The sequence below is a fragment of the Acinetobacter terrestris genome, from assembly GCF_004331155.1.
Classification (GTDB): Bacteria; Pseudomonadota; Gammaproteobacteria; order Pseudomonadales; family Moraxellaceae; genus Acinetobacter; species Acinetobacter terrestris.
Window position 1 is genome coordinate 1 of sequence record NZ_SJNZ01000011.1, and the last position, 57,671, is coordinate 57,671.

At 43.2% G+C, this 57,671-nt stretch carries 48 protein-coding genes and 1 pseudogene (1 of these 49 running past the window's edge); 21 read left to right on the plus strand and 28 right to left on the minus strand.

Annotated elements, in window-relative coordinates; genetic code table 11:
- A pseudogene (locus tag E0H81_RS07650) lies at positions 1–217 on the plus strand (IS982 family transposase); the annotation flags it as partial.
- A 12-nt stretch (positions 218–229) separates the two neighbouring features.
- Here E0H81_RS07650 and E0H81_RS07655 read toward each other — a convergent pair.
- The 6 genes from E0H81_RS07655 to E0H81_RS07680 form a co-directional block, all read right to left on the minus strand.
- The gene (locus tag E0H81_RS07655; RefSeq protein WP_131317896.1) at positions 230–496 is read right to left on the minus strand and encodes a hypothetical protein; all 267 of its coding nucleotides are present in this window, start codon (positions 494–496) and stop codon (positions 230–232) included.
- 374 nt (positions 497–870) lie between these two features.
- Positions 871–1,155, minus strand: a complete 285-nt coding sequence (locus tag E0H81_RS07660) for a hypothetical protein (protein WP_131317898.1) — start codon at positions 1,153–1,155, stop codon at positions 871–873.
- 522 nt (positions 1,156–1,677) lie between these two features.
- Positions 1,678–3,333, minus strand: a complete 1,656-nt coding sequence (aliA, locus tag E0H81_RS07665; protein ID WP_131317900.1) for a cyclohexanecarboxylate-CoA ligase — start codon at positions 3,331–3,333, stop codon at positions 1,678–1,680.
- A gap of 52 nt (positions 3,334–3,385) precedes the next feature.
- A complete protein-coding gene (gene aliB, locus E0H81_RS07670; protein ID WP_131317902.1) occupies positions 3,386–4,543 on the minus strand; it encodes a cyclohexanecarboxyl-CoA dehydrogenase in 1,158 nt (385 codons plus the stop codon).
- A 10-nt stretch (positions 4,544–4,553) separates the two neighbouring features.
- On the minus strand, positions 4,554–5,336 hold the full coding sequence (badI, locus tag E0H81_RS07675) for a 2-ketocyclohexanecarboxyl-CoA hydrolase (RefSeq protein ID WP_131317904.1): 783 nt from the start codon (positions 5,334–5,336) through the stop codon (positions 4,554–4,556).
- 63 nt (positions 5,337–5,399) lie between these two features.
- Positions 5,400–6,167, minus strand: a complete 768-nt coding sequence (locus E0H81_RS07680; RefSeq protein WP_131317905.1) for a glucose 1-dehydrogenase — start codon at positions 6,165–6,167, stop codon at positions 5,400–5,402.
- 457 nt (positions 6,168–6,624) lie between these two features.
- Between E0H81_RS07680 and E0H81_RS07685 the strand changes: the two genes are divergently transcribed.
- Positions 6,625–7,107, plus strand: coding sequence for a MarR family winged helix-turn-helix transcriptional regulator (locus E0H81_RS07685; RefSeq protein ID WP_131317907.1), 483 nt, complete (start codon positions 6,625–6,627; stop codon positions 7,105–7,107).
- 121 nt (positions 7,108–7,228) lie between these two features.
- Here the strand turns inward: E0H81_RS07685 and E0H81_RS07690 are convergent, their stop codons facing one another.
- Positions 7,229–8,500 carry an MFS transporter gene (locus tag E0H81_RS07690; protein ID WP_131317909.1) on the minus strand — a complete coding sequence of 424 codons (1,272 nt, stop codon included), beginning with the start codon at positions 8,498–8,500 and terminating at the stop codon, positions 7,229–7,231.
- A 369-nt stretch (positions 8,501–8,869) separates the two neighbouring features.
- Between E0H81_RS07690 and E0H81_RS07695 the strand changes: the two genes are divergently transcribed.
- Entirely contained in the window at positions 8,870–10,093 is a 1,224-nt protein-coding gene (locus tag E0H81_RS07695; RefSeq protein ID WP_131317911.1) for a CaiB/BaiF CoA transferase family protein, read from the plus strand.
- A 66-nt stretch (positions 10,094–10,159) separates the two neighbouring features.
- On the opposite strand, the gene E0H81_RS07700 is transcribed toward E0H81_RS07695, so the two are convergent.
- The 7 genes from E0H81_RS07700 to E0H81_RS07730 all read right to left on the minus strand — a co-directional run bounded on the left by E0H81_RS07700 (position 10,160) and on the right by E0H81_RS07730 (position 18,034).
- On the minus strand, positions 10,160–11,344 hold the full coding sequence (locus tag E0H81_RS07700; RefSeq protein WP_131317913.1) for an MFS transporter: 1,185 nt from the start codon (positions 11,342–11,344) through the stop codon (positions 10,160–10,162).
- Between the two features lie 38 nt (positions 11,345–11,382).
- Entirely contained in the window at positions 11,383–12,669 is a 1,287-nt protein-coding gene (locus E0H81_RS07705) for a DcaP family trimeric outer membrane transporter (RefSeq protein ID WP_131317915.1), read from the minus strand.
- Positions 12,670–12,723: 54 nt separating this feature from the next.
- Positions 12,724–13,380, minus strand: coding sequence for a 3-oxoacid CoA-transferase subunit B (locus E0H81_RS07710; RefSeq protein ID WP_131317917.1), 657 nt, complete (start codon positions 13,378–13,380; stop codon positions 12,724–12,726).
- Positions 13,377–14,048, minus strand: a complete 672-nt coding sequence (locus E0H81_RS07715; RefSeq protein ID WP_131266210.1) for a 3-oxoacid CoA-transferase subunit A — start codon at positions 14,046–14,048, stop codon at positions 13,377–13,379. The genes E0H81_RS07710 and E0H81_RS07715 overlap by 4 nt, the downstream gene beginning before the upstream one ends.
- A 39-nt stretch (positions 14,049–14,087) precedes the next feature.
- Positions 14,088–15,365 carry an MFS transporter gene (locus E0H81_RS07720; protein ID WP_131266209.1) on the minus strand — a complete coding sequence of 426 codons (1,278 nt, stop codon included), beginning with the start codon at positions 15,363–15,365 and terminating at the stop codon, positions 14,088–14,090.
- A 283-nt stretch (positions 15,366–15,648) separates the two neighbouring features.
- Positions 15,649–16,848 (minus strand): acyl-CoA dehydrogenase, encoded by a 1,200-nt coding sequence (locus E0H81_RS07725; protein ID WP_131317919.1) that lies wholly within the window; start codon positions 16,846–16,848, stop codon positions 15,649–15,651.
- 31 nt (positions 16,849–16,879) lie between these two features.
- Positions 16,880–18,034, minus strand: a complete 1,155-nt coding sequence (locus E0H81_RS07730) for an acyl-CoA dehydrogenase family protein (RefSeq protein ID WP_131317921.1) — start codon at positions 18,032–18,034, stop codon at positions 16,880–16,882.
- Positions 18,035–18,239: 205 nt separating this feature from the next.
- Between E0H81_RS07730 and E0H81_RS07735 the strand changes: the two genes are divergently transcribed.
- The 4 genes from E0H81_RS07735 (at position 18,240) to E0H81_RS07750 (ending at position 22,850) form a co-directional block, all read left to right on the plus strand.
- Positions 18,240–19,013 carry an enoyl-CoA hydratase gene (locus tag E0H81_RS07735; RefSeq protein WP_131317923.1) on the plus strand — a complete coding sequence of 258 codons (774 nt, stop codon included), beginning with the start codon at positions 18,240–18,242 and terminating at the stop codon, positions 19,011–19,013.
- A 34-nt stretch (positions 19,014–19,047) separates the two neighbouring features.
- Positions 19,048–20,565 carry a 3-hydroxyacyl-CoA dehydrogenase gene (locus E0H81_RS07740; protein WP_131317925.1) on the plus strand — a complete coding sequence of 506 codons (1,518 nt, stop codon included), beginning with the start codon at positions 19,048–19,050 and terminating at the stop codon, positions 20,563–20,565.
- Between the two features lie 34 nt (positions 20,566–20,599).
- Positions 20,600–21,805, plus strand: coding sequence for a 3-oxoadipyl-CoA thiolase (locus tag E0H81_RS07745; RefSeq protein WP_131317927.1), 1,206 nt, complete (start codon positions 20,600–20,602; stop codon positions 21,803–21,805).
- Positions 21,806–22,010: 205 nt separating this feature from the next.
- Complete coding sequence (locus E0H81_RS07750) at positions 22,011–22,850, plus strand: IclR family transcriptional regulator (RefSeq protein WP_131317929.1); 840 nt, start codon at positions 22,011–22,013, stop codon at positions 22,848–22,850.
- Between the two features lie 63 nt (positions 22,851–22,913).
- On the opposite strand, the gene E0H81_RS07755 is transcribed toward E0H81_RS07750, so the two are convergent.
- Positions 22,914–24,716, minus strand: coding sequence for an acyl-CoA dehydrogenase C-terminal domain-containing protein (locus tag E0H81_RS07755; RefSeq protein ID WP_131317932.1), 1,803 nt, complete (start codon positions 24,714–24,716; stop codon positions 22,914–22,916).
- Between the two features lie 456 nt (positions 24,717–25,172).
- On the opposite strand from E0H81_RS07755, the gene E0H81_RS07760 reads away from it, so the two are divergent.
- On the plus strand, positions 25,173–25,607 hold the full coding sequence (locus E0H81_RS07760) for a PaaI family thioesterase (protein ID WP_131317934.1): 435 nt from the start codon (positions 25,173–25,175) through the stop codon (positions 25,605–25,607).
- A gap of 84 nt (positions 25,608–25,691) precedes the next feature.
- Here the strand turns inward: E0H81_RS07760 and E0H81_RS07765 are convergent, their stop codons facing one another.
- From E0H81_RS07765 to E0H81_RS07785, 5 genes are all read right to left on the minus strand, one after another.
- The gene (locus tag E0H81_RS07765; RefSeq protein WP_131317936.1) at positions 25,692–26,537 is read right to left on the minus strand and encodes an IclR family transcriptional regulator; all 846 of its coding nucleotides are present in this window, start codon (positions 26,535–26,537) and stop codon (positions 25,692–25,694) included.
- Between the two features lie 130 nt (positions 26,538–26,667).
- Complete coding sequence (locus tag E0H81_RS07770) at positions 26,668–27,885, minus strand: CaiB/BaiF CoA transferase family protein (protein WP_131317938.1); 1,218 nt, start codon at positions 27,883–27,885, stop codon at positions 26,668–26,670.
- A 12-nt stretch (positions 27,886–27,897) separates the two neighbouring features.
- Positions 27,898–29,100, minus strand: coding sequence for a 3-oxoadipyl-CoA thiolase (locus E0H81_RS07775; protein ID WP_131317940.1), 1,203 nt, complete (start codon positions 29,098–29,100; stop codon positions 27,898–27,900).
- 21 nt (positions 29,101–29,121) lie between these two features.
- Positions 29,122–30,639 (minus strand): 3-hydroxyacyl-CoA dehydrogenase, encoded by a 1,518-nt coding sequence (locus E0H81_RS07780; RefSeq protein WP_131317941.1) that lies wholly within the window; start codon positions 30,637–30,639, stop codon positions 29,122–29,124.
- A 3-nt stretch (positions 30,640–30,642) separates the two neighbouring features.
- The gene (locus tag E0H81_RS07785; protein WP_378235349.1) at positions 30,643–31,431 is read right to left on the minus strand and encodes an enoyl-CoA hydratase; all 789 of its coding nucleotides are present in this window, start codon (positions 31,429–31,431) and stop codon (positions 30,643–30,645) included.
- Between the two features lie 301 nt (positions 31,432–31,732).
- Here E0H81_RS07785 and E0H81_RS07790 point away from each other — a divergent pair, with 301 nt between their 5' ends.
- The 4 genes from E0H81_RS07790 (at position 31,733) to E0H81_RS07805 (ending at position 37,085) form a co-directional block, all read left to right on the plus strand.
- Entirely contained in the window at positions 31,733–32,887 is a 1,155-nt protein-coding gene (locus E0H81_RS07790) for an acyl-CoA dehydrogenase family protein (protein WP_131266195.1), read from the plus strand.
- 56 nt (positions 32,888–32,943) lie between these two features.
- Entirely contained in the window at positions 32,944–34,182 is a 1,239-nt protein-coding gene (locus tag E0H81_RS07795; RefSeq protein ID WP_131266194.1) for an MFS transporter, read from the plus strand.
- Between the two features lie 127 nt (positions 34,183–34,309).
- Positions 34,310–36,022, plus strand: a complete 1,713-nt coding sequence (locus E0H81_RS07800) for an electron transfer flavoprotein-ubiquinone oxidoreductase (protein ID WP_131318053.1) — start codon at positions 34,310–34,312, stop codon at positions 36,020–36,022.
- Positions 36,023–36,647: 625 nt separating this feature from the next.
- On the plus strand, positions 36,648–37,085 hold the full coding sequence (locus tag E0H81_RS07805; protein WP_370983921.1) for a DUF2147 domain-containing protein: 438 nt from the start codon (positions 36,648–36,650) through the stop codon (positions 37,083–37,085).
- Between the two features lie 133 nt (positions 37,086–37,218).
- On the opposite strand, the gene E0H81_RS07810 is transcribed toward E0H81_RS07805, so the two are convergent.
- Positions 37,219–38,910: an AMP-binding protein gene (locus tag E0H81_RS07810; RefSeq protein ID WP_131317945.1), complete on the minus strand. Its 1,692-nt coding sequence runs from the start codon at positions 38,908–38,910 to the stop codon at positions 37,219–37,221.
- 101 nt (positions 38,911–39,011) lie between these two features.
- Positions 39,012–39,638: a TetR/AcrR family transcriptional regulator gene (locus E0H81_RS07815; protein ID WP_131317948.1), complete on the minus strand. Its 627-nt coding sequence runs from the start codon at positions 39,636–39,638 to the stop codon at positions 39,012–39,014.
- A 148-nt stretch (positions 39,639–39,786) separates the two neighbouring features.
- Between E0H81_RS07815 and E0H81_RS07820 the strand changes: the two genes are divergently transcribed.
- The 7 genes from E0H81_RS07820 to E0H81_RS07850 all read left to right on the plus strand — a co-directional run bounded on the left by E0H81_RS07820 (position 39,787) and on the right by E0H81_RS07850 (position 47,737).
- The gene (locus E0H81_RS07820) at positions 39,787–40,959 is read left to right on the plus strand and encodes an isovaleryl-CoA dehydrogenase (protein ID WP_086198271.1); all 1,173 of its coding nucleotides are present in this window, start codon (positions 39,787–39,789) and stop codon (positions 40,957–40,959) included.
- A 42-nt stretch (positions 40,960–41,001) separates the two neighbouring features.
- A complete protein-coding gene (locus E0H81_RS07825) occupies positions 41,002–42,603 on the plus strand; it encodes a carboxyl transferase domain-containing protein (RefSeq protein WP_131317950.1) in 1,602 nt (533 codons plus the stop codon).
- Between the two features lie 12 nt (positions 42,604–42,615).
- Entirely contained in the window at positions 42,616–43,416 is an 801-nt protein-coding gene (locus E0H81_RS07830) for an enoyl-CoA hydratase/isomerase family protein (protein WP_131317952.1), read from the plus strand.
- Positions 43,417–43,429: 13 nt separating this feature from the next.
- The gene (locus E0H81_RS07835; RefSeq protein WP_131317954.1) at positions 43,430–45,424 is read left to right on the plus strand and encodes an acetyl-CoA carboxylase biotin carboxylase subunit; all 1,995 of its coding nucleotides are present in this window, start codon (positions 43,430–43,432) and stop codon (positions 45,422–45,424) included.
- Positions 45,421–46,323 (plus strand): hydroxymethylglutaryl-CoA lyase, encoded by a 903-nt coding sequence (locus tag E0H81_RS07840; protein ID WP_131317956.1) that lies wholly within the window; start codon positions 45,421–45,423, stop codon positions 46,321–46,323. The genes E0H81_RS07835 and E0H81_RS07840 overlap by 4 nt, the downstream gene beginning before the upstream one ends.
- Before the next feature lie 76 nt (positions 46,324–46,399).
- A complete protein-coding gene (locus E0H81_RS07845) occupies positions 46,400–47,107 on the plus strand; it encodes a CoA transferase subunit A (protein WP_131317958.1) in 708 nt (235 codons plus the stop codon).
- The gene (locus E0H81_RS07850; protein WP_131317960.1) at positions 47,108–47,737 is read left to right on the plus strand and encodes a CoA transferase subunit B; all 630 of its coding nucleotides are present in this window, start codon (positions 47,108–47,110) and stop codon (positions 47,735–47,737) included. It begins immediately after the preceding gene.
- A gap of 131 nt (positions 47,738–47,868) precedes the next feature.
- Here E0H81_RS07850 and E0H81_RS07855 read toward each other — a convergent pair whose 3' ends face one another.
- Genes E0H81_RS07855 through E0H81_RS07865 form a run of 3 tightly spaced genes read right to left on the minus strand, consistent with a single transcriptional unit; the run spans position 47,869 to position 51,520 of the window.
- Positions 47,869–49,347 (minus strand): sulfite reductase subunit alpha, encoded by a 1,479-nt coding sequence (locus E0H81_RS07855; RefSeq protein ID WP_131317962.1) that lies wholly within the window; start codon positions 49,345–49,347, stop codon positions 47,869–47,871.
- A 12-nt stretch (positions 49,348–49,359) separates the two neighbouring features.
- Positions 49,360–49,950, minus strand: coding sequence for a PepSY-associated TM helix domain-containing protein (locus tag E0H81_RS07860; protein ID WP_131317964.1), 591 nt, complete (start codon positions 49,948–49,950; stop codon positions 49,360–49,362).
- 10 nt (positions 49,951–49,960) lie between these two features.
- Positions 49,961–51,520, minus strand: a complete 1,560-nt coding sequence (locus E0H81_RS07865) for a DUF2271 domain-containing protein (RefSeq protein ID WP_131317967.1) — start codon at positions 51,518–51,520, stop codon at positions 49,961–49,963.
- Positions 51,521–51,625: 105 nt separating this feature from the next.
- Between E0H81_RS07865 and E0H81_RS07870 the strand changes: the two genes are divergently transcribed.
- Positions 51,626–52,513, plus strand: coding sequence for a DUF4198 domain-containing protein (locus tag E0H81_RS07870; protein WP_131317969.1), 888 nt, complete (start codon positions 51,626–51,628; stop codon positions 52,511–52,513).
- Between the two features lie 88 nt (positions 52,514–52,601).
- Here E0H81_RS07870 and E0H81_RS07875 read toward each other — a convergent pair whose 3' ends face one another.
- The 3 genes from E0H81_RS07875 to E0H81_RS07885 all read right to left on the minus strand — a co-directional run bounded on the left by E0H81_RS07875 (position 52,602) and on the right by E0H81_RS07885 (position 56,664).
- The gene (locus E0H81_RS07875; RefSeq protein WP_131317971.1) at positions 52,602–53,942 is read right to left on the minus strand and encodes a DcaP family trimeric outer membrane transporter; all 1,341 of its coding nucleotides are present in this window, start codon (positions 53,940–53,942) and stop codon (positions 52,602–52,604) included.
- A 108-nt stretch (positions 53,943–54,050) separates the two neighbouring features.
- Positions 54,051–55,424 carry an aromatic acid/H+ symport family MFS transporter gene (locus tag E0H81_RS07880; RefSeq protein WP_131317973.1) on the minus strand — a complete coding sequence of 458 codons (1,374 nt, stop codon included), beginning with the start codon at positions 55,422–55,424 and terminating at the stop codon, positions 54,051–54,053.
- Between the two features lie 325 nt (positions 55,425–55,749).
- The gene (locus E0H81_RS07885) at positions 55,750–56,664 is read right to left on the minus strand and encodes a LysR family transcriptional regulator (protein WP_131317975.1); all 915 of its coding nucleotides are present in this window, start codon (positions 56,662–56,664) and stop codon (positions 55,750–55,752) included.
- Positions 56,665–56,779: 115 nt separating this feature from the next.
- On the opposite strand from E0H81_RS07885, the gene E0H81_RS07890 reads away from it, so the two are divergent.
- Positions 56,780–57,671, plus strand: the 5' portion of a protein-coding gene (locus E0H81_RS07890; RefSeq protein WP_131317977.1) for a muconate/chloromuconate family cycloisomerase. Its footprint extends 218 nt past the window's final position; the window shows 892 of its 1,110 coding nt (coding positions 1–892); it begins with the start codon at positions 56,780–56,782; the stop codon falls past the right edge of the window.

Consider the following 57,671-nt stretch of genomic DNA (forward strand, 5'->3'; position numbering starts at 1 on the left):
GCAGGCTATTCAACTATCTGCATCAAATGGATATCACTTAAAACAGCGTAATAAGATAGAAACGTTATTCAGTTTACTGAAAGGACAATACAATTTAGTAACGAGTAGAGCACGTAGTATGCATGGATTTCTTAGTGGTATTTATGCATCGTTATGTGCATATCAATTATGTCATCAGAATAAGCCAACAATTCAAATTATGGAATCGTTGGCTTAAACAGGATTCGGGTTAAAATAAGCGTTTAGTCTTCTTTTTAAATTTAAGCATATCGGTTTGTTTTATCACTCTGAATACTTTTCCAGTTCCGGGATGAGTGAAAATATTATCTTTATTTAGATTAAATACTTTTTCACTAATGACGATTTTGGGCAAAGCCATCCAATTTAAATTTTTGCCATCGTTTCTTAAATTTTTTTCAAAGACTTGTTCAACGATTATTTCTGTGCCGCAACTGCTTATCGCTTTTACTTCTTTCAAAATGAGAATTTTAGACATTTCTATAACCTTATTATTATTTTTCTCCATAAATTATAGAAAGGCATTTATTTTACTATGTTAAGTTTATGTGCTTATTTGTGATTAACTTTACATATTGGGTAAATTAATTTAAATAAATCACAAAACTGTGTTTTTTAATGCTGCATTATTTTTAGGTTTAACTGCAAAAACAGAAAATTGGATAACAAAAGAGCCTTCTTTCATGAGAGCTTTTATTTAAATCTCGACCAATTTGAATCAGGATAAATTTGCACTCTAAATCTATCATCACCCAATTAATTTATACACGGCCTTAAACTCAAACCATTAATTTTGCATAATTTATAAATCAAATAAATACAGTAATTTGTGATTTTTATTATATAAAGCGATTAAATAACAACTTCAGTCTTAAACTGAGGATGCTGTACTCGATAGAGAGCCAAGGCTTCCTTTTCCTTACCTAAAAACGCTTTTGGCTCTTGCTCCCATGTGGGTTTACAACTATCAAAATGTGTATTGTTAATTGTCCAATCGGAAACTAGACCATAAATAAAAGACTGATCTGCAAACACTAATTTTGATTGGCTACCAGTTTCACTTTTAAAAACCTTATGGGTGGGTAAAGATCCAAACACATGAAAGTGAGTGTACAAATATTTATAAGTAAGATTCATGGTAAAAGTATTCTCCGCTATATTGAACTATAACAGGAAAGTGCAGGCATCATCACAGGTAAAATCAAATCAGAGACTATAAAAAGCCATAATTTAATCAGGTTAAATCAATAATAGCTGATTGCCTATATTTGCCATACCGCTTGTGTAAGCAGATAAAACTTTATTATTGAAGGGATTTAATCACAGTCAGCACAATCAAACTCTAAATGACCTGAATTCTAGTCTCAAATCAATTTTATTTTATTGAATTTATTCATACAAATACATTGGATAATTTTAGAATAATATATTTTTATTTTGATATATCTAAGCTGAGAATTATGTGTGAGTTCTACCCTATTAACCCTACAAATAAACAGTAAAAAATCTCAGTAAAAATAATTGTTTTTTAATTTATGAAAATGATCTGGTTAAATAATCATATTATTCGCTATTTATTTTAGTTTTAAAATCATTTTTATAAAAACCCCTGACTTAAATGATTTAATTTCAGGGGTATATTGATAAATTTCTAAGCAATTAACTCGCTGAAGCAATATGATTGGCCAGAAGTTCGCGAAGCTTAAACTTCTGAATTTTTCCAGACGGCGTCATCGGAATATCTTCCCAAATCTCTAAACGCTCAGGAATATATTGCACTGCCAGATTATGGGTTTTCAAGAAGTTAACAATATCGCTGAGTGCCAGTGGCTGTGCCGGATCTTTGAGCTTGATAATGGCACAGGCTCTTTCGCCCAATCGTTCATCGGCATAGGCAACCAGTGCCACGACGGCAATATTCGGGTGTTTATAAAGCAGTGATTCAATTTCCGCTACTGGAATATTTTCTCCACCGCGAATAATCACATCTTTTTTACGTCCCCAAATCCGGATATAGCCTTGCTCATCCTGATAGGCGATATCTCCGGTATCAAACCAGTCGTCTGCATCGGTATCATTTAAATGTGCACGCTTTAAATAACCGCCAAAACTTGAACATGAACGAATCATTAATCGTCCCGGTTCATTGAAGGGCTTAATCTCCCCCGCTTTATTGACGATTTTGATTTCTACACCCGGTAAAGCAATCCCATCGGTGCTAAAAGAACGTTCATCATCATCTTCAGGTCGTGTGGTGGTGATTGCGCCACATTCGGTCATGCCCCAGGCGGAAATCACTTTAACGCCCAAAGTTTCCCGTGCTTTTTGGACTAACGGCCCTGGAATTGGTGCGCCGGCACATAAGAAGGTTTTCAGGCTGCTGACCTGATCATGCTGTTCTGCAACGGTCGTGGACAGATCGTTCAGAAATGGTGTAGAGGCCATGGTAAAGCTGACCTGATGCTGATGAATTAAATCGACTGCTTGCGATACATCCCAGACATCTTGCAAAACCACTTTGGCATTCAGTTCAATCGGCATCATCAGGCCATACATAAAGCCGGTTTGATGCGCCATTGGTGAAGCCATTAACACGACATCATTTTGATTTAAATGCAGTCGTTTTGCATAGGGAACGATGTTGGAAAATAAGGTATTCGCCGTATGCATCACCCCTTTCGGCTCACCTGTGGTTCCCGAGGTGAAAATGAGCTGGGTAATATCATCGGGACTGGCCTCAAGCTGATCTAAGCTTGCAACGGCTGATGGATTCTGCTCAAGCCCATGATTAACCAGTACCCGATCAAAATTATTATCTTCAAGACCATTCACCACCACAACATGCTGCAATGTCTCAATTTTAGTCTTTAAGTGATTTGCCAGCTGTTCATGATCAAAATTACGGAAGCTTTTCGGTACGATGAATACTTTGGCTTCTCCATGTTTCAGCATAAATTCCAGTTCACGCTCACGGAAAATGGGCATCAATGGATTCAGTACCGCGCCTATACGACTGCAGGCCAGATACAGCAAGGTAAATTCCCACCAGTTCGGTAACTGGCATGAGACCACATCATTTTTAGCCACGCCCAATTGCTTTAAGCCCAAAGCAATTTTATTGGTTGTATTCCAGAGATCCTGATAGCTAAATACCTGCTCAGTTTTATGTTCCATTTTAAAACTGACCAGTGCGGTTTTATCCGGATTCTGGTCTAAGGCCTGACGCAGAGAATCCATAATTGTTTTATTTAACCAGTAGCCTTCTTTCAGCATCTTGTCTTTTCTGGAAGCTATAAGAACTGCATCGAATTCCATTCGGTCACTCCTAATTTTAATTATATGGGCTGAGTCTTAGTCTATATAAGAGCTAAGCCGGTACCGCTTTTCGTCCTGCTTTTTTACGCGCAATAATGGTTTTCATAATTTGCGCAGTACCATCACCAATCTGAAAGCCCAATACATCCCGCATGCGTTGTTCCATCACACCGCGGTCATATCCCGCATGGCCAAAGGTCAGCAAGCATTGATGAATCACATCATAGGCCAGTTTTGGCCCCCACCATTTACACATCCCGGCTTCGGAAGTGTGAGGAAGATGATTGTCTTTGAGCCATAAAGTTTGCAGACACAATAATCGTGCTGCTTCTACCTGAGTTTCATACTCTGCCAGTGGATGCGAAACCCCTTGAAAAGCACTTAAGGGCTGACCAAATGCTTCACGTTGCGCTGCATATTCCCAGGCTTCATCCAGACTAACCCGCGCAACGGCCAACACCTGTAAACCAATCAGGGCACGTGAAAAGTCAAAGCCCTGCATGACTTGCACAAAGCCCTTGTTTTCATCACCCAGACGGTGATTGACTGGAACCCGGACATTATCAAAGAAGATTGAACCGCGACCAATGGCACGTTGACCATGACAGTCAAAACGCGTGGTACTAATTCCCGGTAAATCCATCGGAACCAGTAATGCTGTCACGCCATGGGCTCCATCTTCATTAGCACCCGTACGGCCAAACACTACGGAAGCATCGGCCTGATCGGCAGCGGAAATCGAGGTTTTTTCACCATTAAGCACATACTCATCGCCGTCACGGTCGATTTTTAAACGTAAGTTCGCAGCATCTGAACCACCACGTGGCTCGGTTAAGGCAATCGAAAAAATCGCTTCACCCGCGGTCAATTTTTTCAGCCAAGGCTCCACCACTTCAGGTTGACCATGTTCAGCCAAAATCTGACCATTTAAAGAGGCTAGTAAATTAATATATGAAAAACTTAAATCTGCTTTGGCCACTGCCTCATGAATAATGCCTGCCGCCAGACGCCCCATTCCTTGACCGCCGTACTGTTCAGGAAGTTCCGGTGCAATAAAGCCCATTTCACCCATTTTTTTGACCAAGTCACGGTCAAACACCCGACTTTGATCGCGTTCTAAAAAACCGGGTGCAATATATTTTTGTGCAAACTTTTCAGCAGTTTCTGCTAAAAATTCTAAGTCTTCTGTAATATAAGGATTTTTAGTCATGCTTTTTTCCTTATTTATAGAACTTACGAAATTCAGGTGGGCGTTTTTCTTTCAGTGCATTGACACCTTCACGTGATTCTTCCGTGTCGTAATACAATTTCAGTGCATACATGCCCATCCCGGCAATTCCGGCCTGATGTGCGGTATCCATATTGAAGCTACGTTTGGCAATGGCGATGGCAGTCGGACTACGCTGACAGATTTCTTCTGCCCAGGCCTGTACTTCCGCATCCAGTTGATCTGCAGGCACACATTTATTGGCCAGTCCCATTTCAACTGCTTCTTGCCCTGTATAACGGCGGCACATATACCAGATTTCACGGGCTTTTTTCTCACCGACCACGCGAGCCAAATATGCTGTGCCATAACCTGGATCGACTGAACCCATTTTAGGACCCACTTGACCGAAAATCGCTTTATCTGAACAAATGGTCAGGTCACAAATCGTCGCCAAGACATTTCCGCCACCAATGGCATAGCCTTGTACCCGTGCAATCACCGGTTTAGGCACATCACGCATTGCGGTATGCAGTTCTTCCATAGGCAGACCAATAGTGCCACGACCGTCATAATTACCATCATGCGCAGACTGGTCACCGCCGGTACAGAAAGCACGATCACCGGCGCCAGTGAGTACAATCGCACCCACTTCACGGTCATAGCCTGCCTTGTTTAAGGCTTTGATCAATTCGTCACACGTGGTGCCACGAAAGGCATTCATTTTTTCTGGACGATTGATGGTGATCCAAGCCACACCATTTTTTACTTCGTATAAGATATCTTCAAAATTCATTTTTATAACTTCCTGTACTCATCTATCTGACTTTTATTTCTACTTACGGGTGATCAGGTTTGCTTAACCGTTCATGGTTAAACCGCCGGAAACACTTAACACCTGTCCGGTAATAAAGCTCGCGTCATCACTTAAAAAGAAGGCAATTGAAGAAGCCAAGTCTTCGGGTTGACCCAAGCGACCCAGTGGAATCGCACGTACAAAGGCCTCACGTAATTTTTCTGGGTTTGAAGCGCCTTCAGTCACACCTGCCAGTAAGGCAGTATCGGTAGGACCCGGACAAATCACATTAATTTTGATGTTGTTGCGAGAATGCTCACGTGCCAGCGTTTTAGAAAATGCAAGCAGTCCGCCTTTACATGCGGCATATACGGCTTCACCCGAAGAACCAACCCGTGCAGCATCAGAGGCAATATTGACGATACTTCCAGAGTTGCGCTCCATCATGCCTTTCAGAACAGCAAAGTGCATATTCAGCATACCGACCAGATTAATCTGAATCAGTTTGTCCCATTCTTGCGGATTGCTTTTGACAAAGGGTTTGAAAATGTCCCAGCCTGCGTTATTGACCAGACCATCAATCGGGCCAAGCGCTGTTTCTACTTGCTGTACGGCCTGCTCCACCACATCGCTTTGGGTAATGTCACACTGCACGGCCAAAGCTTGACCATTCTGATGATTAATCTCCTGAGCCAATTTTTCTGCGGCTTCAATATTCATATCAAAGATCGCAACTTTGGCACCTTCTTCAGCCAGACGGCGACAGGTTGCCGAACCAATTCCACCTGCACCACCGGTGACAATCACGACTTTATCCTTCAGCCCTTTCATTTATATCTCCCTACGCTGTTCTTGTCTAAATTCTTATCTAATTCTGCTTGGCTATTGTTGATGTAACGCCTGTGATATCTAAAATAGGATTAGAAAGCTTTTATGTCAATATATTTACATAAATTATATTTATAAATATATTTAATTTAACTAAATCAATTATTTATTATTTTAATAAATTAAATACATTGACACATATTGTCTTTACTCTTAAATTTCAGGAGTAAATCAAAAGTTTATTACAGAATAAATAAAGCTGAATGAAATCGAGTTTTGATTTCAGTGCATCCACTAAAACCAGCTCAATGAATAGGAAACATGATGATTTTTAAAATTAATGCAAACCTGGTTTGCTTGAGCTGTACATGACAATAGCAATCTGGAATTTGATTTATGATTGAGAGCTATAAGGTATACTCTTGTTTATTTAGACGTTTTAATCTGGGTGGTGTTTAGAATGAGTGATGCTCTACCAAAGAATTATGATCAATCCTTATACTCTGCCCACAATAGGCTTTTTTTTAGATTGTTTCAGGTCGGCAATACACTCGATCGGCAGTGCTCGAATGAATTGGGAATTTCTCCTGTACATTGGGCCGTTCTGGGGGCTTTATCTCGACCGCATGTGAAGTCGGGAATGTCATTTTCCGACTTGACTGAATATCTTGGGGTAAGCCGTCAAAACCTGGATGCAGTTTTAAAACGGCTGGAACGTGACGGCCTAGTACAACGAATCATTGATGAACATGACAGACGTGCAAAAAATGTCGCACTTACTGCAGATGGTGTTAAAGCCTGGGATAAGTCACAAGTCGATTTTTTCAATTTTTATGGACAGGCTTTAAACAAGATTACTTTTGATGATGTGGTGACCTTGATTCACCTTCTCAATAAAGTGAACGATGGGCTTAAAAGTATTAAAATCGGGCACGAAGCTTAAGATCACTAGAAAAATTAACAAAGTAGAAAAATCAAAAAAATGGCGACCAGACAGCTTAATGAATATTTAAAAAAAATGAGCCTTTTTAAGGCTCGTTTTTTTACTTTATGTCTAGCGCTTACTATGATTTTTGCGGGTCATATTGACGATCTTTGATAAAGATCCCCGATACCGCGCCACATAGGAAATATGCACCGCCCATAATCAAGAAGCCCAGGCCAATTGATCCACCGCTTGCTGCTGCCCCGATAATTGCAGGTGCGAACATGGCTCCAATACGTCCGGCATTATAAGCTCCACCGACTGCTGTACCACGAATAGAGGTCGCAAAACTTTCGGTCATATAAGTGGCATTGATCGCATAAGGAATACCATAAAGGAAACCGAAGAAAATCAGTAAATAGGCAATATTGTCCGGTGTATTAAATAACACAATCACCGGCAGAAAGATTGCTGTGCCAATTGCGCCAAAGGCAAATACAAAGCGTCGCCCTAAGCGGTCTGCAGCAAAACCGGCCAAAACTTTACCGAAAATCATGGCGACATAAGTGCCAATCATATAGCCGGCCATCGATTTGAAATCCATATGTAGTTCAGACTCCAGATAGGCAGGCATCCAGTTGTTGACCCCATAATAACCAAACTGCAAAAAGCCGGCGGTAAAAATCCACAGAATAAACATTCTGCGGTTTCGAGGGTCTGCAAAAATTTCCTTGGCTGTACTCTTTTTGATAGGTTGATTTGCCGTAGTCTCGGCAGGCGCATATAACCGTTGCAGTCTGGCACGCTGCCAGGATTCTGGTTCCGGAACCAGTTTCTGAATAAAGATGGCGAGTACAGACGGAATAATTGCGACAAAGAACAGCATTCGCCAACCGTAGTCTGGAATAATCCAACCGGCAAGCAAGGTCGCCACAATATAGCCCACAGTCCAACCGGCCTGTAAGGTTCCCAATACCGTCGTTCTGTATTCTGTTGGAACATACTCCGCCATCAGTGTATTGGCGGCAATATAAAGAGAACCAATACCAAAAGCGGAAAGAAAACGTAATACCGCGAATTGTTCAAAATTTTGAGTGAAGCCGAGTGCCGCAGTTAAAATTGAAAAAATAAGGATAGAAATGACCACGGTACGCACACGACCCAGGCGATCGCAGGCCCATCCTCCAATAAAACCACCCACCGCCATACCACCGAGGGTGAAACTTCCAAGCGTTCCTGCCTGCAAATTGGTCAAACCAAATTCAGCTTTCAGACTGTTTAAACTAAAAGACAGCAACAGCATGTCTGCACCATCGACCAATAAGGCTAAAAAAGCAAATACAAAAGCTATTTGCTGTGTCCTTTTCGTGGTGGGCTTGATTTTTTCTAACGCTCTAGTTAAATCCGTCATAGGTTAAATATCCTTGTTGTTCCCTATCCCTTGTTTATTGTCCAGTTTGCATATCGCTCAACCATTCTCTGGATGAATGCTTTTTGACTATGTATATCTAACTATCCATAGTTCAAATCGTTACTTTACAGCTCCTGTTTTTCTAATGATTCTTTAGTGATCATGTTGATCCCATCTTGTTTTGAATAATTACTCTAAATTTGATTTAGGGTAATAAAGATATTGTGAATATTCAACAAAATTCGATAAATAATTTTGTTATACGAAATAAGTTACCGTAAAGTTGATTGTTAAGTCGTTTTAATATAGTTTTTATATGATTAATGAAAATTAAATAACATTGAATAAGATAAGACAGGGAGCGTAACAATGGGTGCTTTAACAGGATTTCGCGTATTGGACTTAAGCCGTATTTTAGCCGGTCCTTGGTGCAGTCAAATTCTGGCCGATTTAGGTGCAGAAGTGATCAAAATTGAGAAACCTGATCATGGCGATGACACGCGCATTTGGGGACCACCTTGGCTAAAAAATGATAAACAGGAAGACACGCATGAGTCGGCTTATTATCTCTCTGCCAATCGCGGTAAACATTCAGTAGCAGTCGACTTATCTACCCCTGAAGGCCAGAGTATTATCAAAAAACTTGCTGAACAGAGTGATGTGGTGATTGAGAACTATAAAGCCGGATCTTTGAAAAAATATGGTCTGGACTATGAAAGCCTGAGTCAATTGAATCCACGGTTGGTATATTGCTCGATTACCGGTTTTGGACAACATGGGCCACGCGCGCATGAACCGGGTTATGATTTTATTGTACAAGGTATGGGCGGCATGATGAGCGTTACGGGTGAACGTGATGATCTGCCGGGCGGCGGCCCGCAAAAAGCCGGTTTGGCCTTTGCAGACCTGACCACCGGTTTATATTCTGCGATTGCGATTCAGGCGGCTTTACTGTCCCGGGAAAAAACCGGCGAAGGCCAGCATATTGATATGGCTTTGCTGGATACCCAAGTTGCTTCCCTTTCCGTGCTGGCCATGAATTATCTAACTTCAGGCAAAGTACCGGGTCGCTTTGGTAATGCGCATGCCAATATTGTGCCTTATCAAGTCTTTAAAGCGCAGGAAGGTGAATTTATTATTGCCTGTGGCAATGACTTGCAGTTTAAAGCCTTATGTCAGGCCGTTGGTTTGGCTAAGGTGGCAGAAGATCCGCACTTCTTGAAAAATTCAGGACGTGTCACACATCGTGAAGAACTGACCACAATTCTACAGGCTCATTTTTATACTCAGCCAGCTAAAACTTGGGTCGATCTGATTCATGCGGTTCAAGTACCGGTAGGTATGATTAATGATTTAAAACAGACCTTGGAAGAAAAACAGGTGCTTGCTCGTGGGATGGTGATTCAAATGCCGCATACTTTGCGCGAAGATTACACCTCGATTGGTTCTCCGATTAAACTCTCCAAAACGCCTGTGGAGTATAAGAAAGCGCCACCATGTTTAGGCGAAGATACCGATGCCATCTTGAGCCAGTTTTTAAGCGCGGATGAAATTGAGGAATTTAAAAACAAAAAAGTGATTCAGCAGCGATAGAAAATTTTCAGAAAAACAAAGGAATCGTAAGATTCCTTTGTTTATAGGTGGCTTATACAGCTGTGCTTATACGGCTGAAGCCTGCATGTGTTTGCGGTCTAATACATCAAAAAACACCGTCATTAAACTAAAAGCTAAACCTACGATACAGCAGCCGCTCCATCCCCAATGATACCAGGCATATAATCCGGCCATGGAGCCAACAGCAGCCCCCATAAAATAGATAAACATATAAATAGAATGTTGTCTTGAACGCGTTTCATCGGCTGAACGTAAAATCAAACTCTGATTTAGCACATGTATCATCGAAAGTGCCGAATAGCCGCAGAGCAAGCCAAACACATAGGCCAGTAGTGAGTGTTGTGCGAAATATAGCAGCAACCATTGAATGATAAGCAAGGTACAGCCGAGCACTGCCACAAATTTTTCTTTGCTCTGATCAATTTGTTTACCCGCCCATTTTGTTGCAAATACACCAGCAGCTCCGACCAATCCAAAAAAGCCAATATAAAGTTCCGAGAATGAATAAGGCGGATTAGCCAACACAAAAGCCATGGTACTTAAGGCAAGAATCATGGAGGCAAACGCCGTGGCACCTACGCAACTGCGACGGATGAGTTGTGGCGAATGCATGGCTATACTGAACATGGATTTATAAATCTGCAGCAGTTTCAGATTTTTATTCGATGCTGCAGGAACAGGTAATTTAAAATACATCACTACAGCTAATAATATAATGAGTAAGCCGCTGCTGAGATAAACCAGGTGCCAATCGGCAATAGTGGTAATAATCCCGGCATAGGAACGTGCCAGTAATATCCCTAAAAATAGTCCACTCATCAGTGTGCCAATAATTTCCGACATTTTTTCCGATTCAACAATGCTGGAAATAAAAGGAATCAAGACTTGAGAGGCAATCGAGAAAGTGGTGGCAATAAAGGTGAAAAAGTACAGGCTCCACAACTGCTGCGAAAATGAAATACAAATTTGGGCCAAACCGCAGATCACCATTAAACTAATGATGATTTTACGTTTGGAATATTTATCTCCCAAAGGGATCAGGACAATCAGGCCCAAAGCATAGGCAAACTGGCTAATGACAATGGTCACCGCTGACTGTTCAACTGTCACACCAAGCGACTTGGCCATCGCATAAATGAGCGGCTGGTTATAATAGTTGGAACCGGCACAAACCCCGCAAGTGATCGCCATAATTAGAATAAAGCTGCGGCTAAATAATGATTGACTCATGAGATCTGTGCTTTCCGTCCGATGTTTCAAATTAACGGTTAGAATTTATATTGTGCAGACAGGTTTACTCGTGAAATATCTGCAGTTTTTCCTTCAAAACTTTCACGCTCCCCCAGATGATATTCCACGCCCAAATCGACATAAGGACGTGGGGTATAAATCAGGTTGATGGCATGATCGGTTAATTGTTTGTTATTGGTGATATTTGCTGTTGCTTTTGCATAAGCACTATCATCTTCAAATTTCATCAGTGATGTCGCAATATTGCCACGCCATTGATCATTGAATTTATGCGAGTAGCCTAGAGTCAAACTGTCAAACTCATTCAGCAAGAGTGAGTTATTGTTCAGATCGACAGAATAATCTCCGCCCATTGCTGCACCATCACTGCTCGAGCCTTGTGGGACGGTGGTGTAAGACACAAATTTCTGATCGCCTTTGACATGGTAATAATTGGCTTGAACAGACTGTTTAGGAGTAAATTTATAGCGCGCGCCTAAGCCCATGCCCCAGCTCACTTTATCAATATCACGCTTATCCACTTCAGCGCGTTTCTCATTAATGAAACCTTGACCCATCAATAATATGGCATGATTCTTGTAAATATATTTTGCTGTTAATGCCGGTAACTCAGAGCTGCGATCGCTTGCATATTCCAAAGCTAACTGTAATTTATTTGCGGCATTAAAATTGATATCACGACGGACTTGCGGCAAGCGTGCAGTGGAAACCCCTAAAAACTGGGTGTAGTCGATACTTTCAGTCATGGTTTCCATATTTGACATCAATGACCAGGTTTGACCAAATAACCAGTCATCAAAATTCACATAGGCATGACGGATTCTGAGCTTGCCATCGCCTTTACCATTATCGACCCAGAAATCGGCTTCCAATTTGGCTTTCACATCTTCACGGCCTGCCAGATTTTTAATATCCATACCAATACGTGATGCTGCAATGGTGAAATCAGAGCGCTTGCCTTGAGCTGCATCAAACGGTACTTTATTAATCTGATTTGAAGTTCGGCCACGCGCAGCCGTGGTATCTTTAAAGTCTACCGCACCGTCTAAACGCAAAATTCCATAAACATCAACATTATCTGTCCAGCTGCCGGTGTTTTTTTGCGATGCAGATTTGAGCTCGGTATTTAACTGTTGCTGCTGCTGAACCAGTTGAATATTGGTATTTTTTTGCGCAGATACTTCCTGTTTTAAACGCTGTAATTCTGCTTCTAGAACATTAATACGCTGCTCTGTGGTCGAAGTTTCGGCAAAAGAAGTCCCTGTCACCGCAGCGCAAGCTGCGGCTAAAATTAATTTTTTCATTATCTTCCTTAATAAATCAAATCAATGCTTTTAAAATATGGTTTTAAAATAAATTTATGCTGCGGTTCTCGCATCAATCAAGATACAGCCGGTTTTTTGCTGCAGTTCTTCAAAACTCAAACCTTCTACAATTTCTGTCACAAAGGCTTGATTGTCTTTTAAGTCAATAATGCATAAATCGGTATAAATCCGGTTCACGCAATTTGCACCGGTTAAAGGATAAGTCAGCTCATTCACGATTTTAGGTTCGTTGTTTTTGGTCAGATGTTCCATACAGACATAGACACAGCGTGCGCCCACTGCCAAGTCCATTGCGCCGCCCACCGCAGGAACGGTATCTGCAGAACCGGTATGCCAGTTGGCCAGATCGCCATTCACAGCGACCTGAAACGCGCCCAGAATACAGATGTCTAAATGACCACCGCGCATGATGTCAAACGAGTCTGCCGAGTGCATAAAACTGCCACCACCCAGCATGCTGATCAATTCCTTACCGGCATTGATCAAGTCATCATCTGCATGTTCTTTAGAAGTTAAGGCACCAAAACCTAAAACCCCATTTTCTGAATGCAAGATAATTTCATGTTCAGGTTTTAAATAACCCGCGACTTTGGTTGGCAAGCCAATACCCAAATTGACATATGAACCCGGTGCAATATCATGGGCAACGCGTTCTACAATTTGTTCACGGCTGCGTTTTTGGATTGTCATTTAATATCTCCAACTTTAACGACGTGCTGAACAAAGATGCCCGGTGTAACAATCACTTCCGGATCTAACTGACCCAATTCAAGCACTTCATGAACTTGAGCAATCGTGGTTTTAGCTGCTTTGGCCATGAGTGGACCAAAGTTTCGAGCTGCTTTTCGATAGACCAGGTTGCCCCAGCGATCGGCCTGATGGGCATAAATTAGGGCATAATCCGCATGAATGGGATATTCCAGCACATAATTTTTACCATCAATACAGCGCGTTTCCTTGCCTTCCGCAATTTTGGTGCCATATCCGGTCGGTGTGAAAATCGCCCCTAAGCCGGCACCTGCAGCCTGAATCCGGCAAGCCAGATTGCCTTGCGGAACCAAGTCCAATTCAACTTTTCCGGCTTTATATAAATCTTCAAAAACAGTGGAGTTGTTAGCTTTAGGAAACGAACAAATCATTTTTTTAACCAAGCCAGACAGCAGTAGATTGGTTAAACCACGGTCACCCGAAGCCGCATTATTATTAATAATGGTTAGATCTTTCGGACCAAAATCAATCAGCGCTTCAATCAGCTCAATAGGCTGTCCTGCCAAGCCAAAACCGCTGGTCATAATGCGTGCACCGTCTGGTATTGACTTAAGCACTGTCTCAATATCCGTTGTGACTTTATTAATCATGCTGTTCCCTAACACTGTATATACGTTTGAAGAATTAAATTAGTCTGCTTTTTGTGGATCGAATAAACGATCTTTGATAAAGATGGCAGGAATTACGCCACACAGGAAATAAGCCACGCCCATAATCAGTAAGCCTGTACCAATTGAACCGCCCTGTGCAAAATAACCAATGGTGAGGGGTGCCAATACCGCGCCTAAACGACCGACGTTATAGGCCCCGCCGACTGCCGTGCCACGAACTTTGGTCGAAAAACTTTCAGTCATGTAGGTCGCGTTAATACCGTATGGAATGCCATATAAGAAACCGAAGAACAACATCAGCCATAAGATATTGTCAGGCGTATTACCAAAGACGATGATGGGAATAAAAATGGCTGTACCGACCGTACCGAAAGTAAATACTGCGCGGCGGCCTATTTTATCGGCAATGATGCCTGCAATGACTTTGGTACACATCATGATCAGGAACGTACCAATCATATAGGTCGTCATTTCTTTGAACTTAATTCCCAGATCTGACTCTAAATATGCCGGTAACCAGTTACTGACACCGTAATAGCCAAATTGTAAGAATGCCGTACTGAATGACCACAAGATGAACATGCGGCGGCTGAGGGCATCTTGAAAGACCATTTTGAAAGTATTTTTAGGTTTTTCTTCAACAATGCCACTGGCTTTTGCAGCCAGACGTTTACGACGAGACTCAACCCAAGATTGCGGTTCAGGCACCAAGAAATACATGGCTACGGCAAGAACGATTGGAATAATGGAAATGTAATATAAATATCTCCAGCCAAACTCTGGCAATAACCAGCCTGCTAAAAGCGTTGCGACCACAGAACCCAAAGTCCATCCCGTCATCAAGCCTGCCAATATGGTAGAGCGGTATTTGGTCGGAACATATTCAGCCATCAAGGTATTACAGGCGATATAAAGTGCGCCTAATCCAATGGCGGAAATAAAACGCAACCATTTAAATTGTTCATAGCTTTCTGCAAAACCGAGCCAGCAAGTCAGCAGGGAAAATAAGGCAATTGCCACAACAATGACGCGTACCCGACCAAAGCGGTCACATGCCCAGCCACCGAAAAAGCCGCCAATGGCCATGCCGGCAAGCGTCCAGCTACCTAAAGCACCCGCTTGCAGGCTGGTTAATGAAAATTCCTGTTTTAAACTGGTCAAGCTGTATGAAAGGAATGCGATATCTGCGCCATCCACCAGCAAGGCTAAAAAAGAAAAAATGAATGCGATAATCCATATTTTCTTCTTGGGTGCCTCGCTATTGTCCAATACAAGCGGTTCTGAACTAACTGTCATCAGATATTCCCTATTGTTCTTCAAGCACTCCTGTGCTCTACAAATTTTTTTAAAAATTTATCGGCTATTTAGGCATGAATGAAACACTTGATTCAGCTGTGTCCCGACTTTAAATAGCCTGTTAAATATGATATTAATAAACCATTTTTCGATCTAAAAAACAATAATACTAAAATAGAATTTCTTATAGCGAAATAAAATTATCAATATTGATTTTTAGTTTTGCTTAATAATACAATTAAAAATAAGCCAGTAAAGAAATTACTGGCTTATTTGCATTGCATTAATTACAGAATGCAGCAATGCCTGTTTGTGCACGACCTAAAATCAAGGCATGCACATCATGGGTACCTTCATAGGTATTCACCACTTCCAGATTGACCAGATGACGCGCCACACCAAACTCGTCGCTAATGCCGTTTCCGCCGAGCATGTCACGTGCCAGACGTGCAATGTCCAGTGCCTTGCCGCAGTTATTGCGCTTGATCAATGATGTGCCTTCAACTGATGCAATGCCTTCATCTTTCATGCGGCCAAAACGTAAGGCAATCTGTAAGCCTAGGGCAATTTCTGTCTGCATATCCGCCAGTTTCTTCTGAATCAACTGATTGGCAGCCAATGGGCGGCCGAACTGCTTGCGATCCATGGTGTATTGATGTGCGGTATGCCAGCAGAATTCCGCAGCACCCATTGCGCCCCAGGCGATGCCGTAACGTGCACTATTGAGACAGGTAAATGGGCCACGCAAGCCACGAATTTCCGGGAAGGCATTTTCTTCAGGAACAAAGACATTATCCATCACGATTTCACCGGTAATCGAGGCCCGTAAGCCGACCTTACCGTGAATCGCTGGAGCAGATAGCCCTTCCCAGCCTTTTTCCAGAATAAAGCCGCGGATCTCGCCGACATTGCCCTCTTTCGATACTTCTTTCGCCCAGACCACGAATACATCGGCAATCGGGCTGTTGGTAATCCACATTTTCGCGCCACTTAAACGATAACCACCATCGACCTTTTTGGCACGAGTAATCATGCTGCCTGGATCAGAGCCGTGATCCGGTTCGGTTAAGCCAAAGCAGCCAATGTATTCACCTGTTGCTAGTTTCGGTAAATATTTCTGTTTCTGTTCTTCAGAGCCAAATTCATTAATCGGCACCATCACCAGCGAGCTTTGTACACTGGCCATTGAACGGTAGCCTGAATCGACATATTCAATTTCACGTGCCACCAGGCCATAGCTGACATAGTTTAAGCCTGCTCCACCGTACTGTTCAGGAATGGTGGGGCCTAATAAACCCAGCTCGCCCATCTCGCGAAAAATTGAAGCATCAGTTTTTTCATGACGGAACTGTTCAAGTACGCGAGGCAACAATTTTCCCTGGCAATAGGCATGGGCAGAATCGCGGATCATGCGCTCTTCTTCAGTCAGTTGCTGCTCAATTAAAAACGGGTCTTGCCAGTTAAATTTAGTTTTCGAAGTCATATTTTATAGTCCAAAAAATTTAGATCTGTTGTTATGCTGTGGCTTGTTTAATCATTTCACGCGCAATAATAATTTGCTGAATTTGTGTGGTGCCTTCATATAAGCGGAACAAACGTACGTCGCGATAGAAACGTTCAATTGAATATTCACTGATATAACCCGCACCGCCATGAATTTGTAAGCAGCGATCTGCAACACGGCCACACATTTCAGTCGCAAACATTTTGGCGCAAGAGGCTTCTGTCGTCACATTTTGGCCTGCATCACGTAAACGCGCAGCATCCATGACCATACATTTTGCGGCATAGATTTCAGCTTTAGAATCTGCCAACATGCCCTGAATCAGCTGGAAATTGGCAATTGCTTGACCAAACTGTTTACGTTCAACTGCATAATTTAGTGCATCTTCCAGCATACGTTCTGCCATACCGACACTGTAACCGGCAATATGCAAACGGCCTTTATCCAGTACGCGCATCGCAGTTTTAAAGCCAATACCTTCAACACCACCAATCAACTGATCTTGATGCACGCGGCAATTATCAAAAATTACGTCACAGGTATAAGAGCCGTGCTGCCCCATTTTTTTATCAATTTTTCCTAAAGATAAACCGGGTGTGCCTGCTTCGACTAAAAATGCAGAAATGCCGCTGGCACCTTTAATCTCTGGATTGGTACGCGCCATAACGGTAAAAGTTGTCGCACGTGGCGCATTGGTAATAAAGCGCTTGGTTCCGTTTAAAATATAATGATCGCCATCTTTGGTGGCCGTGGTTTTTAAAGAAGCTGCATCTGAACCTGAATCTGGTTCAGTTAAACAGAATGAACCAATATATTCACCGCTGGCATAGCGCGGCAAATATTTTTGTTTTTGTTCTTCAGTGCCATCAATCAGAATACCGCTAGAACCAATACCATTATTGGTGCCAATTAAAGAACGGAAAGCAGCCGAGGTTTTACCCAATTCCAGTGCCACTAAAATTTCTTCTTCCATGGTAATGCCCAAACCACCATATTCTTCCGGAATGGTTAAGCCAAATAAACCTAGCTCTTTCATCTGATTGACAATATGTTCAGGAATGGCGTTGCTTTCTTCCACCTCGTGCTCCAACGGCACAAGTTCATTTTTTACAAAATTTCGAATCGTTTCTAAAAGCTGTTCAAGCATTTCTGGATCACGGATCATGTTCTACTCCATCTGTTCATTTTTACGGTAAATTCCTTTACCTTTTTTAATTTCGCAATACGAAATAAATAACCACAAAAAACCAAAAACAGCAAGAGTAAATACAAAATAAATATTTTTTGCACAAAAAATATTGAGTTTAGGTAGAAATAGGATTAATTTAAATGAAAATAAAATTTCGCATTACGAAATTAATGGAGTAATAATGAAACAGACAGTGACAATGGAGTGTGTCGAAGATCATATTGCGATCGTTAAAATTGACCGTCCTGAAGCGAAAAATGCGCTTAATACAGAAGTCCGCAAGCATCTTGCACAAATCTTCTCTGAACTGGCTTTAAATGATGACATCCGTGTCGTGATTCTGACCGGTGGTGAGTCGGTGTTTGCTGCCGGTGCAGATTTAAAAGAATTATCTTCAGCGCAGACAGCAGAAATGTATTTGCGTCATACCGAACGTTACTGGCAGGCCATTGCGAATTATCCAAAACCGGTGATTGCTGCGGTAAATGGTTATGCCCTGGGCGGCGGCTGTGAGCTGGCCATGCATGCCGACATTATTATTGCCGGTGAATCTGCACAGTTTGGCCAGCCTGAAGTCAAAGTAGGTGTCATGCCGGGTGCTGGCGGTACACAACGCCTATTCCGTGCGGTTGGAAAATTTCACGCCATGCGCATGATTCTGACCGGTTGCCTGGTTTCGGCACAAGAAGCCTATCAAATTGGTTTGGCTTCACAAGTGGTGCCAGATAGCGAAACCATCAGCACGGCCATCAAAATGGCAAAAACCATTGCGCGTTTACCGCCTATTGCGCTTGAGCAAATTAAGGAAGTGGCATTGATGTCTGAAGATGTGCCATTAAATGCCGGTTTAAGCCTGGAACGAAAATCCTTCCAGTTGCTGTTCGATACCCAAGATCAAAAAGAAGGTATGCAAGCGTTTATTGAAAAACGTCATCCGCACTATCAAGGTAAATAAACAAGGCAAATAAATTATTTAGGGAAAAGTTTTTATGTCTACTCAAATTGCCACGATTGGCATTATCGGTTCAGGGGTTATGGGTACAGGAATTACCCAAATTGCCCTGCAATCGAATCATCAAGTCTATTTATATGATGCCAAAGACGGCGCTGCTCAAATAGCAGCCGAAAAATTACAGGCGACTTTAAATAAACTGGTGGAAAAGAATAAAATTACTGCGGAATCTGCTCAGCAAGCGTTTGCCAATTTAGTAATTGCCGCACGTTTAGATGAACTTAAAAATTGTGACCTTGTTATTGAAGCGATTGTTGAAAATCTTTCAGTCAAGCAGGAACTGCTTAAGCAGCTTGAAGCCCTGGTCGCAGAAAATACCATTATTGCTTCAAATACTTCGTCGCTCTCCATTACTGCCATTGCATCGCAGAGCCAGCATCCTGAACGCATTGTCGGTTATCACTTCTTTAATCCTGTGCCTTTAATGAAGGTGGTAGAAGTGATTCCCGGAATTCGTACTCAACCGGAGATTGTCAGTCGCTTAGTCGATCTATCTTATAAAATGGGCCATCGACCTGTCGTTGCAAAAGACACCCCGGGATTTATTATCAATCATGCAGGTCGTGCTTACGGTACAGAATCTTTAAAAATTCTAAATGAAAATGTCGCCAGCATTCATGAGATTGATCGTATTTTAAAACAAAATTTAGGTTTTAAAATGGGACCTTTTGAGCTGCTGGATTTAACCGGCCTAGATGTGTCGCATCCAGTGATGGAGTCGGTTTATGAGCAATATTATCAGGAACCGCGCTACCGTCCCAATGTACTGACCAAACAAATGCTGACGGCCAAACAGCTGGGGCGTAAAACGGGTCAGGGTTTTTACCGTTATGAAGCGGGACAGAAACTGGATGAACAGCCGGCAATTCGAGTTGAAAAATTGGCTGAATATCCTGCCGTCTGGATTGCGGCAGATTTCGAAGCAGACCATCAGATATTAACCGACTATCTAAATATCCATAAAATTGCAATTGATACGCAAGATCATCCGGCTGCAGACAGTCTGATTTTGGTCGCAAGTTATGGTGAAGATACCAGCTCAAGCATCCAGCGCTTAAATCTCGATCCGACTCGCACAGTCGCCATCGACTTGATCAATGGCTTAAATACACATCGCACCTTAATGCCAAGCCTGATTACCCAAAACCAATTCATTCAGGCAGCACATTCGATTTTCAATCTGGATGGCAATAGCGTCAGCGTGATTCAGGAAAGTGTCGGTTTTGTCGCACAACGCGTGATTGCAATGGTGATTAATTTAGCCTGTGATATTGCCCAGCAAGGCGTTGCCACAGTAGATGACATTAATGCTGCGGTGCGCTTAGGCCTAGGCTACCCACATGGTCCAATTAGCTGGGGAGATGTGCTCGGCCCTGCAAAAATCCTGCTCATTTTAGAGCGCATGACTCAAATTACCGCAGACCCACGCTATCGCTCAAGTCCCTGGTTACAGCGTCGTGTCAAGCTTAATCAATCTTTAACTTTTACCGCTTAAAACTTTTATATCGAAATTCTTCAAGGAAAGAAAAATGTTAAATGCTTATATTTATGATGGATTACGTACTCCTTTTGGTCGTCATGCAGGCAGCTTGGCGACCATTCGCCCGGACGATTTAGCCGGTTTAGTGATTCGCCGTCTGGTTGAAAAAACCGGCATTCCAGGCGCTGATGTAGAAGATGTGATTTTCGGCAGTACCAATCAGGCCGGTGAAGACAGCCGCAATGTGGCACGTCATGCAGCTCTTTTGGCAGGATTGCCGGTCACTGTTCCTGGTCAAACTGTTAACCGCTTATGTGCTTCAGGCTTGGGCGCTATTATTGATTCTGCTCGCGCCATTACTTGTGGTGAAGGCGATTTGTATATTGCCGGTGGTGTCGAATCAATGACCCGTGCGCCTTTTGTGATGGCAAAAGCTGAATCTGCTTATAGCCGCGAAGCAAAGATTTATGACACTACCATTGGTTCACGCTTCCCTAACCCACAGATTGTCAAGCAATTTGGCGGTCATAGCATGCCAGAAACGGGTGATAACGTTGCGGTAGAATTTGGGATCAGCCGTGAACAGGCAGATGCATTTGCAGCAGCGTCACAAGCCAAATATGAAGCTGCGAAACAGGCCGGTTTCTTTGAAGATGAAATTACCGCAGTTGAAGTTTCTCAAGGACGCAAATTACCGCCAAAATCAGTCGTTGAAGATGAGCACCCGCGCCCGAGTTCAAATTTCGAAGCTTTGCAAAAACTGAAACCGCTCTTTGAAGGTGGCGTGGTGACTGCCGGAAATGCTTCAGGCATTAATGATGGTGCAGCTGCAGTGCTGATTGGTAGTGAAGCGGTACAGCAAAAATATGGCCTAAAGCCAATGGCTAAAATTTTGTCTGCCGCTGCAGCAGGTATTGAGCCGCGAATTATGGGCGCAGGTCCAATTGAAGCCATTAAAAAAGCGGTTGCACGTGCCGGTTTGAGTTTAGATGATCTGGATATTATTGAAATTAATGAAGCTTTTGCATCTCAAGTGCTGTCTTGTTTAAAAGGCTTAGGGATTGAGTCGGATGATCCACGTGTGAATCCAAATGGTGGTGCCATTGCACTCGGTCATCCATTAGGTGCTTCAGGTGCACGTCTTGCATTAACCACTGCACGCCAACTCCAGCGTACAGGCAAAAAATATGCTGTGGTCAGCTTATGCATTGGCGTTGGTCAAGGCTTGGCCATGGTGATTGAAAATGTAGGCTGATGATTGTTTTCAGTAAGCCTTAAAATCTCATTAAGCGGCTGTGGTTATTCAGCCGCTTAATTTTATGTAACATTCATTTCATAAAAGATATTAAAAAATGGGTGATCATTCATCTTAATAAAATTAGATAATCAGACATTTATTTTGTATCGTGAAATTTAGTTGTTATTATATTTTATAGTTATCTATTTGATTGTACCTCAACATGACATTAAAAAATAAATCAGGTGAAAGTTCCAACTTTGATGAAATACGTTTAGACCCCATTTCTCATATTCATCGTGAAAATAATCCGCAGTTTATCGCCTCTATTGCGCGTGGACTGGAAATTCTGCGTTGTTTTTCTTCTTCGAATCAGTTACTCGGTAATCAGGAAATTGCTCAGTTAACCAATTTACCTAAACCGACCGTGGCACGTATTACCAGCACCCTGGTTTCTTTGGGCTATTTAAAGCAATTACCCAACACCACCAAATACTTACTCGATGTTGGTGTATTGGCATTAGGCTATTCAGCACTGTCCAATATATCTGCACGCACTCAGGCACAACCTTTTATGGAGGAAATGTCTAAATATGCACAGGCACCAGTAGCGATGGCGACACGCGACCGATTAAACATGATCTATCTGAATGTAGTACATACAGATTCCACCCTCACCATGCGTCGTCCGATTGGCTCAACTTTGCCTATTCATAGCAGTGCGATGGGCCGGGCATGTTTGGCTGCGATGGTAGAAAAAGAGCGCCATTATTTATTTGATGCAATTAAAAAAAGAAATGAAGACAGCTGGCCAAGTATTAAACGTAATTTAGAACGTGCAGTTCGCGATTATCAAGACTATGGTTATTGTCTGTCTATTGGTGACTGGGCCAAAGATGTCAATTCGGTGGCGGTGCCGCTGATCCATCCACAACATGGCATTTTGGTGTTTAACTGTGGCGCGCCGAGTTATTTGCTGGATCAGGAAAAGCTGGAAAATGAGATTGGTCCGCGCTTAATTCATATGGTCAATAATATTTCCAGTACCTTAAATAACAACTAAAAAATCCCAGATGAAAAAGAAAGCGCCCTTTAGGCGCTTCTTTTATGCAAGTTGAATAACAGATTAATCAAATTTGAAGGCTTCAGGGTCTAAGCTGAATACGACCTCACCACCTTCTAAAATATTAGCCGCATGCGTTTTAGTGCGGTTTAACAATTTACGGTAATAAAATTGTGCAGTCGCCAGTTTTGCTTGATAAAACCCATCTGTTGAGCCTGCTGCAATTTGACTCTGTGCAACTTGGGCCGCTTTAGCCCAGACATAGGCCAGTGTCACATAGCCAGAGAAGTACAGATAATCGACAGAGGCTGCACCTGTTTCGTCAGGGTTGGTTCTAGCTTTTTCTGCAACAAAATCAGTCAAGTTTTTCCATTCTGTCAATAATTCAGACAACTTGTTTAACAAGGGTTGAATACCCGTCTGATTTTGATGTTCTGCGATAAAATGTTCAATCATATCGGTGAAATTATTTAAAAGAACACCCTCTGATTTCAAAACTTTACGGCCGAGCAAGTCAATCGCCTGAATTTCAGTTGTTCCTTCATACAGACAGGCAATACGCATATCACGCGCCAACTGCTCCATGCCATGCTCAGAAATATAGCCATGACCACCAAACACCTGCATACCGTGTTTAGAACATTCCACGCCCATTTCCGTCAAGAAAGCTTTGGCAATTGGGGTTAATAAAGCGAGCAGATCTTCAATTTTTTTCTTTTCAGCAGTATCCTGAGTTACCCCGGCTACATCGACCCAATGCGCAATTAAATAGGTCAGTATACGGCCACCTTCAGCAAAGGCTTTTTGAGTCAGCAACATGCTGCGTACTGCCGGATGGACAATAATCGGATCGGCTGCCTTTTTAGGGAATTGTGCCCCGCCAAGCGCACGTAAAGCCAGGCGATCTTTGGCATAAGCCAGCGCACCTTGATAACTTGCCTCAGAAATGGCTAAACCTTGGGTTGCAGTACTTAAACGCGCTGCGTTCATAAAAGTAAACATACACAGTAAACCTTTATGCTCTGGACCAATCAAATAGCCACGCGCAGCATCAAAATTTAGAACACAGGTCGCGTTACCATGAATGCCCATTTTATGTTCAAGCGAACTGCATACCACGTTATTACGATCGGCTTTATTGCCCTCTGCATCCACATTAAATTTTGGCACAATAAATAGAGAAATACCGCGTGTACCTGCCGGTGCATTTGGCAAGCGAGCCAGTACAATATGTACAATATTTTCTGCCAAGTCATGATCGCCTGCAGAAATAAAGATTTTTTCACCGCTAATCGCATAGCTGCCATCTTCATTCGGTACAGCCTTGGTACGGACTTGACCCAGGTCTGAACCTGCTTGTGCTTCTGTTAAGCACATTGTTCCTGTCCATTGTCCGCTAATTAATTTCGGCAGATAAATTTGTTTTTGTTGCTCTGTACCATGATGATTAATCGTGCGCATAGCGCCATGCGATAAACTTGGATACATGCCCCATGCCCAGTTACACGCCGTGGTCATTTCCTGAATTGCGGTACGCAGTAAGTTCGGTAAACCCTGACCACCAAATTCTTCACGTGCAGTTAAAGATGGGAAACCTAATTCAACATATTTATCATAAGCTGCCTTAAAGCCGTCTGGTGTAGTAACAACCCCATCTTTTAAACTACAGCCTTGACGGTCACCTACTGCATTTAAAGGCAGAATTTCATTTTGGCAAAAATCTGCTGCCACATCTAAATATTGATTAAATAATTCAGCCGACACTTTGTCTTGGTAATATTCAAAACCAGAATAACTTTCTTCAATGTTGAGCACTTCATTTAAGACAAAATTCATATCTCGACGCGGTGCAATATAATCTGGCATTGTTTAATCCTTCCTTTTATATTCCCTGCTAAAATTTTTTAAATATCTGGCAGAGTAGTTCCAATGTTCTTGTGATCTTTAAAATGAATATTTCACATTTATAATGGCGTGATTTTCTCATGCCACAGAAATAATTTCGTATAACGAAATAATATTCCATATATTTACTCTTTTCTACACAAAGCATAGTAATTGGTTTTTTTTGATTAAATTTTGTACATTTTTATCTAAATTGAGTCAATTCATCTTGAGAAATCTGCCATATTTTTCCGTTTAATTAATGATGAATGAAAAGGTATGAATAAAAACCCTTTTTATCTCTCTCATTTTTCTATAAAAAATAGCGAAAAACTTAGCAATGGATTAAATATTTTGCCATACAGAATTTTATTTTATAAATTTCCAAATTATGTTATTTTTCAATAAATCGAAAAAGACAGGACAAGGAATAAAGGAATGCTGACTGACCAATATTCAGGAATTGATGCACTTAATGCACTTAAAAATGGTGAAATTCCCCATGCACCGATGGCCAAGACCATTCCCATGAAACTGGTGGATGTACAGAAAGGTTATGTCGTGTATGAAGTGACACCGGGTGAAGAGCATATTAATTTACAAGGTGGTGTGCATGGTGGATTCTGTGCTACGGTTTTAGACAGCGTAACGGGTGGCGTTGCCCATTCAATGATGGAAAAAGGCAACCGCTTTGCGACTGTAGACTTGAATATAAAAATGATCCGCCCCATGCAAGTCGGAAAAACCTATCGAGGTATTGGACACCTGATTAATGCTGGACGGACCATTGTCAGTACTGAAGGCAAAATTGTGGATGAAAACGATAAAATTTACGCACATGCCACTGCAACACTGATGATTATTCGAAAATAAAACAAAAAAAGAGCAGTACCTTTTTGGATAGATACTGCTCTTTATGTGATTATTTAAGTAATAGGTATAGCGTCTTAATAGCGACTAGCCCACATCTGTACGAATGTTATTCACCATATGCACTAAACGCGGTGCAATTTCATCTTCCAGCTTTTCACGGCTTAAAATAAAGCTTGGCCCACCACAGTTAAATACCAGTAATCCATGTTGATCGTGATAATAAGGCACAGCCACTGAATTCACATCTTTATGCCAGTCACCGACCGAAAAGCAATATCCAAAGTCTTGATAATCCTTAAAGGCTTTGTCTAGTTCCCGATTTATTTTTATCCAGTCTTCTTTGTGTTTGGCACGAATGGCATTGAGTAAAAATTCACGCTCATCTTCCGGCATTGCTGCCAAGCATGCACGGCCCACTGAACTTAAATGAATGGGTAAATAAGTACCAACTTGGCGTCGCATAGTGACATTACCCTTGCCCTGCACGACATCCAAGTAGATCATATTTAAGCGATCACGGGTCGCCATGGCAACGGCTGCACCGGCATAATCTGCTAATTCTTTCATGTACGGATGAGCAATCGAACGGATTGAAAGATTCGACAACATCGAATAACCAAATGAAAGCACGCCAACAGAAAGCTGAAATTTACTTGAATTTGATACCTGTTTTAAATAGCCCAAACGTGACAGTGTATGAGTCAAACGGGTAATGGTCGGTTTCGGTAAACCCGTCATTTGAGAGAGTTCTTGATTACCTAAATGTTGATGTTTTGGGGTAAAACAACGTAACAGTTCCAAACCACGGGCAAGAGCAGTAATGTATTGGCGATCATTTTCATCCTGCATATCCTCAATGGGATCCAGGAGTTCATGTCGTAAAGGAGCTAACAGCTTCTCCGCTTGTTCCGATTCTGTCACTTCAGTCATTTAAATAGCCTAATTTCTTTCATTCTGTTTCGCATTGCGAAAATTATAATATAAATATCCTATTAATAGCAAAGAAGCAACTTATAAAAAGTTGCTTCTTTATTCATCTTAATAAGGCTTTTAAGATGGATTAACCAATAATCCCTTTACTGCGCAGTTCTGCCAATTTTTCAGCATCCGCTACCCGCCCTAAGATTTCATTGGTATGTTCACCCAGCATCGGTGGTGCTTTCTTGTATTCAACAGGCGTACGAGAAAGTTTGATAGGAGAACCAATCACTTTAAGCTTATCTTTTAAAGGATGCTGCATTTCAACCAGCATGTCTCTGGCTTTCACTTGCGGCTCTTCAAAAGCTTGCTCAAGGTTATTGATTAGACCAACCGGTACTTTCACTGCATGAATCGCTTCAACCCAATGTTTTGCATTATCGCTAAGGAAATGCGTAGACAATAACTCGCCAATTTCGCTGCGGTGTTTAATTCGCAAGGCATTGGTAGTAAAACGTGGGTCATCCGGCAATTCCGGCAAGCCAATCGCATTGCTTAATGCCACGAATTGTTTGTCATTACCGCATGCAATAATAAAGTCTTGGTCTGCCGCTTTAAACACTTGGTAAGGCACAATATTGGCATGGGCATTACCATAGCGACCCGGCACTTTACCTGACGCTAAATAATTCATGCCTTGATTGGCCAGTGTTGCCACCTGCACATCAAGCAATGCCATATCGACGTGTTGACCTAAGCCAGTAATGGTACGGTTCAACAACGCCGCTTGAATGGCAATAGTTGAATACAGACCCGTGGTTAAATCGGCAAAGGCCACACCGACTTTTTGTGGGCCACCACCCGGCAAGTCATCTTTTTCACCGGTCACAGACATTAAGCCGCCCATGCCCTGAATAATAAAGTCATAACCCGGTTCAGGCGCACGTGGACCGGTTTGACCAAAACCGGTAATTGAGCAATACACCAGTTTCGGGTTAATGGCATTTAAGCTATCGTAATCCAGTCCGTATTTTTTCAACGAACCGGCTTTATAGTTTTCAATGACCACATCAGAGTCTGCAGCTAAAGCGCGGACCAGTTCCTGACCTTCAGCGGTCGAAATATCAATCGCAACAGAAAGTTTATTTCGGTTGGCAGATTGGTAATAAGCTGCTTCACGTGTGTCCTCGCCTTGATTGTTCTTCATCCACGGTGGACCCCATAAACGAGTGTCATCACCTGTTTTTGGACGTTCAACTTTAATCACTTCTGCGCCTAAATCCGCGAGGATTTGACCACACCAAGGACCTGCAAGTACGCGACTTAAATCCAGTACGCGAATACCCTCTAATGCACCCATGTGTCTTTACCTTTATACGCGTTCAATAACCATTGCGAGACCTTGTCCCACACCAATACACAGACTGATCACAGCATATTTTTTGCCGCTGCGTTGCAATTCACGTGCCGTTGATAATGCCAGACGAGCACCCGATGCACCCAGTGGATGACCGACTGCAATCGCACCACCGTTTGGATTCACCCGCGGATCATCCAGTGCAACCTCTAAACCTCGCAGACACGCCAGCACTTGAGAGGCAAAGGCTTCATTGATCTCGATGATGTCCATGTCTGCCAAAGTCAGGTTAGCACGTTTGAGTGCCAGCTTGATGGCATCGACCGGGCCTGCACCCATAATACGCGGTTCAATCCCGGCTGCACCCGATGCCAGAATCTTGGCGATCGGCTTAAAGCCCAAGGTTTGCTCAGCCTGTTCAGAACCAATCAACAATGCTGCTGCACCATCGTTCACGCCTGAAGCATTACCCGCAGTCACTACACCGTCTGCAAACAATGGTTTCAGTTTTTGTAAAGCTTCCATATTAGACGATGGGCGTGGATGCTCATCCACTGCCACTAATTTAGGTGCTAACTTGCGGCCTTGTGGCACTTCAATCCCGACAATTTCACCTGCAAAGAAACCGGCCTGTTTGGCAGCTTCATATTTGGCTTGCGATGCTGCCGCAAACGTATCTGCATCTTCACGCGTGATGCCATATTCAACCGCAACGTTGTCGCCGGTTTTTGGCATGGTGTCATCACCAAACTGCTTTTCAATCGCAGGGTTCGGGAAACGTGCACCAATGGCTGAATCAAAGACTTTAAAATCGCGGCCAAAGGCTTTTTCAGACTTGGCAAAAACAAAGGGTGCACGTGACATCGATTCAACACCACCGGCGATAAAAATCTCGCCTTCGCCACAGCTAATCGCACGTGCTGCATCAATTACAGATGCCAAACCAGAAGCACAGAGACGGTTTACGGTTTGCGCCGGGGTTTTTACATCCAGACCTGCCAGCAATGCAGCATGACGCGCGATATTACGGCTATCTTCACCGGCCTGGTTGGTGTTACCCAAAATCACATCATCATAGATATTGTTGGGTAAATTGTGCTTTTCAAGCAAAGCCTTAATCACATGCGCAGCCAGGTTGTCCGGACGAATCGTGGCAAGCTCACCGGCATGACGACCAAATGCGGTACGTACACCATCATAAATATAGGCATTTAACATAGGAGTTTCCTTCTAATTCGCTTAAACAGCTGCGCTGTGAAGTAAAGATAAATTCAGTTGTGCACGACGTTTCAGCCATGGGCTTGGACGGTAGCGCTGATCACCGGTATTGGCATAGATCCGTTCCAGAATCAGCAAGATGCGCTGTGCACCCAATACATCGCCCCATGAAATTGGACCATGCGGATAACCCAGACCTAGTTTCACCGCTTTATCGATATCAGACGCTGTGGCAATTTGTTGCTGTGCAATGTCACACGCCAAATTCACCACCATCGCCAAGACACGCTGCGCAACGAAACCAACACTTTCTGCAATTACCGTTACGCCCTGTCCATCTTTGGCAAATATCGCATGCGCCTGGTCGATGTAATTTTTCGCAGTCACGATGGATGGCATGAGCGTGCGGTGCTTGGCAAAATCCGTCAGCAGATCAATCGACACGACACGCGCTGCATCGACACCCAAACGTAAAGCGGCAGTGGTACTGTCTTCACCATAAGTGGCAAGAATAATCAGGCTGTCTGCCGCAGGTTGTTCTGCACTGTCCAGCACCAAACCTTGCGCTCGGATGTAATCACGTAAAAGGCTGGCATCTTGCTCACGATCTGCCGCAATCCATACCGCATTAAATTTAGTCACTTCAGGTACAACTTGTGCAGGCGCTTCGTTGGTTTTTTTGCCATCGATATATTTATAGAAGCCTTCACCGACTTTACGGCCAACTTTTTTACCAGCCAGCATTTGACGGGTTAAAGGGTGTGGACGGTAACGGTCTTCCTGATAAAACTGGTTAAAGATCGATTCCATCACCGGATGCGATACATCCAGTGCGGTTAAGTCAAACAATTCCAGCGGACCCATACGGAAACCGGCACTTTCACGCAGAATACGGTCGATGTCGGAAATCGAGGCAACGCCTTCACCCAACGCTTTCAAGGCTTCGGTACCATAGGCACGGCCGGCATGATTGACGATGAATCCCGGGGTGTCTTTGGTGCGTACACCAAAGTGACCCATACGCTGTGCCAATTCAAGCAAGTCTGCAACCACCTGTTCATCAGTGGCCAAACCTGCAATCACTTCCACAATTTTCATCAAAGGGACAGGATTAAAGAAATGGAAACCTGCCATACGCCCTTGATCTTCAAGGTTTGAGGCAATCGCAGTCACTGAAAGTGATGAAGTATTGGTAGCTAAAATTGTGCTAGGCGCAACAATGGCTTCAATTTGTTTAAACAGGCTTTGCTTGATTTCCAGGTTTTCAATGATGGCTTCAACCACCAGATCCACACCCGCGATCTGTTCAATGCTGTCTAAAACTACAAAACGCGCCAGGGTTTCATTCAGCACTTGTTCGGTGAATTTGCCTTTGGCTTGCAGCTTTTCCAATGTTACTTTGAGTTTGGCCAAACCTGCTTCTGCAGCACCTGCCTTGGCATCAAATAAACGAACTTCGACACCGGCTTGCGCAGCAATTTGCGCAATGCCCATGCCCATTACACCGGTACCGATCAACGCCATAGATTGAATGGTCATGTTTTATTCTCCAGTGTACTGTGCAGGACGTTTTTCAAAAAATGCATTCACGCCTTCTTTTTGATCTTTAGTGTCAAATAGAATCTGGAAGGCTTTACGCTCTAAAGTCAGCGCACCTTGTAAAGACAAGTCCTGACCTAAATTGGTCACTTCTTTAATTTGCTGAACCGCAATTGGAGAGAAACTCGCAATGGTTTTTGCAATCTCAAGTGCATGAGTAATAGTGTTTTCGTCTTCAACCACTTCAGAGACCAAGCCCATTTGGCTGGCTTCTTCAGCACTAATAAATTTACCCGACAACACCAGCAGCATGGTTTTGAATTTACCAATGGCACGCAGTAAACGTTGAGTGCCGCCCGCGCCCGGCATCAGGCCGAGTTTAACTTCAGGCTGACCGAATTTTGCCGACTGGCCGGCAATGATGATGTCGGCATGCATTGCCAGTTCACAGCCGCCACCCAAGGCATAGCCATTGACTGCTGCAATAATCGGTTTAGTGCAATCAACCAGGCTTTGCCAGTACTGTTCGGTATGGCGTAAATACATTTGCGCTGTGGTTGCAGTGGTGAAGTCTTTAATGTCAGCACCGGCCGCGAAAACTTTCTCTCCGCCAGTAATCACAATTGCGCGTACCGCGGGATTCTGGTTCAGCGTTTGAAAAGTTTCTGAAAGTGCCTGTCGTAATTCCAGATTTAGTGCATTTCTTGCTTCAGGTCGATGTATTTCTACAAGCGCCACGCCATCTTCTTGAAGGGTAAGTTTTAATATTTGGGTGCTTTCCATAATCTTCACATTTCGCACAGCGGTATATTAATTGTAATATACATAAGTTTGACCCAGTTTTAAATCAAATTTTTTCATATGAAAAATAATTAATAGCGATACTAAAGATACATTTTATTTAAATAACAAAAACTTAAAGTTTTAATTTTAATAAATACTACATACCGCACTGCGAAATATACTTTCGTATATATTGTACAAGTAATCTTTTTTGATTAGTATCCGGATAAATTTAGCTTAGTGACTACATCTTGTTCAATTTTATTGATTGAAAAAAACAAGCTGTTAATCCTAAAAACGGAGTTAGGACATGATTCGCGATCAGGAAACCTTAGACCAATTAGTCGATATGATTCGTCAATTTGTTGAAGGTGTATTAATCCCAAATGAAGAACTCGTTGCTGAAACAGACGAAATTCCTGCAGAAATCGTTCAGCAAATGAAAGAGTTAGGATTGTTTGGTTTAACAATTCCTGAAGAATATGAAGGTCTTGGCCTAACTATGGAAGAAGAGGTTTATATTGCCTTTGAATTAGGCCGTACCTCTCCTGCTTTCCGTTCACTGATTGGTACCAACAACGGGATCGGTGCTTCAGGCCTGATCATTGATGGTACAGAAGAACAAAAACAATATTTCCTGCCACGTTTAGCCAGCGGTGAAATTATTGGTTCCTTCTGCTTAACCGAACCGGATTCTGGTTCTGATGCTGCATCTTTAAAGACAACTGCAGTAAAAGATGGCGATGAATACATCTTGAATGGTACCAAACGCTTTATTACCAATGCGCCTCATGCGGGTGCTTTCACGGTAATGGCACGTACCAATCTTGAATTAAAAGGTTCAGCTGCAATTTCGGCATTTATTGTCGACAGCAAAACACCGGGTATTTCTCTTGGTAAACGTGACAAGAAAATGGGCCAAAAAGGCGCACATACCTGTGACGTGATCTTTGAAAACTGCCGCATTCCAGCATCTGCTTTAATTGGTGGCGTTGAAGGCGTTGGCTTTAAAACTGCAATGAAAGTGCTTGATAAAGGCCGTATTCATATTGCAGCACTCAGCGTTGGCGCAGCAACACGCATGCTCGATGACTCATTGCAATATGCAGTTGAACGTAAGCAGTTTGGCCAAGCCATTGCTAACTTCCAGTTGATTCAAGGCATGTTGGCCGATTCAAAAGCTGAAATTTATGCGGCGAAATGCATGGTGCTTGATGCAGCGCGTTTACGTGATACAGGCAAGAATGTCAGCACTGAAGCGTCTTGCGCAAAAATGTTTGCAACAGAAATGTGTGGCCGTGTAGCCGATCGTGGTGTGCAAATCCATGGTGGCGCAGGTTACATCAGCGAATATGCGATTGAACGTTTCTACCGTGATGTTCGTTTATTCCGTTTGTACGAAGGTACAACTCAAATTCAACAAGTGATTATTGCGCGTAACATGATTAAAGAAGCTACGCGTTAACAGTTTGGCTGGGTCACTCTCCTTGCGACTCAGCCTTTTTTATAAGGTAATGGATTATGGCTGTTAATACTTTATCCAAAATTAATCCAAATACATGGAAAATTGCATTTGTATTTGCGTTCTTGGCCTTATTGGTTGATGGCGCCGACTTAATGCTTTTATCTTATAGCTTAAGCAGTATTAAAGCTGAATTTGGATTAACTTCGGTCGAAGCTGGGATGCTTGGAAGCTTTACTCTGGCAGGTATGGCGGTTGGTGGTATTTTTGGTGGATGGGCATGTGACAAGTTTGGTCGCGTCCGCACTGTAGTTGTCTCGATTTTATTGTTCTCGGTATTGACTTGCGGTCTTGGTTTTACTCGATCTTTTGTCGAATTCGGTACTTTACGTTTCTTTGCTTCACTCGGTTTGGGCTCTTTATATATTGCCTCTAATACCCTGATGGCCGAGTATGTTCCGACAAAATACCGTACAACTGTATTGGGTACACTCCAGGCAGGCTGGACAGTGGGTTATATCGTAGCAACTTTGCTTGCAGGCTGGCTCATTCCAGACCACGGCTGGCGTATGTTGTTCTATGTAGCTGCATTACCGATTCTTTTAGCGATTCTAATGCATTACCTAGTCCCAGAACCTGCTGCATGGCAAGAAAACCGTTTCAAGAAAGTTGAAGTAACAGACAAACCAGCTGAATCGACCTGGAAACTGATTTTCCAAGACAAGAAAAACCGTAACATGTTCATTCTTTGGGCATTAACTGCGGGCTTCTTACAGTTTGGTTACTATGGTGTAAACAACTGGATGCCGACATACCTCGAAAGTGAATTGGGTATGAAGTTTAAAGAAATGACGGCTTATATGGTTGGTACGTATACCGCAATGATTTTAGGTAAAATCCTTGCAGGTTATATGGCAGACAAAGTTGGACGCCGTTTTACTTATGCTTTCGGTGCCGTTGGTACAGCCATTTTCTTACCGCTTATCGTGTTCTATAATTCGCCAGAAAACATTCTTTACCTGTTGGTTATATTCGGTTTCTTATACGGTATTCCATATGGTGTAAATGCAACCTACATGACTGAAAGCTTCCCGACAGCGGTACGTGGTACTGCCATTGGTGGTGCTTATAACGTAGGTCGCTTAGGTGCAGCAATTGCTCCGGCAATTATTGGTTATCTTGCAAGTGGCGGTTCTATTGGCCTTGGTTTCCTTGTGATGGGCGCAGCATACTTTATTTGTGGTGTGATCCCTGCTCTCTTTATCAAAGAAAAACAATACGATCCACAAAAATCATAAGGTTTTAAACCGATTAAAAAAAGTCTCTCCGGAGGCTTTTTTTATTTAAAAAAAATATCAAAATTAAACTTCATAACAAATTTTAAAAATGATAAAATACCGCTAAGCGAAATTGAGTTTTATAATTATGGATGATTTAGTTCGAGAATCGATGGAGTTTGACGTCGTTATCGTAGGCGCAGGACCGGCCGGTCTGTCTGCAGCGATCAAGATCCGTCAACTTGCAATTGAAAACAACCTGAATGATCTGTCCGTTTGTGTCGTGGAAAAGGGCTCCGAAGTCGGTGCGCACATCTTGTCGGGCGCGGTGCTTGAACCGCGTGCCATGAACGAGCTGTTCCCCGACTGGAAAGAACAAGGCGCGCCGTTAAATGTTCCAGTGACTGAAGACAAAACCTTCTTCTTGCTGTCTGATGAAAAATCACAGGAAGCACCGCACTGGATGGTGCCAAAAACCATGCACAATGACGGCAATTATGTCATCTCCCTGGGCAATGTGGTGCGCTGGTTAGGTACAAAGGCCGAAGAGCTGGAAGTGTCGATCTTCCCGGGCTTTGCCGCATCTGAAATTCTTTACCATGCAGATGGTACCGTAAAAGGCATTCAAACCGGTGACATGGGCATTGGCAAGGATGGCGAACCAACGCATAACTTTACTCCGGGTTATGAACTGCATGCCAAATACACCATTTTTGCTGAAGGCTGCCGCGGCCATCTCGGCAAGCGTCTGATTGAACAGTTCAACCTGGCCAAAGATGCCGATCCGCAGCATTACGGCATCGGGATTAAAGAGCTTTGGGAAATTGATCCTGCCAAACACAAACCGGGCCTGGTGATGCACGGTGCCGGCTGGCCTTTATCTGAAACAGGTTCTTCAGGCGGCTGGTGGCTATACCATGCGGAAAACAACCAGGTGACCTTGGGCATGATCGTTGATCTTTCCTACACCAACCCGCATATGTATCCATTTATGGAAATGCAGCGCTGGAAAACCCATCCTTTAATCAAGCAGTATCTGGAAGGCGGTAAGCGGATTTCCTATGGCGCGCGTGCCGTGACCAAAGGCGGCTTTAACTCGCTACCGAAGTTTACCTTCCCGGGTGGCTCTTTAATTGGTGATGACGCCGGCTTCCTGAACTTTGCCAAGATCAAGGGTTCTCATACCGCAATGAAATCGGGCATGCTCTGCGGCGAAGCGGTGTTTGAAGCGATCTCTGCCGGTGTTGCAAAAGGCGGTGACTTAGCCGTTGCCCGTGTGGTTGAAGGTGAAGATTTCTTTGTGAAAGAATTGACCGCGTATACCGACAAGTTCAACAACAGCTGGCTGAAAGAAGAGCTGTATAACTCGCGCAACTTTGGCCCGGCGATGCACAAGTTTGGCCAGTGGATCGGTGGCGCGTTTAACTTCATCGACCAGAACGTGTTTAAAGTCCCGTTCACCCTGCATGACCTGGTACAGGACCATGCCGCGCTGAAAACCCAGGCAGCTGAAACCTTTAAGCCGAACTATCCGAAACCGGATGGCAAGTTGACCTTTGACCGCCTGTCTTCAGTGTTTGTCTCCAACACCGTGCATGAAGAAAATCAGCCGGCACATTTAAAGCTGACTGATGCTTCGATTCCGGTTGAAGTGAACCTGCCGAAATGGGACGAGCCTGCGCAGCGTTACTGCCCGGCCGGGGTCTATGAAATCATGGAAAATAATGACGGCTCCAAGCGCTTCCAGATCAATGCAGCTAACTGTGTGCACTGCAAGACCTGTGACATCAAGGATCCGTCACAAAACATCACCTGGGTAACGCCGGAAGGCGGTGGTGGTCCGAACTATCCGAACATGTAGTGTTAGGTTGGTTCTTGGGCTGCAATGCAGCTCATACCCACAATGCAGACGTTGAATTAACGCCTTCATTTATTTTTTAGGTAATCTGAGTCTCTAAGGAGGCTCAGATTAAAAATATCTTTACTGACTTTTCGCATGATGTTGAAATCAAATATTCTTCGTTTCAATGAAATTTCTTATTAAACTCTTATTTGATACAGACAGAAAATCTTTATCTATAAAAACTTTTCTATTCCTTATTAAGAAAAATTATACATTTATGTAAATAAATTGTTATAAAAACGATCTCTAAATAAAGTGCCCGCACTTTTATTGAAGCTTTCTATTATCTTATTGATATAATAAAAATATTAGCTGATACAAATTTAATCTTAATCACTATTAGGCAATATTCAATACTCTATTTATTGACCGATTCCTTTATCTGGCTAAAGGCTAAAAACACAAATACATGAAAAATCCATAATAAATACTATTTTATTTATCATAATCGTGACTGAACATAGTTCTTCAATGCACGTTTTTCCAAGTAGAAGTTTTGTATGTGTAACTCATAACTTCTATGAGTATTGAAGAAAAATAGTGTTGAAAAAAACTTACTCAAATCAGTTGAGGTCTAATGATGATAAAAACAACTCTAAGCGTATTAGGACTATCTTTAGTTTCTAGCCTAGCTCTAGCTTCCGATCCATTACATGGCACTAAATGGAAAACCATCGATGATGAAACCAAAAAGCCGTTATCGATTGTTCAATTTACTGAAACCTCCAATGGTGTACTGTCTGCAAAAATTGTCGATGTACTGGAAGGCACTGAAGGTGAAAAATGTACCAAATGTGTAGGTAAATTTCATAACAAACCCATTGAAGGTGTGCAGATTGTTTCAGGTCTGAAAAAAGCTGCCAATAATGTATATGACGGTGGGAAAATTACCGACCCTAAAAATGGTAAAACCTATAGCTTTAATGCCAAGTTATCTCCGGATGGTAAAGCCTTAGCAGGTCGTGGTTATATTGGTGTTTCTGCCTTAGGACGTAACCAAACCTGGATTCGTGTAAATTAATCTAGATTAATCTATCAAAAAAAGCGACTGAATAAGTCGCTTTTTTTATAGCTACCGATCCTCACTCTGCTCCTCCCGTTAATGATTAATATCGGGAGGTAGACAGATTTTAAGAACCAATAACGGAGCAATATTAAGCAATATCTTCCAGTAAATTCAGTTCCTGACGCATCAATTCCTGCAATTTAAATTTTTGCGCCTTGCCTGAAGCGGTCATTGGAAATTCAGTAAAGAAGCGCACATATCGCGGTACTTTATTATGCGAAATATGCTCTGCACAATACTGACGAATCGCTTCTTCATTGATCTGATGATGCTCGTGCAGGATAATACAGGCACAAAGTTCCTCACCATATCTAGGATCTGGCAGACCAATCACCTGTACATCCGAAACATCCGGATGGGTATATAAAAAGTCTTCAATCTCTTTCGGGAACAAGTTCTCGCCACCGCGAATGACCATATCTTTAATCCGGCCTTTAATTTTTACAAAGCCTTCTTCATCCATTTCTGCAATATCACCGGTATGCATCCACTTGGCAACATCAATCACTTCTTGAGTCTTGTCCGTATCTTCCCAATAACCGAGCATGACTGAATAGCCGCGTACACAGAGTTCACCCAGTTTTCCACGTGGCACCACTTTGCCATTTTCATCGACAATCTTGATTTCAAGATGTGGATGAACACGGCCGACTGTGCCGACCCGACGTTCTACAGAATCTGCCGTTGAACTTTGTACACTGACCGGTGCAGTTTCAGTCATGCCATAGCAAATGGTGATTTCGGTCATATGCATACGATCAATCACGCGCTGCATGATTTCACGCGGACATGGACTGCCCGCCATAATACCGGTACGTAAGCTTGAAAGATCGAACTCATCGAACTGTTCATGTTCCAATATGGCAATGAACATGGTCGGAACACCATAAGCTGCAGTACATTTTTCTTGCTCAATGGTTTTCAGGCTATCGAGCGGATTAAACACCGCCGATGGATACACCATGGTTGAACCATGAGTAATGCAGGCCAAGTTCCCCATCACCATGCCAAAACAGTGGAATAAGGGAACCGAAATACACACCCGGTCTTGCGGGGTGAGATGAATTGCTTCACCGACAAAATAACCATTATTCAAAATATTGTTGTGCGTCAGCATGGTGCCTTTCGGATTACCCGTGGTGCCGGAGGTAAATTGAATATTAATGGTTTCATCAAACTGCAAATCAGCGGCAATGGTTTGTAACTGATCTAACTGTGCAGTTGTCGGTTGTGGCAATAAATCAGCAAAACGGTGAATACCGGTATGCTGCTCATGGTCAATTTTAATAATGTGCTTTAAATGCGGGAGTTTTTGGGAAGAAAGCAGTTTATCTGTCGATTGGATAATTTCAGGAGCAATCTTGGTTAAAATTTCCTGATAATTACTGCTCTTAAATTGAGGTGCAATGACCAATGCCTTGCATGAAACTTTATTCAGTACATATTCAAGTTCACTGCTTTTATATGCGGGATTCAAATTGACTAAAATCATACCGGCTTTAAATGCTGCAAATTGTGTAATGGTCCATTCCACACAATTGGGTGACCAGATCGCGATTCGATCGCCCTTTTCCAGGCCCAATTGAAGCAGGCTGCAAGCAAATGCATTGACTTGATCCTGTAGCTGTTTATAGCTTAAGCGTACATTTTGATGCACGCTAACCACAGCATCCTGGTCAGCATATTGCTGGCACGCCTGATCAAACTTCTCACCAATGGTCATCCCAAGTAAAGGCTGACTGCTTGTTCCATAGGCATAACTTAACCGTACTTGTGTCATTGAATCACTCTCCTTGATTCTTTGTAATTATGATTCTTTCACTTTAATTTTTTTGACTCAGACGATTTTCCCAAACAGCCTTATTTTTTGTGTTTAACCGATCAATTTCCCTCCTTTAAGCAAACTCCACTGACACAAAAATCGGCAATCTGTTTAACAAAATAGTCTTTATACGCCTGATCAAACCTGACATTTTTAGAAGGATTTAACGGTTCAATGACCACAAAAGTCATTGCACCAACCACACACAGTGCTGCGGTATTTAAATCTTCAAATCCAAACTCGCCATTGATTTTACCTTCGGCAAGTATTTCATTAATGCTCTGTTTAATCAGTTGCTTACTGCGAAAACGCTCATGCTCTATCGAAGCATCGACAGGTTCAAACATTAGCGAATAAGCAAGCTGGGGACTGTTTAATGCACGTTTAACGAAAGTTGATACTGCTTTGTGTAATTTTTCCGTGACTGGCAGATGACTTGCAGCAATGGTATTCAAAATTTGAATTTCATGCTGAATGGCATCCGACAATACTTCAATTAACACTTGGCTCTTATTATCGAAATAACGATAAACTAGACCACTGGAAACGCCAGCACGCTCAGCAATCGCCTGAATTTGCGCATCCTTAAATCCCCCTTGAGCAATCAGTTCACGAGCAGACTGCAAAATCGTTTCACGGTTTTGCTCCATTCGCTCCTGCATCAACGATGATCTTTTATAACTCATAATCTTATTCTCAACCAGATAAAATGAATTGTAAATCATTTTGTGAATTTAGATTCACTTTTTTGAAAAATAGTTGTATTGTAAAAATCAAGCACAACAACAATGCTTTTTTGGAACAACAAATATAACCATCAGGATGAATGAAGAAATGAATCTACAAAGCTTAAATTTCGGTTTGGATGAAACGCTAGTTGCCTTACAAGATTCAATCGCAGCATTCTGTGCAAAGGAGATTGCACCGATTGCTCAGCAAGTTGACCAAGACAATAAGTTCCCTGCGCACCTGTGGAAAAAATTTGGTGATATGGGACTGCTTGGCCTGACTGTAAGCGAGGAATACGGTGGAACTAACCTTGGTTATTTGGCTCATATTATTGCCATGCAAGAAATTTCCCGCGCATCAGCATCGATTGGCTTGTCCTACGGCGCACATTCTAACTTATGCGTAAACCAAATTAAGCGAAATGGTAGCGAAGAACAGAAGCAAAAGTATTTGCCTAAACTGGTTTCTGGCGATTTTGTCGGTGCCCTTGCAATGTCGGAGCCAAATGCCGGCTCAGACGTGGTCAGCATGAAACTCAAAGCCGAAGACCAAGGTGATCATTACCTGCTGAATGGTTCAAAAATGTGGATCACCAATGGTGGCGATGCTGATGTATTGGTGGTCTATGCCAAAACCGACCTGAAAGCCGGTTCTAAAGGCATGACGGCTTTTCTGGTTGAAAAAGGCATGCCGGGTTTTAGTCATGGCACCCATTTAGACAAACTGGGAATGCGTGGTTCAAACACCTACCCGCTTTTCTTCGACAATGTAAAAGTACCGAAAGAAAATGTGCTGGGCGGTGTGGGCAATGGCACCAAAGTTTTAATGAGTGGTTTGGACTATGAACGCGCGGTATTAAGTGCTGGTCCGCTGGGCATTATGGATGCCTGCCTGGACACGGTGATTCCTTATATTCATGACCGCAAACAGTTTGGTCAGGCGCTGGGTGAATTCCAGTTGATGCAAGGCAAAATTGCCGATATGTATTCGACTTGGCTGGCATGTAAAGCACTGGTGTATGCAGTGGGCGCGGAATGTGACAAGGCTGAACATAGCCGCAGTCTGCGCAAAGATGCAGCCAGTGCGATTTTATATGCCGCTGAAAAAGCCACCTGGATGGCAGGTGAAACCATTCAAACCTTAGGCGGTAATGGGTATATCAATGAATTTGCAGCGGGTCGTTTATGGCGCGATGCCAAACTTTATGAAATTGGTGCGGGAACTTCTGAAATCCGCCGCATGCTGATTGGTCGTGAACTGTTTAATGAAACAGCTTAAATCACGGTCCGTTAGTACACTGAATAACAAGGAAGTTCGAGAATGAATATATTACAAAGCAAAATTAATATTCGAAGCGAAGATTTTAAAACCAACCAGACTGCCATGCAGATTTTGGTCGATGATTTAAAACAAAAAGCCCAGCAGATCGCTTTAGGCGGCGGCGAAAAAGCCCGTGAAAAACATTTGGCTCGCGGCAAACTTTTACCGCGCGAACGGGTTGATCATCTGATTGATACCGGAACTGCCTTTTTAGAAATTGGGCAACTGGCGGCTTACCAAGTCTATCCGGATGATGTGCCTGCTGCGGGTGTGATTGCCGGAATTGGTCAGGTGAATGGTGTGACCTGCATGATTGTGGCCAATGATGCCACGGTAAAAGGCGGCACTTATTATCCACTAACGGTGAAGAAACATTTACGTGCCCAAGAGATTGCTGAACAAAACCATTTGCCATGTATTTATCTGGTCGATTCAGGTGGTGCGTATTTACCGATGCAGGATGAAGTGTTCCCGGATCGTGATCACTTTGGACGTATTTTCTATAACCAGGCGCGTATGTCGAGCCAAGGCATTGCCCAGATTGCCGTGGTAATGGGAAGCTGTACCGCAGGTGGTGCTTATGTGCCTGCGATGTCGGATGAAACCATTATCGTGCGTAATCAAGGTACGATTTTCCTCGGTGGCCCACCTTTGGTTAAGGCTGCAACTGGTGAAGTGGTCAGTTCTGAGGACTTGGGTGGCGGTGATGTGCATACCCGTCTATCCGGCGTGGCCGATCATCTGGCTGAAAGCGATGAACATGCGATTGCCATTGCCCGTAATATTGTGGCGAATTTAAATAAAAAACCCAATAAAACGGCTGATGAGATTGAAGCGCCCTTATTTGATGCGCAGGAGCTGTATGGCATTGTACCCAGTGATGCGCGTAAGCCCTTTGATGTGCGTGAAGTGATTGCCCGTATTGTCGATGGTTCACGTTTTGACGAATTCAAAGCCCGTTTTGGTACAACTTTAATCACAGGCTTTGCCGAACTTTTTGGTATGAAAGTCGGCCTCATTGCCAATAACGGCATTCTGTTTTCGGAATCTGCACAAAAAGGCGCGCATTTCATCGAGCTGTGTACCCAGCGCAATATTCCCCTGCTCTTTATTCAAAACATTACCGGTTTTATGGTCGGTCGCCAGTATGAAAATGAAGGCATTGCCAAAAATGGCGCCAAACTGGTAATGGCGGTTGCCAATGCCAATGTACCGAAATTGACCTTGGTGATTGGCGGTTCATTTGGTGCCGGCAACTATGGCATGTGTGGTCGTGCCTATTCTCCACGTTTCCTTTGGACTTGGCCAAACTCGCGTATTTCGGTGATGGGCGGTGAACAGGCATCAAGCGTGCTTTCTACTTTAAAGCGCGATCAAATTGAACAAAAAGGTGAAAGCTGGTCAGCAGAACAGGAAGATCAATTTAAACAACCGATTCGTGATCAATACGAGCGCCAAGGTCATCCTTATTATGCTTCTGCGCGTCTTTGGGATGACGGTGTGATTGACCCTGCACAGACACGTCAGGTCTTGGGCTTAAGTCTGGCTGCGGCACTGAATGCACCAATTTTACCAACCAAATTTGGCGTATTCCGCATGTAAGGGGTAAAAAAAATGACTTATCAATTTTTACAGCTCGAACAGCAGAATCAGGTGGCGACGGTTTGGATTAACCGTGCTGAACTCCACAATGCCTTTAATACTCAGGTGATTGAAGAACTGCATGCCTGCTTTCAAGCCTTAAATAACCGTGATGATGTGCGTGTCGTGGTTTTGGCGGGTCGAGGCAAAAGCTTCTCGGCAGGCGCTGACCTGAACTGGATGAAACAGGCCGGACAAGCTTCGCAAGCGGAAAATCAAGCCGATGCACTAAAACTGGCGAAAATGTTGCAAAGTCTGGCGACTTTAAAACAGCCGACCATTGCCCGTGTGCATGGGATTGCTTTTGGTGGCGGCATGGGTCTGGCTTCAGCCTGTGATATCTGTATTGCAAGTTCCGATGCCAAGTTTGCTACCTCTGAAGTCCGTTTAGGTCTGGCACCATCGACCATTAGCCCCTATGTAATTCGTGCCATCGGTGCGCGTCAGGCTTCTCGCTATTTCTTAACCGCAGAACGCATTACTGCCGAGCAAGCACAAAAAATCGGTCTGGTGCATGAAGTCACGACTATTGAGGAGCTGGATAGCAAGATTGATGAAATTGTTCAAGCCTTGCTTTTGGGTGGCCCTGAAGCACAGGCATCATCCAAACAACTGATTCAACTGGTCGACCAGCAGGTGTTAACTGAAGAATTACTGCTGCAAACCGCACAACATATTGCTCATGTACGCCAAGGATTAGAGGCGAAAAATGGCTTGAGTGCTTTTTTAGATAAGCAAAGTCCTTCCTGGATTATCTCTACAGCACAACAATAATAAGGATCATACAATGTTTGAAAAAATCTTAATTGCAAACCGTGGTGAAATCGCCTGCCGTGTGATTCGTAGCGCAAAAAAACTCGGAATCGCAACGGTCGCTGTCTATTCCGATGCCGATGCACAATCGCAACATGTAAAGCTGGCCGATGAAGCGATTTATATCGGTGAATCTCCTGCTGCGCAAAGTTATTTACAGATTGATCGCATTATTCAGGCGGCTGTAGATACTGGTGCTCAAGCGATTCATCCGGGCTATGGTTTCTTGTCAGAAAATGACCAGTTTGCCGAAGCCTGCCAAGCCAACAACATCACGTTTATTGGTCCACCGGTCGCCGCTATTTTGGCTATGGGTTTAAAAGCGACGTCTAAAGCCTTGATGGAAAAAGCCGGCGTTCCGCTTACACCTGGCTATCATGGCAGCAATCAGGATGCCGAATTTTTAAAGCAACAGGCTGATGGCATTGGCTATCCGGTGCTGATTAAAGCCAGTGCCGGTGGCGGTGGTAAAGGCATGCGTCTGGTGGAACGCAGTGAAGATTTTCTAGGTTCACTGGCTTCTTGTAAAAGCGAAGCCAAATCCAGCTTTGGTAATGATGAAGTTCTGATTGAACGCTATGTGATTAATCCACGTCATATTGAAGTGCAAGTCTTTGGCGACTCGCATGGCAATTATGTGCATTTATTTGAACGTGATTGTTCGGTACAGCGCCGTCATCAAAAAGTGCTTGAAGAAGCCCCTGCACCGCTGGTTTCACAAGACAAACTTGATGCCATGCGTCAAGCCGCGATTGATGCCGCTCGTGCGGTCGATTATGTTGGTGCTGGCACGGTTGAATTTATTGTCGAGCAAGACGGTACCGCGTATTTCATGGAAATGAATACCCGTCTACAGGTTGAACATCCAGTCACTGAAATGATCACCGGCGTTGATCTGGTGGAATGGCAGTTGCGCGTGGCTTTTGGCGAGCCATTACCGAAACAGCAAGATCAGTTAAAAATTCATGGTCATGCCATTGAAGCCCGCGTGTATGCAGAAGAGCCGGAAAAAGGCTTTATTCCTGCGATTGGTCAAATCAGCTATTTGCACTACCCTGAACAAAATCAGCATGTCCGTGTCGATAGCGGTATTGTTCAAGGCGATGAAATCAGCAGCTATTACGATCCGATGATTGCCAAACTGATTGTCTGGGGCGAAAACCGTGAAGCTGCTTTATTGCAAATGCACCATGCCTTAGGTCAGTTCCATGTCGATGGTTTGGGTAACAATATTGCCTTTTTAGACCGCATTATTCGTTGTGATTCATTTAAAAATGCCGAATTGGATACCAACCTGATTCAGCGTGAAGATAAATTCCTGTTTAAAAATATTCAATCACTGCAACCTGAACTGGTCGTGGCGACGGCATTGACCGAATTATTGTTGCGTTTTAGCAAAAATAAACCGGCCAGCAATCCGGTTTGGCAAAGTGAAACGCTATGGCGCGTGAATATCAGCCCGAGTTATGCCATTAAATTAAAGCTCGATGAAACACTTGTTCAAGTCAATTTAAGCGCTGAAAAACAAGGTTTTGTTGCTGAATATCAAGGTGAAAAATTCCATATTTCCGGACAGCTGTTGAATAGCAATACTGCGCATTTCAAGATTAATGGCAAACAGGACAAAATTGCGTTTAGCCAAAATGCACACGGCCTCACCATTTTTAAAAATGGTCAAAGCCACAAGTTTGCTTATCTGAATCAGAAATTCAGTTCTGAGGATGCACAAAGCACTGAAGGCAACTTAAAAGCGCCAATGCCAGGCGTGATTACCCAAGTTCTGGTTGCGGCTAACGATCAGGTGAAAAAAGACGATGTGCTGATGACACTTGAAGCCATGAAAATGGAATATTCAATTCGTGCACCGCATGACGGCATCATTGCGGCTTCCTATTTCCAGGCCGGTGACCAGGTCAAAGCCGGTGATGAGCTTGTGGAATTTCAAGCCCGGGTGGAGGAAGTTGCATGAGTGAATTTGTCAAAATCGTTGAAGTCGGTCCGCGTGACGGACTGCAAAACGAAAAGACGCCGCTTAATCTGGAACAACGCAAAGCCTTTATTCTGGACTTGATGCAAACAGGCTTGAAGTCGATTGAAGTCGGTTCCTGTGTTTCGGCAAAGTGGGTTCCGCAAATGGCAGAAAGTGATGCACTTTTTGCCCAATTGCCGCAAGATCCCAATATTCAGTTCAGCTTGCTGACCCCGAATTTAAAAGGTTTTGAATCTGCACTGGCAGTTGGCTGTAAAGAGGTTGCGGTTTTTACCGCAGCTTCTGAAAGCTTTACCCGCAAGAACATCAACTGTTCTATTGATGAAAGCTTGGAAAAGTTTGCAGATGTCATGTCAGCAGCCAAAGCAAACGGCATCAAGGTACGCGGCTATGTGTCCTGTATGGTCGATTGTCCCTATGAAGGTGCAATTGATCCTCAGCAAGTGGTCAAAGTCAGTAAACGCTTACTGGATATGGGCTGCTATGAAGTGTCTTTGGGTGAAACCATTGGCACCGCTACTCCGGATCGGGTCAAAAAGGTTTGGGATGCCTGCCTTGCTGAATTAGACAGCCAAGTTCTCGCCGGGCATTTTCATAATACCTACGGCATGGCAATTGCCAATATCTATCAGTCGCTTAACCAGGGTATTCGGGTGTTTGATTCCTCGATTGCCGGTTTAGGCGGTTGTCCGTATGCCAAAGGCGCTTCGGGCAATGTGGCTACGGAAGACTTGTACTACTTATTGTCCAGAATGGGTTTTGAAACCGGCATCAACCTGGATGCCTTAATGCATGCCAGCCGAAACATCAGTCAGGTATTAAAGCGCAATAATCCATCGAATTATGCCAATGCCTATTGGCAAACACAGTGTGCTTAAAAAGCATTTAAGAAATTGATAAAAAGTTGCAATTTGGTCATACAAAGGACTGATCTTGGATAAAAAGAGGGATTAAATGCCAAATAAAGTTTATGAAAGTGCACAAGCAGCATTACAAGATATCGTTAAAGACGGCCAAACCTTGGCGGTCGGTGGTTTCGGTTTATGTGGTATTCCGGAAGCTTTAATTGCGGCACTGAAAGACACCGGTGCCAAACAACTGACCTGCATTTCCAATAATGCCGGTGTGGATGGTTTTGGTTTGGGACTTTTGCTTGAGACCAAACAGATTAAAAAAATGATTTCATCCTATGTGGGTGAAAATAAAGAATTTGAACGTCAGTATTTAAACGGCGAACTGGAAGTTGAACTGACACCGCAAGGGACATTGGCTGAAAAACTTCGTGCCGGTGGTGCCGGTATTCCGGCATTTTTCACTCAAACTGGTGTGGGAACGCTGATTGCCGAAGGTAAAGAAGTTCGTGAATTTGATGGCAAGGAATTCATTTTAGAAAATTCCTTAACTGCCGATATTGCCCTAGTCAAAGCCTATAAAGCAGATAAAGCCGGCAATTTGATTTTCCGAAAAACTGCACAAAACTTTAATCCGGTCTGTGCCATGGCTGGGAAAATCAGTATTGCGGAAGTGGAAGAAATTGTGGAAATTGGCGATTTGGATCCCGATGAAATTCATCTTCCCGGCATTTATATCAACCGGATTATTTTAAACACCCATCCTGAAAAACGCATCGAACAAATGACATTAAAAGCGGAGGCTGTATAAATGGCTTGGACTCGTAATGAAATGGCACAGCGTGCCGCTTTGGAACTTGAAGATGGTTTCTATGTCAATTTAGGCATTGGCTTACCGACATTGGTGGCGAACTATATTCCTGAAAATATGGATGTCTGGTTACAGTCGGAAAACGGCTTGCTCGGTATTGGTGAATTTCCAACGCAAGAAACTGTCGATGCCGACCTGATCAATGCCGGCAAGCAAACCGTCACTGCGCGTAAAGGCGCGGCTTTTTTCTCCAGCGCTGACTCTTTCGCGATGATTCGTGGCGGGCATGTCAATATTGCCATTTTAGGTGCCATGGAAGTGTCGCAAACCGGTGATTTGGCCAACTGGATGATTCCGGGTAAAAAAGTCAAAGGCATGGGTGGTGCCATGGATTTGGTTGCGGGTGTGCAAAAAGTCGTGGTCTTAATGGAACACTGTGCCAAAGATGGCACGCCAAAAATTGTCGAGCAATGTGCCCTACCACTGACCGGTAAAGGCGTGGTACACCGGATTATCAGTGATTTGGGTGTGCTCGATATTACCGCTGACGGGGTCAAGCTGGTTGAACTGGCGAAAGAGGTCAGCTTTGAAGACATCCAAAAAGTGACCGGGGTAAAACTGCTTCAATAATTTATTTTTTTAAATTTAATTTCTATTTTCCTCACCCTTAAAGCTGATCACAGTTTTAGGGGTGAATAATTTAAGCGCATGTAAACATGCCCTTTTTCATGCAGAATTTAACTTAATAAATAAAATCACTTTTAATAGACATCTCGTTGATAACGCCCTTCAATTCTCAGCTGCTCTAATTGTTCAGCACCTAAAATATTGAGCAAGTTCTGCTCAACTTCTTGCGCCATGCCTTTTAAACTGCCACAGACATAAATTGCTGCACCCGCTTCAATCCAACTCAAAAGCTGTTCAGATTTCTGCTGCAAGACATGCTGTACATAGACTTTTTCCGCTTGATCACGGGAAAATGCATAATCGATCTCAGGCAGCAAACCCTGATCTTGCCACAGTTGAATCTGCTCTTTATACAGATGGTCAAATTGCTGCTGTCGTTCACCGAAAATCAGCCAATTTTGCGGATCGCTCCATTGTTGTCTTTGCGCTAAATGAGCGACTAGACCTGCGATTCCCGTTCCATTGCCAATTAAAATTAAAGGCTGATGTGAAGCTTTTAAATGAAATGCAGGATTGGAGCGGACTTTTGCAATAACCGTTTGTTCAAGCACGGCGTATTCAGTTAACCATCCAGAACCTAGACCTAAACCCATTGCGGTTTTTTCCTGTCTAATGACTAACTCAACGCATCCTTGTTCAGGAATGCTGGCAATTGAATATTCTCGCATAGCCAAATCATCAAAGCGTCGAACCCAATCTTCAAAGGATTGATTCGGTAATTGTTCAGGAAATTGTCTTAAATTCTTAAACTGCAATGCCGCTAATAAATCGTCATTCACTGATTGTTGCTGTGCTTGCAAAAATGCCTGTATATCTTCAAGCCGATTGCCGCATTGAACTTGCATAATATCGCCTGATGACCATGTAAGTTTTTCGGCATAAGACAATTGAATTTGATAAATCGGATTGCCTTGGCTACCGCGATTTAAACACAGCCGATTTTTCAGGATAAAGGCATGCCAGTTTTGCGCTGGTTCAACAGCTGTTAACTGTCGCTGCGTGAGCTGTTCTAAACGTTGTGTCCAGAGATCTACATCAGCCTGCTTCAAATGATCGACACAGACCATTTCAAATAAAGCTTGTGCCTGATGCTGCTGCAAATGTTGATTTAAAAGCTGTCCAAACTGACAAAAATTGGAATAGCGCTTATCACCCAAAGCTAAAATGGCATAGGACTGATGGGAAAGGTCTACAGCCGGTTCGCTAAAGATATTCTTTATGGCCATTCGAGCAGTATCGGGTGCATCGCCTTCACCATAGGTGCTTACAAACCATAAGACTTTGTCGGCTTGCAGTAATTGTTCAACAGTCAAATATTGAATATCGGTCACTGTGACGCTTTGTCCAACCTCCTGTAACTGCTGTGCGGTCTGCCAAGCAAGATTTTCTGCCTGCCCCGACTGACTTGCAAAAACAACCAAATAATCATTTTGATTCAATGTCACTTCTTGTTTTTGCTTAACTTTAATTAAAATCAAGTAAGCAATAATCACCGCATAAATGAGTAATAAAATGGCGAGTGCAATTAAAACCACAGCAACAGAATGTGTCATTAGATGAGTTACCTATACCGCAGACCAGATCAGCAAAATAATCATCGCCAGACTGACTGCTGTAAGCACAAGATGGGTGACGAGTCGGGTTTTAATGCTTAAAAACAGAATATAGCCCGCTAATGATAGAACAATATAAATAATCGCGCTGATATCAATCAGCCAGCTCCACCCCAGACCTGAATTTTTGCCACGGTGTAAATCATTCAGCATCGAGACTGTAGACGCCGGTTTTTGGGTAATTTCCGTTTCACCGGTATCCGCCATCACAAAAATATCGGTCGCTCCGGCTGGACTTTCCAGGCGAATCATCACTTCATTGTCCATGACTTCACTGCTTTGGTATCGTCCCACCAGATTTTGCTGTTGGCGGACATACGTCAAAATAGCATCACTTGGGTTTTCCTGCTGTTTAATCGACTTTAAAACGGACTCGGGCAAAGTCAATTTAGCCGTTTCTTCTGTTTGAGCCGGTTCAAACCATTCAGGATGATTCAGCAACAAGCCCGTCACAGAAAAAAACAGTAAAGTGATAAATGCAAAAGCTGAAAGCCAGCCATGCACATAGCGTGCATGGCGGTAAAAATCACGACGTTGATACACGTATTCGACCTTAGTTCACTTTTTGAAAGTTGAGTTGCACGGTACCTATTTCTTTTTGCGCAGGTAGCGTCTGGTTTGAGCCTTTGGCTTTTACATCCAGATTGAATGTTTGATAAGAATGTTCACCATGCTCACGCGAAGTTTCAATATGAATCAGGTACTGACCTGCTGCGACCGCCTTACCGGTTTCATCCTTACCATCCCAAGCCAGCTTATAATGACCCGGTTGGCGTGAAGGTTTCGCTACGGCATCCAGGTTTGTCATTTGGCGTCCATAACGGCGATACCAGACATAGTTCGAGTTAATCCATTTCTCATCTTTGCCCCACACCGCCAAGGTACGGACAATTTTTTTATTGGCATCGGTTACCCAAACCGAAACATAGGGAGCACGGTATTTTTCAACCGCAATTTTAGGAATCGTCAGCTCAATAATGGCTTGATAACCTGCTGGCCATTTTGTAGAGGATTGACCCGCTGCCACAGTTCGCATTTCTGCATGTTGAGGCGTTTGAACCAGACTGTTCCAACCCGAACTTTGATAAACCTGTCCATCCGTCAAGGTGACTTTAGCTTCATAACCCATCAGTGCTTCAATCAGCTCTAAACCTTCAGATGGGGTCATTGCGGCTAAGGCGGTCGCTAAAGCATCTGCATCTGCAGCACAGCTTCCGACCACCACGCACTGTTCCACTTGCTGTAAAGGCATGCCCGTTTTCGGGTCAAGCAAATGGATTTGTCCGGCAAGACTGCGGTAACCTTGACCACTTACGGCAATGGCCTGATCTTTTAAATTTAGAACCTGTTGTGGTGCACTGTTATCGGCAGGGTCAAAGGCATCTTGAACGCCAATCTTCCAGCCCTCTTTTTGTGGTGCATTACCCCAAACTCGGATGTCACCGCCAATATCCACCAACAGACCTTCAATACTTGGCACAGCTTGACGCGCTGCAACCAGTGCACGGTCAATAATGTAACCCTTGGCATAGGCATCCGGGGCAAATTTCACCGCATCATCCATCGCAATGCTGTGTTGTTCTGCATCCAGTTTTACGCTGTCAGCTTTTAACTGGTTTAAAACCTGGGAACGGGTGTTTTCATCCAGCTTGACTACACCGTGCGATTGTTCCCATAAAGTAATCAGTTGACCCAATCGCGCATCGAAAGCGCCACAGGTTTTATCCCGCCAGTTTTCACAGGCAGCAATCACTTCAAACAGTTCAGCTGAAACCTTGCCCTGCTTATTGTTATTTAAGGCAGAGATTTCACTGTCATCACGCCAGGTCGATAGAATCTGATCGAGCTGGCTAATTTCTTTTTGAATGGCGTCTACAGCGCGTTTAGCCTCTTGTTTAGAAGCACCTTGAACCACCACATCTAAAGACGTACCTAAAATATGGTCACGGTGGAAACGATGGGTTTGTGTGACAATATTTTCAGACTGCTCTATTTTTTCACTTTGCTCAGCCGCATTTGCGTGAAATGGAGGAATCAGTGCCAGCGCCATCACCAAGGGTGAGAGACGAAATGCCTTGCGGATCGGATAAAAATTTCTAACAGCAGATGACATGCTGATTCTCCAGATTATTTTTAATGAATATTATTGATAATGATAGTAGTTATCAAGTAGATTACGTGCATTCTATTAAATAAAGTTGATCTGGAGTATCCAACAATGAATAACTTGCTAAAAATTGCTTTACTGACATCACTCCCCGTACTCAGTCACGCGCATACCATGAGTCCTTTTCTGCTTCCTGAAGTCTTTGATACCAAGGCCGCGCAAAGTATCAGTTTCCAAAGTGCGATTACGGTCGAGAAATTTTTTGTTGCGGGGAATAACTTTAAAACCAGCTATGTCGTGACCGAACCTGATGGTCAACAAAAACCGGTCAATGCAGCAGCATCATTAAAACGCTTTAATATTGCGGAATTTGATTTGCCTCAAGACGGTACTTACCGTATTCGCACTCAAGATGCGCTGGGTAATAGTGGTAAATATGCCCTGGTTGATGGTCGCTGGTTACGTGTTCGCCCGGTTCGTGCCCCAATGCAGGCGCCTGCAGCTAAACCTGCTGAAACAGCAAGCACTCAAAAGGCACCTGTCAATAATCAGCTACCACGTGCCATTGCTGCCGATCAAGTGCCTGCAAATGCGAAAACGCTTGAAGTGACTAACCACTTTATTGCGGAAAGTTATGTGACCAAAGGCAAACCTTCTGCGCTTCCAGCACCCAGCAAGAAAGGCTTTGAGTTCAAGTTACTGACTCATCCAAATGAGTTATATGCAGGTGAATCATTAAAAGCACAGGTTTTGCTGGATGGTAAGCCTGTTCCGAATCTTGAAATAGATGTGTTTAAAGGTGCCAGCAGTTATGAGCCAAATGCAAAACGTGAACAGCCGCATGTGAAAACCAATGCTAAAGGCGAAGTCGACATTAAATTAGATCAAGCTGGTATTTATTTAATTACCGCGTCTTATCCGGAAGCCAATGCGGATGCCAAAAAGAAACCGGCCACAGAAAACTTTACTTATGGCTTAACGGTTGAAGTCACAGAGTAATTTTAATAGACAGATAAAATCTAAAAATGCTTCATATAACAAAGCCCCTATTTTCAAATAGGGGCTTTGTTATATGTCATTATAAAAATTAAAAGTTATAAATAGCTACAGCATTTATGCGGTTGTCTTCGCCAGTTTTACTGCCGTTGACGGTTGCCGGAGCAAACGCTTCACGCTCACCATAGACGTATTCAAGACCAAAACTTAAAGGCTTGGTTGGGCTATAGAAAACATTTGCCCACGCCTGCCATAAGTCTTTATTGGCTTTGGTTTTATCTGCAAGAGCATCAATATAGTTTTGATCTTCATCAAAAGTCATATAACCATAGCCTACGGTACCGCGTAGTTTTTCATTAAACTGCTGGGTCAAACCTACAGTAATTGAATCAAATTCACTTTGAGCAGCAATACGGCTATTTGCTGTAATTGCCCCATTATTCAGATTAGTAACTGCTACGCCACTATTGGTAAAGGAAACAAAACTGCTATCTCCTTTGACATGGTAATAATCGGCTTTTAGGGTTGTTCCGGGTACCACATCATACTTGGCCCCTAAGCCCACACCCCATGCCATTTCTTCATCATTATTGACACGTTTTTCATGCCCCATGGCACGTGCACTGATGTTGAAATTGTCAGCAAACTGGTGGTTTAAACGTGCAGTTAAAGCAGGTAAACGCTGATTTACCGTACTATCTTTCGGGTCTTCTGCTGCAACAACCAAATTAGTTTGTGGGCTAAACTTAGTGGTATGGCGTACTTGTGGCGTACGTTTCACAGCACCGCCCACTAAAGCCAACGCATCAATACTTTCCGGCATATAATCAGGTACCGCAAAATTTGACCAGGTTTGCCCTAGCAGCCAGTTACCATAGTTCACATAGGCATGACGAATACGCAGATTATCAAAGTTAGATCCGCCTAAGAAATCGACTTCAATTTTACCCTTGACCTCTTGATCAGCAGCTTGAGTTTTAAAATCCAGACCTAAACGTGTTGCCGCTAAAGTCGATCTTAAACGGTCACTGTTTTCACTATTTCCCTTTAATGCAACCGCATTAATGTGGTTATAGGGCAAATCTCTGCTCGTGCCTTCCATTTGATAGGATCCATCAAAACGGACATTACCATACAGATTAAACTCGGCACCTTTGGCAGTTTTCATTACAGGATTGCTAGTTACAGGCGCCGGGCGTTGAACCTCGGCAAGTGCCGTTGCAGTCTGTGTAGTCTGAACTTTTTGCTGTTCAACCATGTTGCGCAAAGCTTGAACTTCCTGTCTAAGCTGCTCAATTTCTTTTTGCTGTTGAGTTTGGGCTTGGGCTGCTACGCTGACTCCCCCTAAACTTAAGACAATCATGCTCGTCATGAGCGTGCGTTTGAATGTTGGCTTATTGATTGATTTTTGGGTTAATTGTGTCGTGTTCATCCTAAACTCGCTTGTTATTGTCCGGTTAAATTCTAGCAATAGATCGCCACCGTAACGATGGCGATGTATATCATTGATGAGATTATGTTTATTAAAAAAATATGGCTGTTATGAAGTCGCTTTTTTAGCTATCGGTGTAGCGTTAACGCCAGGCTGTGCAAGGGCTTTTGCATCAACAGACACTTTTAGATTCACCAGATAAATAGCAATGGCTGCAATAATTCCTGGAATCGCGATGGCAAGGAAGTTCATTTGGTGCGGTAATTCAAAGGTGAGTAATGTACCGGTCAAGACTGGCCCGACAATGGCTCCAATTCGTCCAATTCCTGATGCCCAGCCCATACCTGTCGAGCGAACTGCGGTTGGATAAAACTGTGCAACGAAAGTATAAAGCAGAATTTGCGAACCAATGGTTGCTGCACCCGCAATGGCAATTAGCACATATAGCACCGCTTGTGGGCTGTTAAAACCAAGCAGGATTAAGGCAATTGCACCCACCGTAAACATAATGCTGAGTACCGGTTTTAAATGGAATTTATCTGCCAAAACACCACCGCCAATGGCACCGATCATGCCGCCAATATTCAAGGCAAACAGGAACATAAGACTTGCACCCAATGAGTAGCCGGCCTGAATCATCAATTTTGGTAACCAGCTGCCTAATGCATAGACCATCAGCAAGCACATAAAGAAGGCTGCCCAAAACATTAAGGTACTGAACATGCGGCCTTGTTGAAATAAAGCACGTAATGGGGCCTCATCACCAACAGTAGGTTCATTCAGAACAAATGTCGTTTCTGGAGTAATCTCTTGCTCAGGTGCAATTTTTTTCACAATTGCACGGGTCTTTTCTGTTTCACCCTTTTTGGTCAAAAACATGAGCGATTCTGGAAGAAACTTCCAAATCAACGGTAAAGTAAACAAAGGAATACTGGCAAGATAGAACATGATTTTCCAGCCATAAGTGGGTACTAACCAAGCACCCAAGAGTGCTGAAGCCATACCACCAATGGCATAACCACTGAACATAATGGCAACCAAGGTACTGCGAATACGTTTAGGGGCATATTCGGTCATCAGCGCAACCACGTTTGGCATGACCCCACCAATACCTAGTCCGGCCAAGAATCGTAAAATTCCAAATTCGGTCGGTGTCGTTGCGAATGCACCTAGAAATGTAAAGCCACTGAAAATGGTGATACAGATTATGATGGTCTTTTTACGACCCAGCTTGTCTGACAGCGTTCCGAAACTCATGGCACCAAACATCATGCCGAATAATGCAGTACTGGCAAGCAAACCTGCCTGTACTGTGCTAAGTGCCCACTCTTGCATTAAAATAGGTAAAACGACGCCATAAATGACTAAATCATAACCGTCGAAAATAATAATCATTAAGCACCAGATCAGTACTCCCCAATGAAAAGGAGTAAATTTGGCTTCATCCACTAAAGTATTTATGTTCAACTTTTTTGTATTCACTTTGCGCTCCTGCATATGAATCTTTAGATTTGAGGCAACAATGCAGCAAAGTGATTTTTTTGTCCAAAACCGATTACATATATATTCATACCTTAAAAGTTCGCTGCAGGCTTTCGAAAAATAAAACAATACTTTAAAGATATCTAGAAACTGGCTGCTGCCGGTTATGAAATTCTATTTTCTATTTTTGAGCTTTATTTTTCTAATAAAAAATATGCCTACTGATCAAATATAGACAACTTGATCAGTAGGCATATTTCAAAAATCACGATTTGATTTGCGCATGACAATGCTAAAAATTATAGGGAGATAAGAGCTTGACCTGTTAAATCACGGCACGGTCATAAACAATCGCTTCAAGGTCATAAACCTGATAAATACAATCAAATAATGAGCGGATATCTTCACTTTCATCCATGCTGCGTATCGCCAGAAATATAGGACTAACAGCAGCATCATCGAGTAAAGGAATATAGTGTAAATGCGATAACTGAATGGTTTTGGCACTTTCAGGAACCACGCAAATCCCTTCACCTGCGGCAACAAGTCCTAAAGCCAGCTGAATTTCACGTACCTCTTTTAAACTTTTTGGATCGAGACCGTATTCCGAAAAAAGCGATCGGACTTGGGTAGAAAAATTAGGTTTGGGATGACTTGGGTATAAAAACAGGTTCTCATCGACAATATCGGTCAAAAAGACGCCCTGCTTTTGCATGGCCAGTGGATGACTGGCATGCACCGCGACCATTAAAGGTTCTTCGCGTAAAAGTATCCGTCTAACTGCAGGATCCGAAATTCGTAGTCGACCAAAGCCTACATCAATTTTCCCTTCCTTGAGCGCCTGAATTTGGTCTTTGGTGCTCATCTCAATCAGTTCAATTTTTAAATGCGGCTGCTGTTGACGGAATAGATAGACAATTTTCGGCAATAAACCATAAAGCAGCGAACCGACAAAACCCATGGTGACTGTTTTTTCGACCATTCCCACACGCTGGGTCATGGCCTTAATTTCCTCGGCATTAGACAAAAGTTTAACAGCATGCTGATAAAAGAATTGACCCGCTTCAGTCGTCAATAATGGCCGGCTACCACGCTCAAAAAGCTGAATACCCAGCTCTGCTTCAAGGTTTTGTATCTGACGGCTTAACGGTGGCTGAGCGATAAACAGTTTTTCAGCCGCTTTGGTGAAACTTTGCTCTTCAACCACTGCAACAAAGTAACGTAAATGTCTCAGTTCCATAACTCTTCATACCTTTAAAGCATAATAAAATGCAAATTTGATCTTAGACAGTATATATTTATTCTTTTAAGGTATACCACATGAGATAGACAAAGCAAGATTGGGAAGCTTAAAGATGTACAAATCCATAGAAACGTTGCTTGTTGAAATTCCAACCATCCGTCCGCACAAGATGGCTGTGGCAACCATGCAAACCCAAACATTAGTGTTGGTAAAAGTCACGACTGAAGATGGTTTTATCGGTTGGGGCGAAGCGACCACGATTGGTGGATTGGGATATGGTGAGGAAAGTCCGGAAAGCGTCAAAACCAATATTGAAACATATTTTGCGCCATTACTAAAATCACTTTCAGGTCTAAATGTCGCTCAAATAATTAAAACGCTTAAACGTAATATTAACGGTAACCGTTTTGCCAAATGTGCCATCCAGACTGCACTACTGGACATTCAGGCACAACGCCTAGGTTTGCCGTTGAGCGAAATCCTCGGTGGCCGTCTGCGTGATAGCGTGCCCGTGCTTTGGGTGCTTGCTTCAGGTGATACCGAGAAAGACATTGCCGAAGCGAAAAAAATGATTGAGCTGAAACGTCATAACGTATTCAAACTCAAAATCGGTTCGCGCCCTGTAGAAGACGACGTTGCCCATGTTTTAGCGATTAAGAAAGCTTTGGGTTCAGAGATCTCGATTCGTGTCGATGTTAACCGTGCCTGGTCAGAACTTGAAGCAGTTAAAGGCATTCAGTTATTGCAGGATGGCGGTGTTGACCTGATTGAACAACCGTGTGCGATTGAAAATCTGGATGCAATGCAGCGTTTAACACGACGCTTTGATATTGCCATTATGGCGGATGAATCATTATACGGTCCGCAGAGTGCTTATCAGATTGCCCGTAACAACGGTGCATCCGTATTTGCAGTAAAAATTGCCCAGTCAGGTGGTCTGATTGAAGGTTGTGAAGTGGGGAAAATTGCCAAACTTGCAGGTATTGACCTGTATGGCGGCACCA

Coding starts and splice junctions, on each gene's coding strand:
- E0H81_RS07835 (WP_131317954.1), top strand. CDS start 43,430: ATGTTTGAAAAAATCTTAATTGCAAACCGTGGTGAAATCGCCTGCCGT.
- E0H81_RS07710 (WP_131317917.1), bottom strand. CDS start 13,380: ATGACAATCCAAAAACGCAGCCGTGAACAAATTGTAGAACGCGTTGCC.
- E0H81_RS07715 (WP_131266210.1), bottom strand. CDS start 14,048: ATGATTAATAAAGTCACAACGGATATTGAGACAGTGCTTAAGTCAATA.
- E0H81_RS07750 (WP_131317929.1), top strand. CDS start 22,011: ATGACATTAAAAAATAAATCAGGTGAAAGTTCCAACTTTGATGAAATA.
- E0H81_RS07760 (WP_131317934.1), top strand. CDS start 25,173: ATGCTGACTGACCAATATTCAGGAATTGATGCACTTAATGCACTTAAA.
- E0H81_RS07720 (WP_131266209.1), bottom strand. CDS start 15,365: ATGACAGTTAGTTCAGAACCGCTTGTATTGGACAATAGCGAGGCACCC.
- E0H81_RS07685 (WP_131317907.1), top strand. CDS start 6,625: ATGAGTGATGCTCTACCAAAGAATTATGATCAATCCTTATACTCTGCC.
- E0H81_RS07745 (WP_131317927.1), top strand. CDS start 20,600: ATGTTAAATGCTTATATTTATGATGGATTACGTACTCCTTTTGGTCGT.
- E0H81_RS07800 (WP_131318053.1), top strand. CDS start 34,310: ATGGATGATTTAGTTCGAGAATCGATGGAGTTTGACGTCGTTATCGTA.
- E0H81_RS07790 (WP_131266195.1), top strand. CDS start 31,733: ATGATTCGCGATCAGGAAACCTTAGACCAATTAGTCGATATGATTCGT.
- E0H81_RS07850 (WP_131317960.1), top strand. CDS start 47,108: ATGGCTTGGACTCGTAATGAAATGGCACAGCGTGCCGCTTTGGAACTT.
- E0H81_RS07780 (WP_131317941.1), bottom strand. CDS start 30,639: ATGACCATTCAATCTATGGCGTTGATCGGTACCGGTGTAATGGGCATG.
- E0H81_RS07730 (WP_131317921.1), bottom strand. CDS start 18,034: ATGATCCGTGATCCAGAAATGCTTGAACAGCTTTTAGAAACGATTCGA.
- E0H81_RS07770 (WP_131317938.1), bottom strand. CDS start 27,885: ATGGGTGCATTAGAGGGTATTCGCGTACTGGATTTAAGTCGCGTACTT.
- E0H81_RS07735 (WP_131317923.1), top strand. CDS start 18,240: ATGAAACAGACAGTGACAATGGAGTGTGTCGAAGATCATATTGCGATC.
- E0H81_RS07845 (WP_131317958.1), top strand. CDS start 46,400: ATGCCAAATAAAGTTTATGAAAGTGCACAAGCAGCATTACAAGATATC.
- E0H81_RS07660 (WP_131317898.1), bottom strand. CDS start 1,155: ATGAATCTTACTTATAAATATTTGTACACTCACTTTCATGTGTTTGGA.
- E0H81_RS07655 (WP_131317896.1), bottom strand. CDS start 496: ATGTCTAAAATTCTCATTTTGAAAGAAGTAAAAGCGATAAGCAGTTGC.
- E0H81_RS07765 (WP_131317936.1), bottom strand. CDS start 26,537: ATGACTGAAGTGACAGAATCGGAACAAGCGGAGAAGCTGTTAGCTCCT.
- E0H81_RS07840 (WP_131317956.1), top strand. CDS start 45,421: ATGAGTGAATTTGTCAAAATCGTTGAAGTCGGTCCGCGTGACGGACTG.
- E0H81_RS07725 (WP_131317919.1), bottom strand. CDS start 16,848: ATGACTTCGAAAACTAAATTTAACTGGCAAGACCCGTTTTTAATTGAG.
- aliB (WP_131317902.1), bottom strand. CDS start 4,543: ATGACTAAAAATCCTTATATTACAGAAGACTTAGAATTTTTAGCAGAA.
- E0H81_RS07695 (WP_131317911.1), top strand. CDS start 8,870: ATGGGTGCTTTAACAGGATTTCGCGTATTGGACTTAAGCCGTATTTTA.
- E0H81_RS07810 (WP_131317945.1), bottom strand. CDS start 38,910: ATGACACAAGTACGGTTAAGTTATGCCTATGGAACAAGCAGTCAGCCT.
- E0H81_RS07775 (WP_131317940.1), bottom strand. CDS start 29,100: ATGTTAAATGCCTATATTTATGATGGTGTACGTACCGCATTTGGTCGT.
- E0H81_RS07700 (WP_131317913.1), bottom strand. CDS start 11,344: ATGAGTCAATCATTATTTAGCCGCAGCTTTATTCTAATTATGGCGATC.
- badI (WP_131317904.1), bottom strand. CDS start 5,336: ATGAATTTTGAAGATATCTTATACGAAGTAAAAAATGGTGTGGCTTGG.
- E0H81_RS07815 (WP_131317948.1), bottom strand. CDS start 39,638: ATGAGTTATAAAAGATCATCGTTGATGCAGGAGCGAATGGAGCAAAAC.
- E0H81_RS07820 (WP_086198271.1), top strand. CDS start 39,787: ATGAATCTACAAAGCTTAAATTTCGGTTTGGATGAAACGCTAGTTGCC.
- E0H81_RS07705 (WP_131317915.1), bottom strand. CDS start 12,669: ATGAAAAAATTAATTTTAGCCGCAGCTTGCGCTGCGGTGACAGGGACT.
- E0H81_RS07825 (WP_131317950.1), top strand. CDS start 41,002: ATGAATATATTACAAAGCAAAATTAATATTCGAAGCGAAGATTTTAAA.
- aliA (WP_131317900.1), bottom strand. CDS start 3,333: ATGGAATTCGATGCAGTTCTTATAGCTTCCAGAAAAGACAAGATGCTG.
- E0H81_RS07830 (WP_131317952.1), top strand. CDS start 42,616: ATGACTTATCAATTTTTACAGCTCGAACAGCAGAATCAGGTGGCGACG.
- E0H81_RS07795 (WP_131266194.1), top strand. CDS start 32,944: ATGGCTGTTAATACTTTATCCAAAATTAATCCAAATACATGGAAAATT.
- E0H81_RS07690 (WP_131317909.1), bottom strand. CDS start 8,500: ATGACGGATTTAACTAGAGCGTTAGAAAAAATCAAGCCCACCACGAAA.
- E0H81_RS07875 (WP_131317971.1), bottom strand. CDS start 53,942: ATGAACACGACACAATTAACCCAAAAATCAATCAATAAGCCAACATTC.
- E0H81_RS07855 (WP_131317962.1), bottom strand. CDS start 49,347: ATGACACATTCTGTTGCTGTGGTTTTAATTGCACTCGCCATTTTATTA.
- E0H81_RS07755 (WP_131317932.1), bottom strand. CDS start 24,716: ATGCCAGATTATATTGCACCGCGTCGAGATATGAATTTTGTCTTAAAT.
- E0H81_RS07740 (WP_131317925.1), top strand. CDS start 19,048: ATGTCTACTCAAATTGCCACGATTGGCATTATCGGTTCAGGGGTTATG.
- E0H81_RS07885 (WP_131317975.1), bottom strand. CDS start 56,664: ATGGAACTGAGACATTTACGTTACTTTGTTGCAGTGGTTGAAGAGCAA.
- E0H81_RS07865 (WP_131317967.1), bottom strand. CDS start 51,520: ATGTCATCTGCTGTTAGAAATTTTTATCCGATCCGCAAGGCATTTCGT.
- E0H81_RS07680 (WP_131317905.1), bottom strand. CDS start 6,167: ATGAAAGGGCTGAAGGATAAAGTCGTGATTGTCACCGGTGGTGCAGGT.
- E0H81_RS07870 (WP_131317969.1), top strand. CDS start 51,626: ATGAATAACTTGCTAAAAATTGCTTTACTGACATCACTCCCCGTACTC.